The 57139-nt window shown below is 69.5% G+C and carries 50 protein-coding genes and 2 pseudogenes; 30 read left to right on the forward strand and 22 right to left on the reverse strand.

Going from position 1 to position 57139, the window contains the following annotated elements:
* Window positions 1–485 precede the first annotated feature (485 nt).
* Window positions 486–2075, forward strand: a complete 1590-nt coding sequence (locus tag OP79_RS26490) for a phosphodiester glycosidase family protein (protein ID WP_211270869.1) — start codon at window positions 486–488, stop codon at window positions 2073–2075.
* Between the two features lie 343 nt (window positions 2076–2418).
* On the opposite strand, the gene OP79_RS26495 is transcribed toward OP79_RS26490, so the two are convergent.
* Window positions 2419–3309, reverse strand: coding sequence for a helix-turn-helix transcriptional regulator (locus OP79_RS26495; protein ID WP_051744940.1), 891 nt, complete (start codon window positions 3307–3309; stop codon window positions 2419–2421).
* A gap of 139 nt (window positions 3310–3448) precedes the next feature.
* Here OP79_RS26495 and OP79_RS26500 point away from each other — a divergent pair, with 139 nt between their 5' ends.
* On the forward strand, window positions 3449–4228 hold the full coding sequence (locus OP79_RS26500) for an NAD(P)H-dependent oxidoreductase (protein ID WP_033323532.1): 780 nt from the start codon (window positions 3449–3451) through the stop codon (window positions 4226–4228).
* Window positions 4229–4895: 667 nt separating this feature from the next.
* A complete protein-coding gene (locus OP79_RS26505) occupies window positions 4896–5117 on the forward strand; it encodes a hypothetical protein (RefSeq protein WP_033323533.1) in 222 nt (73 codons plus the stop codon).
* A gap of 201 nt (window positions 5118–5318) precedes the next feature.
* Here the strand turns inward: OP79_RS26505 and OP79_RS26510 are convergent, their stop codons facing one another.
* Both OP79_RS26510 and OP79_RS26515 read right to left on the reverse strand, forming a co-directional pair.
* Window positions 5319–6299 carry an aldo/keto reductase gene (locus tag OP79_RS26510; protein WP_033323535.1) on the reverse strand — a complete coding sequence of 327 codons (981 nt, stop codon included), beginning with the start codon at window positions 6297–6299 and terminating at the stop codon, window positions 5319–5321.
* Between the two features lie 64 nt (window positions 6300–6363).
* A complete protein-coding gene (locus tag OP79_RS26515; RefSeq protein WP_033323536.1) occupies window positions 6364–7263 on the reverse strand; it encodes an aminoglycoside phosphotransferase family protein in 900 nt (299 codons plus the stop codon).
* Window positions 7264–7622: 359 nt separating this feature from the next.
* Between OP79_RS26515 and OP79_RS26525 the strand changes: the two genes are divergently transcribed.
* Window positions 7623–7862: a hypothetical protein gene (locus OP79_RS26525; RefSeq protein ID WP_033323540.1), complete on the forward strand. Its 240-nt coding sequence runs from the start codon at window positions 7623–7625 to the stop codon at window positions 7860–7862.
* Window positions 7863–7950: 88 nt separating this feature from the next.
* Here the strand turns inward: OP79_RS26525 and OP79_RS26530 are convergent, their stop codons facing one another.
* Complete coding sequence (locus OP79_RS26530) at window positions 7951–9009, reverse strand: aldo/keto reductase (RefSeq protein WP_033323542.1); 1059 nt, start codon at window positions 9007–9009, stop codon at window positions 7951–7953.
* Between the two features lie 103 nt (window positions 9010–9112).
* On the opposite strand from OP79_RS26530, the gene OP79_RS26535 reads away from it, so the two are divergent.
* Window positions 9113–9730 carry a TetR/AcrR family transcriptional regulator gene (locus OP79_RS26535; protein ID WP_033323544.1) on the forward strand — a complete coding sequence of 206 codons (618 nt, stop codon included), beginning with the start codon at window positions 9113–9115 and terminating at the stop codon, window positions 9728–9730.
* 35 nt (window positions 9731–9765) lie between these two features.
* Here OP79_RS26535 and OP79_RS58595 read toward each other — a convergent pair.
* Both OP79_RS58595 and ychF read right to left on the reverse strand, forming a co-directional pair.
* Window positions 9766–10113 (reverse strand): annotated as a pseudogene (locus OP79_RS58595) (hypothetical protein); the annotation flags it as partial.
* Window positions 10114–10294: 181 nt separating this feature from the next.
* A complete protein-coding gene (gene ychF, locus OP79_RS26540; protein WP_033323546.1) occupies window positions 10295–11383 on the reverse strand; it encodes a redox-regulated ATPase YchF in 1089 nt (362 codons plus the stop codon).
* A 322-nt stretch (window positions 11384–11705) separates the two neighbouring features.
* Here ychF and OP79_RS26545 point away from each other — a divergent pair, with 322 nt between their 5' ends.
* On the forward strand, window positions 11706–12206 hold the full coding sequence (locus OP79_RS26545; RefSeq protein WP_425428613.1) for a DUF6542 domain-containing protein: 501 nt from the start codon (window positions 11706–11708) through the stop codon (window positions 12204–12206).
* 107 nt (window positions 12207–12313) lie between these two features.
* Here OP79_RS26545 and ppgK read toward each other — a convergent pair whose 3' ends face one another.
* Both ppgK and OP79_RS26555 read right to left on the reverse strand, forming a co-directional pair.
* A complete protein-coding gene (gene ppgK / locus OP79_RS26550) occupies window positions 12314–13060 on the reverse strand; it encodes a polyphosphate--glucose phosphotransferase (RefSeq protein ID WP_033323548.1) in 747 nt (248 codons plus the stop codon).
* Between the two features lie 53 nt (window positions 13061–13113).
* Window positions 13114–14118, reverse strand: a complete 1005-nt coding sequence (locus tag OP79_RS26555) for a 4-hydroxy-3-methylbut-2-enyl diphosphate reductase (RefSeq protein WP_033323550.1) — start codon at window positions 14116–14118, stop codon at window positions 13114–13116.
* Between the two features lie 325 nt (window positions 14119–14443).
* Between OP79_RS26555 and xseA the strand changes: the two genes are divergently transcribed.
* Both xseA and OP79_RS26565 read left to right on the forward strand, forming a co-directional pair.
* Window positions 14444–15652, forward strand: coding sequence for an exodeoxyribonuclease VII large subunit (gene xseA / locus OP79_RS26560; RefSeq protein WP_033323755.1), 1209 nt, complete (start codon window positions 14444–14446; stop codon window positions 15650–15652).
* A 9-nt stretch (window positions 15653–15661) separates the two neighbouring features.
* Window positions 15662–15907: an exodeoxyribonuclease VII small subunit gene (locus OP79_RS26565; protein ID WP_033323552.1), complete on the forward strand. Its 246-nt coding sequence runs from the start codon at window positions 15662–15664 to the stop codon at window positions 15905–15907.
* Between the two features lie 41 nt (window positions 15908–15948).
* Here the strand turns inward: OP79_RS26565 and OP79_RS26570 are convergent, their stop codons facing one another.
* Window positions 15949–16467 carry a DUF4245 domain-containing protein gene (locus OP79_RS26570; protein WP_033323553.1) on the reverse strand — a complete coding sequence of 173 codons (519 nt, stop codon included), beginning with the start codon at window positions 16465–16467 and terminating at the stop codon, window positions 15949–15951.
* A 125-nt stretch (window positions 16468–16592) separates the two neighbouring features.
* On the opposite strand from OP79_RS26570, the gene glpX reads away from it, so the two are divergent.
* Window positions 16593–17630, forward strand: a complete 1038-nt coding sequence (gene glpX / locus OP79_RS26575) for a class II fructose-bisphosphatase (RefSeq protein ID WP_033323562.1) — start codon at window positions 16593–16595, stop codon at window positions 17628–17630.
* 91 nt (window positions 17631–17721) lie between these two features.
* Here glpX and OP79_RS26580 read toward each other — a convergent pair whose 3' ends face one another.
* Together OP79_RS26580 and OP79_RS26585 are read right to left on the reverse strand one after the other, a co-directional pair.
* A complete protein-coding gene (locus OP79_RS26580; protein WP_033323564.1) occupies window positions 17722–18102 on the reverse strand; it encodes a WhiB family transcriptional regulator in 381 nt (126 codons plus the stop codon).
* 195 nt (window positions 18103–18297) lie between these two features.
* Entirely contained in the window at window positions 18298–19014 is a 717-nt protein-coding gene (locus tag OP79_RS26585) for a DUF1707 SHOCT-like domain-containing protein (protein WP_033323566.1), read from the reverse strand.
* A gap of 202 nt (window positions 19015–19216) precedes the next feature.
* On the opposite strand from OP79_RS26585, the gene OP79_RS26590 reads away from it, so the two are divergent.
* From OP79_RS26590 to OP79_RS26605, 4 genes are all read left to right on the forward strand, one after another.
* Entirely contained in the window at window positions 19217–20884 is a 1668-nt protein-coding gene (locus OP79_RS26590) for a fumarate hydratase (protein WP_033323756.1), read from the forward strand.
* Window positions 20885–21165: 281 nt separating this feature from the next.
* On the forward strand, window positions 21166–22551 hold the full coding sequence (locus OP79_RS26595) for a class II fumarate hydratase (protein ID WP_033323568.1): 1386 nt from the start codon (window positions 21166–21168) through the stop codon (window positions 22549–22551).
* A 73-nt stretch (window positions 22552–22624) separates the two neighbouring features.
* Window positions 22625–23317 (forward strand): cytidylyl-2-hydroxypropylphosphonate hydrolase, encoded by a 693-nt coding sequence (gene fomD / locus OP79_RS26600; protein ID WP_051744941.1) that lies wholly within the window; start codon window positions 22625–22627, stop codon window positions 23315–23317.
* 314 nt (window positions 23318–23631) lie between these two features.
* Complete coding sequence (locus OP79_RS26605) at window positions 23632–25752, forward strand: ATP-binding SpoIIE family protein phosphatase (protein ID WP_245685456.1); 2121 nt, start codon at window positions 23632–23634, stop codon at window positions 25750–25752.
* Between the two features lie 68 nt (window positions 25753–25820).
* Here OP79_RS26605 and OP79_RS26610 read toward each other — a convergent pair whose 3' ends face one another.
* Entirely contained in the window at window positions 25821–28145 is a 2325-nt protein-coding gene (locus OP79_RS26610; protein ID WP_033323581.1) for a transglycosylase domain-containing protein, read from the reverse strand.
* A gap of 309 nt (window positions 28146–28454) precedes the next feature.
* On the opposite strand from OP79_RS26610, the gene OP79_RS26615 reads away from it, so the two are divergent.
* From OP79_RS26615 to ahpD, 5 genes are all read left to right on the forward strand, one after another.
* Entirely contained in the window at window positions 28455–28958 is a 504-nt protein-coding gene (locus OP79_RS26615) for a hypothetical protein (protein ID WP_033323583.1), read from the forward strand.
* A gap of 414 nt (window positions 28959–29372) precedes the next feature.
* Complete coding sequence (locus tag OP79_RS26620; protein ID WP_033323585.1) at window positions 29373–29897, forward strand: PadR family transcriptional regulator; 525 nt, start codon at window positions 29373–29375, stop codon at window positions 29895–29897.
* The gene (locus OP79_RS26625) at window positions 29894–30580 is read left to right on the forward strand and encodes an ABC transporter ATP-binding protein (RefSeq protein WP_033323587.1); all 687 of its coding nucleotides are present in this window, start codon (window positions 29894–29896) and stop codon (window positions 30578–30580) included. Before OP79_RS26620 ends, OP79_RS26625 begins: the two co-directional genes overlap by 4 nt.
* An 83-nt stretch (window positions 30581–30663) precedes the next feature.
* Window positions 30664–32985, forward strand: a complete 2322-nt coding sequence (locus OP79_RS26630; RefSeq protein WP_033323589.1) for an ABC transporter permease — start codon at window positions 30664–30666, stop codon at window positions 32983–32985.
* Window positions 32986–33092: 107 nt separating this feature from the next.
* On the forward strand, window positions 33093–33626 hold the full coding sequence (ahpD, locus tag OP79_RS26635) for an alkylhydroperoxidase, AhpD family (protein WP_033323590.1): 534 nt from the start codon (window positions 33093–33095) through the stop codon (window positions 33624–33626).
* A 16-nt stretch (window positions 33627–33642) separates the two neighbouring features.
* On the opposite strand, the gene OP79_RS26640 is transcribed toward ahpD, so the two are convergent.
* The 4 genes from OP79_RS26640 to OP79_RS26655 form a co-directional block, all read right to left on the reverse strand.
* The gene (locus OP79_RS26640) at window positions 33643–35013 is read right to left on the reverse strand and encodes an AI-2E family transporter (RefSeq protein ID WP_033323592.1); all 1371 of its coding nucleotides are present in this window, start codon (window positions 35011–35013) and stop codon (window positions 33643–33645) included.
* Between the two features lie 125 nt (window positions 35014–35138).
* The gene (locus tag OP79_RS26645) at window positions 35139–35843 is read right to left on the reverse strand and encodes a lytic transglycosylase domain-containing protein (protein WP_033323594.1); all 705 of its coding nucleotides are present in this window, start codon (window positions 35841–35843) and stop codon (window positions 35139–35141) included.
* A gap of 417 nt (window positions 35844–36260) precedes the next feature.
* Window positions 36261–37586: an RNA 5'-3' helicase PhoH2 gene (phoH2, locus tag OP79_RS26650; protein WP_033323758.1), complete on the reverse strand. Its 1326-nt coding sequence runs from the start codon at window positions 37584–37586 to the stop codon at window positions 36261–36263.
* 465 nt (window positions 37587–38051) lie between these two features.
* A complete protein-coding gene (locus OP79_RS26655) occupies window positions 38052–38825 on the reverse strand; it encodes an isoprenyl transferase (protein WP_033323596.1) in 774 nt (257 codons plus the stop codon).
* Window positions 38826–39774: 949 nt separating this feature from the next.
* Here OP79_RS26655 and OP79_RS26660 point away from each other — a divergent pair.
* Window positions 39775–40110 carry a DUF192 domain-containing protein gene (locus OP79_RS26660; protein WP_033323598.1) on the forward strand — a complete coding sequence of 112 codons (336 nt, stop codon included), beginning with the start codon at window positions 39775–39777 and terminating at the stop codon, window positions 40108–40110.
* Window positions 40111–40159: 49 nt separating this feature from the next.
* Window positions 40160–40507: an ArsR/SmtB family transcription factor gene (locus tag OP79_RS26665; protein ID WP_033323600.1), complete on the forward strand. Its 348-nt coding sequence runs from the start codon at window positions 40160–40162 to the stop codon at window positions 40505–40507.
* A gap of 9 nt (window positions 40508–40516) precedes the next feature.
* On the opposite strand, the gene OP79_RS26670 is transcribed toward OP79_RS26665, so the two are convergent.
* Both OP79_RS26670 and OP79_RS26675 read right to left on the reverse strand, forming a co-directional pair.
* A complete protein-coding gene (locus OP79_RS26670) occupies window positions 40517–41311 on the reverse strand; it encodes a class I SAM-dependent methyltransferase (protein WP_211270870.1) in 795 nt (264 codons plus the stop codon).
* A gap of 121 nt (window positions 41312–41432) precedes the next feature.
* On the reverse strand, window positions 41433–42305 hold the full coding sequence (locus tag OP79_RS26675) for an LLM class flavin-dependent oxidoreductase (protein ID WP_033323602.1): 873 nt from the start codon (window positions 42303–42305) through the stop codon (window positions 41433–41435).
* 73 nt (window positions 42306–42378) lie between these two features.
* Here OP79_RS26675 and OP79_RS26680 point away from each other — a divergent pair, with 73 nt between their 5' ends.
* Together OP79_RS26680 and OP79_RS26685 are read left to right on the forward strand one after the other, a co-directional pair.
* Window positions 42379–42588, forward strand: coding sequence for a hypothetical protein (locus OP79_RS26680; protein WP_157857366.1), 210 nt, complete (start codon window positions 42379–42381; stop codon window positions 42586–42588).
* Complete coding sequence (locus tag OP79_RS26685; RefSeq protein ID WP_051744942.1) at window positions 42578–43234, forward strand: DUF6082 family protein; 657 nt, start codon at window positions 42578–42580, stop codon at window positions 43232–43234. Before OP79_RS26680 ends, OP79_RS26685 begins: the two co-directional genes overlap by 11 nt.
* 21 nt (window positions 43235–43255) lie before the next feature.
* On the opposite strand, the gene OP79_RS56075 is transcribed toward OP79_RS26685, so the two are convergent.
* Together OP79_RS56075 and OP79_RS55375 are read right to left on the reverse strand one after the other, a co-directional pair.
* Window positions 43256–44176, reverse strand: a complete 921-nt coding sequence (locus OP79_RS56075) for an ATP-binding protein (protein WP_169786216.1) — start codon at window positions 44174–44176, stop codon at window positions 43256–43258.
* The gene (locus tag OP79_RS55375) at window positions 44176–44340 is read right to left on the reverse strand and encodes a hypothetical protein (RefSeq protein ID WP_157857367.1); all 165 of its coding nucleotides are present in this window, start codon (window positions 44338–44340) and stop codon (window positions 44176–44178) included. Before OP79_RS55375 ends, OP79_RS56075 begins: the two co-directional genes overlap by 1 nt.
* Window positions 44341–44797: 457 nt before the next feature.
* Here OP79_RS55375 and OP79_RS50565 point away from each other — a divergent pair, with 457 nt between their 5' ends.
* Window positions 44798–45340: a hypothetical protein gene (locus OP79_RS50565; protein ID WP_051744943.1), complete on the forward strand. Its 543-nt coding sequence runs from the start codon at window positions 44798–44800 to the stop codon at window positions 45338–45340.
* A gap of 104 nt (window positions 45341–45444) precedes the next feature.
* Window positions 45445–45753 (forward strand): helix-turn-helix domain-containing protein, encoded by a 309-nt coding sequence (locus tag OP79_RS26705; RefSeq protein ID WP_051744944.1) that lies wholly within the window; start codon window positions 45445–45447, stop codon window positions 45751–45753.
* A gap of 408 nt (window positions 45754–46161) precedes the next feature.
* Here OP79_RS26705 and OP79_RS26710 read toward each other — a convergent pair whose 3' ends face one another.
* Both OP79_RS26710 and OP79_RS26715 read right to left on the reverse strand, forming a co-directional pair.
* Complete coding sequence (locus OP79_RS26710; protein WP_033323606.1) at window positions 46162–48372, reverse strand: S1 family peptidase; 2211 nt, start codon at window positions 48370–48372, stop codon at window positions 46162–46164.
* 48 nt (window positions 48373–48420) lie between these two features.
* Complete coding sequence (locus tag OP79_RS26715; protein ID WP_033323772.1) at window positions 48421–48954, reverse strand: hypothetical protein; 534 nt, start codon at window positions 48952–48954, stop codon at window positions 48421–48423.
* Window positions 48955–49459: 505 nt separating this feature from the next.
* Here OP79_RS26715 and OP79_RS58075 point away from each other — a divergent pair.
* From OP79_RS58075 to OP79_RS26740, 6 genes and pseudogenes are all read left to right on the forward strand, one after another.
* Window positions 49460–52843, forward strand: coding sequence for an ALF repeat-containing protein (locus OP79_RS58075; protein ID WP_033323608.1), 3384 nt, complete (start codon window positions 49460–49462; stop codon window positions 52841–52843).
* A gap of 78 nt (window positions 52844–52921) precedes the next feature.
* Window positions 52922–54859 carry a DNA/RNA non-specific endonuclease gene (locus OP79_RS26725; protein WP_245685457.1) on the forward strand — a complete coding sequence of 646 codons (1938 nt, stop codon included), beginning with the start codon at window positions 52922–52924 and terminating at the stop codon, window positions 54857–54859.
* 39 nt (window positions 54860–54898) lie between these two features.
* On the forward strand, window positions 54899–55924 hold the full coding sequence (locus OP79_RS26730) for a hypothetical protein (protein ID WP_033323611.1): 1026 nt from the start codon (window positions 54899–54901) through the stop codon (window positions 55922–55924).
* A pseudogene (locus OP79_RS58600) lies at window positions 55899–56042 on the forward strand (hypothetical protein); the annotation flags it as partial. The gene OP79_RS26730 and the pseudogene OP79_RS58600, both read left to right, overlap by 26 nt.
* Window positions 56043–56063: 21 nt before the next feature.
* Window positions 56064–56321 carry a hypothetical protein gene (locus OP79_RS26735; protein WP_033323612.1) on the forward strand — a complete coding sequence of 86 codons (258 nt, stop codon included), beginning with the start codon at window positions 56064–56066 and terminating at the stop codon, window positions 56319–56321.
* 83 nt (window positions 56322–56404) lie between these two features.
* Window positions 56405–57028, forward strand: a complete 624-nt coding sequence (locus tag OP79_RS26740; protein ID WP_281193243.1) for a DUF6461 domain-containing protein — start codon at window positions 56405–56407, stop codon at window positions 57026–57028.
* The last annotated feature ends 111 nt before the right edge of the window (window positions 57029–57139 follow it).

The raw sequence follows: 57139 nt of genomic DNA on the forward strand, positions 1-57139 counted from the left end.
ATGGGCCGCAGTTACGCGGGCGCGGGCTCGACGATCGGACCCGCGATGACATTCGGGTACATCGCGGCACGGGACATCGCGGCGCGCAGATGATTCGTCCGCGTTCAGTGCACCGGTCAGCTCCTGCAGGGCGGCGAAGCGGTCGCCGGAGATCTCCTTACTACAACTTCGGCGTCATGAACGGCGGGCCCGTCGCCGTCGAGCAGGCCCGCGGCAGCATCCGAATGACGGGACGCCATGGCGCTCGGGCAGGGCCATTTCGTCCGTGACCGCGAATTTACCCCTGGCTGACCTGAGGCAAGTTCACTGGTCGGACTTCCGGTATTCACTCGTGGGTTCGATCGTCGCTCGAGAACTCGCGTTCGCTGCACAAGGAGTTGCGTTTGCCACGCATGAACGCGCGTTCCGAGCACCGTGTCATGTGTGCAAGCCCTGTGTGCAAGTCAGCTGTGCACGCGATGCTCGTCCGCGACCTAGGAGTTCCTGTGGCCCTCGCACACCGTCCGTTCAGAGCTGCCGTGAAGGCGTCGGTGGTTGCCGTCACCGCGGCGGGACTTGTCGCCCCCGGTGTTGCCGTCGACCAGTACGACAACACCGCAGCCACCGCGGCCGCCGCTGCGACGACCGCCGTCCCTCGGCCGATCGCCGACTGGCAGCACGATCGCCTCGCCGCCGGAGTCGATCTGTACCAGGGGAGGATCTCAGGCCGTCCCGGTGCGGACCGCTGGACGGTCACGGTGCGCGCCGACGGCGCTCACCTCGCCACCGAGCAGGGCGCGGAGGCCCTGGCGGAGCGGCTGCGTGGCGCCGGGTTCAGCGCTCGTGGTGAGCGGGTCGAATGGCCGCGGGGTACGGACCGCAGAGGGCTGGTCGGTGTGCGAGTCCGGGTCGGGGAGTACGCCACCCGGACCGAGGCCGACGCGCAGCGTCAGGCCCTCGCGGCCGCGGGGTTCGACGCGGTCAGCGAGTGGACCGGCGCGGACGGTGTGCCCGGCACCGGTCTTGCCCAGGTCAAGGTGGCGATCATCGACCCGAAGCGCTACGGCGGCGCGCTGGACGCCACGTACGGCACGGGTGTCGCCGGCCGGGAGAAGGTGAGCGACATGGCCGTCGGCGACGGCGCCCTGCTCGGCGTCAACGCGGGCTTCTTCGTCATGGAGGGCAAGGACGGCATACCGGGCGCCTCGGCCGGCATCGCCGCGTACGACGGGGAGCTGCAGAGCGCGCCGACCAACGGCCGGATCGCGGCGGTGCTGCGCGGCGACGGTCTGCGCCCGGAGTTCAAGAAGCTCCGCACGGAACTCAGTGTCCGAGCGGGCGGGGCGTCCGCGATCGTGGACGGCGTCAACCGCGTGCCCGGCCTGGTCCGCAACTGCGGCGGCGTCGGCGGCGACTCCCCGACCGAGCGGCCGCAGCACGATGTGACCTGCACCGATCCCGACGAGATCGTCGAATTCACCGACGAGTTGGGCGCGAGCACCCCGGCCGGTGACGGCATCGAGGCAGTGCTCGACGCGAGCGGCCGGGTGCGGGAGGTGCGTCCGCGCGGCGGTGCCGTACCGGATGGCGACAGCGTCCTGGCTGGCGTCGGCGAAGGAGCCTCCTGGCTGCGTACGCACGCGAAGCCGGGCAGCGAACTGAAGGTGCACCGGCGGATCCTGGACGAGCGCGGCCGCGAGCTCGAACTCGGCCCGCAGGACGACATCGTCAACGGCGGCCCCGAGTTGGTGCGCGACGGAAAGGTCGCGGTGAACTACGGAGCCGACGGCATCGAGCGGACCGGCGACCCGTCCTTCGCGTACACCTGGGGCATCAAGCGCAACCCGCGCATGCTCCTGGGCGTCGACCGGCAAGGCCGTGTGCTCCTGGTCGCCGCGGACGGCCGCCAGCCCGGCTACAGCGACGGATTCGGGCTCACCGAAGGGGCGGAGCTGATGAAGTCGCTCGGTGCGGTGCGCGCCATGGCCCTGGACGGCGGTGGTTCGGTCACCACGGTGGTGAACGGCAAGGTGATCAACTCGCCGTCGGACGGCACCGAGCGGACGGTGGGCGACGCGTTGCTGCTCACCCACTGACGGCCGGCATCATCCAGGCTGTCAGGCCTTGTGCCAGACGGTGCAGGCGCAGGGCCGCGTTCCGGTCGGACGCGGGCCTTTCACGGGCGGCCGGTGCGTGATGACCATTCGCGGTTCAGTTTCACCAAAACTGCCGAGCCATATTCGAAAAATCTGCCACCTCGTCCAGCCCGTTCGGACACCACCGGACATGCCTCCTGCCAGGGGGCTCCTGAGCGAGAAGCGCGACACAGCCACAAGCCACGCCGACAGCCGCACGAGACAGCAACCTGGCACGTGGGGAGCAACAGCGTCAGCAGGAAGCGTGTCACCAGCCGCAAGTAGGCCGGGGATCGGAAAGCCGTCAGTGCTGAGGCATTCCCGGCGGTGGATTGGCGTCGTCGAGTTGCTCGCGGACCTGGACGTTCACTGTGGGATGCGCGTTACCGCTGTCCGCGCCCAGGCCCGCGAGCAGGCGCAGTCCGTCCTCGGTGGGGCTGCCGGGGGCCGCGGACAGCACCAGCAGCTCCATGCCTGATTCATCCGGTAGTGCGAAGTTTTCCTGGTGCAGTTCCAGCAGTCCGACCAGCGGGTGCCGGTACGCCTTGCGTCCATGTGTGCGGGCGCGCACGTCCGCACGGGCCCAGAGGCGACGGAAGCGCTCGCTGCCCATCGCCAGCTCACCGATGAGCGAGGCCAGGCGGGGGTCCTCGGGGTATTTGCCGGCGGCCAGGCGCAGGTGCCCGACCACGTCGAGGGTGCAGTTCTCCCAGTCCGCGTACAGGCCGCGCTCGGTCTCCTCGAGGAAGATGTGCCGGGCGGTGTTCAGGCCTGGCATCGGACGGCCGTAGAGGAGCCCGGCGATACGGTTTCCGGCGAGCACGTCCAGGCAATGGTCCATGATCAGCGCGGGCGCGTCGGCGACCAGGCCGAGGACGCGCAGCAGCTCCGGCCGGACCCGCCCGCCCGGCGCCTTCGCGCGGCGGCGGCGCTGCCGGGCGAGCCGGTCGAGGTGCCCGCGTTCGGTCGCGTCGAGGCCGAGGACACGGGCGAGCGCGTCGAGGACCTGCTCGGAGGGCTGGGTCGCGCGGCCCTGCTCCAGGCGTACGTAGTAGTCGACGCTGACTCCGGACAGGTGCGCGACCTCTTCACGGCGCAGCCCTTCGACCCGGCGGCGGCTGTCGGTGGGGATGCCGACGGCTGCCGGGTCGACCCGGGAACGCCGGGTCCGCAGGAAGCCTGCAAGATCGTCCATGCTCCCAGTATGGCGTCGGTGATGCCTCGTGAAGGTGGCCCCGCCAGTACCAGGAAGTCCCGTCCGATGGAAAAGGCGTCCCTGAACAACGGGCGCCGGGACGCCCAGGATCGAAGGCATCCGATCCGAAGGAGTTCCCGTGAAGACGCTGATCGTCCACGCCCACCCGGAGCCGCAGTCGCTCAACAGCTCGCTGAAGGACCTCGCGGTGTCCACCTTGGAGAACGCCGGGCACGAGGTGCGGGTGAGCGATCTGTACGCGATGAACTGGAAGGCGGTCGTGGACGCCGCGGACTACGGCCCCCACGCCTCGAGTCCGCTGAAGGTCGCACAGGACTCGGGCCGGGCCTTCGACACCGGGACGCTCACCCCTGATGTCCTCACCGAGCAGGAGAAGCTGCTGTGGGCCGACATGATCATCTTCCAGTTCCCGCTGTGGTGGTACTCGATGCCCGCGATCCTCAAGGGCTGGGTGGACCGGGTGTTCACCTACCGCTTCGCCTACGGCGTCGGCGAGCACAGCGACATCAAGTACGGCGAGCGCTTCGGCGAAGGCACCCTCGCGGGCAGGAAGGCTCTGCTGTCGGTGACCGCCGGCGGACCGGAGTCGCATTACGCCGCTCGCGGGATCAACGGCCCCATCGACGATCTGCTGTTCCCGATCCACCACGGCATCCTGTACTACCCGGGCATCGAGGTGCTGCCGCCGTTCGTGCTGTACGGCACCGACCGGATGACCGGCGAGGACTACTCGGACGTCGCCAAGGCATGGGAACAGCGCCTGCTCACCCTGGAGTCGACCGATCCGATCGCGTTCCGGCGGCAGAACTTCGGTGACTACGAGATCCCCTCACTGCACCTGAAGGAGGGACTGGAGCCTGCGGGCAGCACAGGTTTCCGGCTGCACGTGCGCGGCTGACCGTCGGCGATGGACCGGACGAGCCGGGGCGCGAACCGAGGAGGAGCCCGAGGGCTGTGGCGGCGGTGAGGGTGAACACCCCGAGTAGCCGCCGGGAGAAATGGATTGCACCGGTTCCCGCCCGGCAGTGCGGGAACCGGTGGGACCCTCGAACGAGCACAGGGAGGGGGGCTCCATGGGCCCGCAGCACGCGACCCCGCATCCGTAAAACACCCCCTGCCCTGCGGATTCATCACGCAAGGCCAGGGGGCGGAATCATCCATACGTTGAAGCGGAACATTGTCAGCGGTGCAATGACCTGCAAAGACCGCCGTTTTCGGAACATGATCCAGCGGGGATCCAGCAGCGGGAGCGGAACGTCCGGCCGGGGTGGCCACGCGCGGCCAAACTCGACACCGAGAGATCCGTCGCCCGACGGACATCTCGAGACCGGTACGTGGCCCCGCCTCGGCGTTCAGAGGTCTTCACTCCCGCCCGCAACGGGGACCGTCGCGAGGTTCACCACTGGCGAAGGACGCTTTCATCCCCGCCTCTCCCCATCAGTCCCTCCACGGTGGGCCGGTCGCCAGGACTTGTCCGGTCGATCAAGGTCTCGGCCGCCCCGGGATGTGAGTCGCCCGGCCCCAGCGGTCGGTCTGCTGACCACGACAGGTCTTACGATCAGCCCATGATTGATACTCCAAAGCATTGGACCGTGCGCCATTTCTCGCAGGCCAACCCCGCCGGTCCGGGCTGCGACAGCGTTCCGGCCCTCTTGCGGCGGCTGGCCGATGCCATCGAGGTGTTGGGCCCTGTTGAGATCCAGGACGTAGTGATCGAATCGGAGACGACCGCACATGGCCCCTGGCGGTCGGGGACCGTCTACTTCCACCTGCCAAAGGACGGTTGAAGGACTGATCTTGGTGCTCACGAGCGGAGCCAGGGTGGCCACGGCTCGGTGCTGATTGAGCCGGTTGATGGCCCGTTCGATGCTCTGCCACGGCGTCTCGCCCTGATGTTCGTGGACGGTCACAGCCAACTGTGACGCTCAGACAGGCCCTGGCCGCCAACGGTCCAGGAGAGCCGTTACCGATGCCGACGGGCGGTCACGTCAGGAGTGGCCGAGGACTCGGTGGGGCTGGTACGGGGCCTCCAGGCGGGCGATCTCCTCCTCGCTCAGAGACACCTCCACCGCCGCGACCGCGTCGTCCAGATGATGCAGCTTGGTCGCGCCCACAACCGGTGCGCTGATCGCAGGCTTGCCGAGCAGCCACGCCAGGGCGATCTGCGCGGGCGGCAGTCCCCGCTCAGCGGCGACCTCGCGCACCGCGTCGACCACGTCGAAGTCGGCGTCCCCGTACAGGTCCTCGGCGTACTGGTCGCTGCCCGCACGGACCGTGAGCTGCTTGCCGCCGCGTTCGCGGGAACCGGCGAGCAGCCCGCGCGCCAGTGGGCTCCACGGGATGCAGCCCACTCCCTGATCGAGGCAGAGCGGGATCATCTCGCGCTCTTCCTCGCGGTAGGCCAGGTTGTAGTGGTTCTGCATCGACACGAACTTCGTCCAGCCGTGCGTCTCCGCGACATGCTGGGCCTTGGCGAACTGCCAGGCGAACATGCTGGACGCGCCGATGTAACGGGCCTTGCCGGAGCGCACCACGTCGTGCAGCGCCTCCATGGTCTCCTCGATCGGCGTCTCGTAGTCCCACCGGTGGATCTGGTACAGATCCACGTGGTCGGTCCCCAGCCGCCGCAGCGAGGCATCGATTCCGGACAGGACGTGCTTGCGCGAAAGGCCGTTGTCGTTGGGACCGGAGCCCATCGGGAAGTAGATCTTCGTGGCGAGCACGTAGTCGTCACGGTGGGGGAAGAGCTTGTCCAGCAGCCGCCCCGTGATCTCCTCGCTCACACCGCGCGAGTACATGTCCGCGGTGTCGAAGAACGTCACCCCGGCCTCCGCGGCCCGACGCACGATGGGCTCGGCCGCCTCCTCGTCCAGGAACCACGCGCGCTGGGCGGAATCGCCGTAGCTCATCATGCCGAGACAGACGCGCGAGACTTTCAGCCCTGTCGAGCCCAGCCTGGTGTACTTCATGCCGTTTTCCTCTCTCGATCTCGTTACTGCTGCCCTGATTGGGCTGCCTGCTGGTGGAACGCTATTAGCCGATGAGAGCCTCGGTGATCTGACGGGAGGTCTGCGCGGCGACCCGGGGGTTGACAGCAGCGTAGGAAATGTGGGCGTTCAGGGCCGTGGCCAAGGCCCAGCCACGGCCTCGGGCCCAGGCGGCGTCGTCCACGCCGAGCGCGGCGCGGAAGGCGGCCCGGGGCCCGGCCGACATCAGGGTGAAGGCGATGATCAGGTCGCAGGACGGGTCTCCGATGCCGAGCTCGCCGAAGTCGATGACCGCGCTGAGGCGGCCGCCCGCGGTCAGCAGGTTGCCGGTGTGGAAGTCGCCGTGGAACCAGACCGGAGGGCGATCCCATGCGGGGGCGCTGATCGCCGCGTCCCACAGTTCGGTCATGGCCGCGGTGTCGAACGCGCCGTCGACCTCCGCGATGGCGGCCCGCGTCGCCCGGTCCCGTGCGACCAGCGGCCGGGCGGTGAGATCCTCGCGGGCGCCCTCGGCCGGGATCTCCTCGGGTGCGAACCGTTGGAGGGCGGTCAGGAACCCGGCCAGTTCGTCGGCAGCCTCGTACGAGTCGGCCAGTGCCTCGACGGTCGCCACCTCGCCGTCCAGCCAACGGGAGACCGCCCATGGCCACGGGTAGCCGAAGTCGGGTTCCCCCACCGCTACCGGGACCGGGACGGCCAGGGGCAGGTGCGGGGCGAGCCGCGGCAGCCACTCGGACTCCTTCCTGGCCTGCCCGATGGCGCCGGCATGGCGGGGCAGCCGGACGGACAGCTCCTCGCCCAGCCGGTGGATCACATGGTCCGAGCCGGCCGGGTCGAGCAGCTGCAGAGGGAGCCCGGCCCACTGCGGGAACTGCGTATCGACCAGGCGCCTGACCAACGTGGCATCGATCGCGGGGCGGGCGTCGGGAGTCCTCGCGGTTGCCAAGAGCAGCTCCTGGAGTCGGCCCACTCCGTGCGGCGGGCAGTCGGTGCCATCACAGTGCGTCGCGCACTCGCCTGTCGACCGGTTTTCTCCCCCGCCGTCACCTGCTACGGGACTCCGCGCACCAGCTTCTCGAAGCTGGCGCAGCCTGTCCCCTGAACCCACTGGTCCATCCCTGAAAGTGGCTGCACCGAACGCTCGGGCTCGTCCTCCGCCTCGCCGCACGCCTCGACCATGCCGCCATGGTGGCCAGGCTCGACCGCAAGCTGAACCAGCGGAGCCAACACCCATGCCCGCCTCGACCGCCATTACGAGGGCCGAGTACGGCTCGCGTCCATCGGCCTCGCTCGCCCGCCCCGGAAATGCGGCAGCCGTCGACAGTGGTCAACTGGCCGGCCCTGTATGTCGACGTGCTCGAACAGCGGTTGGACGCAGAAGGGTACGGCTCGACGGACGCCGATGACCGGCTGTGGCAATGGTGGCAGTGGTGGCAGGCCAACGACCTTGACGACGAAAGCCAGTTGACCCACCTCGACGCCCTGATCGCGGGCCATGAAACCGGCGGCCTCGCGCAATCGGCTGTCGCGCATTCCTCGGTGTGAGGTCTCGTGGCCACTGTCCGTGGTCCAGCTGGGCGCCGAGTTGGCGGACATGGAGGCGCGGCTGCACTCCAGCTACTAGATGCCGATGTCAGGCAGCATGCATAGGCGCGGCGTCACCCACTGGCGGGTTGAGGCGGGCGAAGCCTTCTTGGCGCTGGTAGGGGAAGTACGGGTAGGGCGCTGTCTCGCTACTCGCCGCATTGAGTTTCGCCATCTGCTCGGGGGTGAGCGTCCAGCCGACGGCGCCGAGGTTCTGACGGAGCTGCTCCTCGTTGCGGGCGCCGATGATGACGGAGGAGACGGTGGGCCGCTGCAGCAGCCAGTTGAGGGCGATTTGCGGAATGTTCTTGCCGGTCTCCTGTGCGATCTCGTCGAGGGCGTCGACCACGCGGTAGACGTATTCGTCCTCTACCGGCGGACCGTAGTCGGCGGTGTGGTGCAGTCGGCTGGTGGCCGGTAGCGGCTGGCCGCGGCGGATTTTGCCGGTGAGCCGTCCCCAGCCGAGCGGGCTCCAGACGAGTGCCCCGAGCCCCTGATCGAGCCCGAGAGGCATCAGCTCCCATTCGTAGTCGCGGCCGATGAGGGAGTAGTAGACCTGATGTGCGGCGTAGCGCGGGTGGCCGTACCTCTCCGCGATCGAGAGGGACTTCATCGCCTGCCACCCGGAGAAGTTGGAGATGCCGAGGTAGCGGACCTTCCCTGCTCGTACGAGATCGTCGAGTGTGGACAGGACTTCCTCGATCGGCGTGCCGGCGTCGAAGGCGTGCAGCTGGAACAGGTCGATGTAGTCGGTGCCGAGCCGGCGCAGGGCGTCCTCGCATGCGGTGATCAGGCGCGAGCGGGAGGAGCCCGCATCGCCTGGGCCGTCGCCCATCGGCAGGCTGGTCTTGGTGGACACGATCACATGGTCCCTGCGGCCCTTGATCGCTTCGCCCAGCACCTCCTCGGACGCACCGCCGGAGTAGACATCAGCGGTATCGAACATCGTGATCCCGGCGTCGAGGCAGATGTCCACGAGGCGGCGCGCTTCTCGCGCATCGGTGTTGCCCCAAGCGCCGAACAACGGTCCTCGGCCGCCGAAGGTGCCGGCACCGAAGCTCAGTGCGGGGACCTTTAGTCCGGACGCACCCAGCCGCCTGTATTCCATGCTGATCCTCTTTCATCGGAGGGACGACTAACGGGTCTACCATTCCGTTAGAGTGGTTCTCAACGTAGCAGGCGTGAGCAATTAACGGAACTGGAGTACCGTTATGGGGGTTGAGGGTACGGAGCCTGGGACCGTCCGCCCCGGAGGGCGCACGGCGCGGGTGCGGGCAGCAGTGCTGCAGGCGACCGGGGACACCCTGGCAGAGCAGGGATTTGCCCACCTGGACCTCGCCGACATCGCGCGCCGTGCCGAAGTGGGCAAGACGACCGTCTACCGCCGCTGGGGAACGGTGACCAGCCTGGTGGCCGACCTGCTGGTAGACATGGCCGAGCAGTCACTGCCGCGTACCGAGACCGGCTCGCTGCTCGGCGACCTCAAGGCCAACGCCCGGCTCGTGCAGCGCACCTTGGCCGACCCGCGGCAGGGAGCGCTGTTCAAAGCGGTGATCGCGGCCGCCACCTGCGAGGCGAAGACAGCCGAGGCCCTGCACCGCTTCTACGACATCCGCGTCAAGGAGTGGGCACCCTGCGTCCAGCAGGCCATCGACCGGGGGGAGGTACCTGAGGGCACCGACCCCCACGAGGTGATCCGTGCCGTCTCCGCCCCCCTCTACTACCGCCTGCTGACCACCGGCGACCGCCTCGACGAAGCCGCCGCAGACCGGGCCGCCGAGGCCGCCGAGGCGGCGGCGCGCGCGGGAGCATACCTGCAGGGCGTATGAGGTCTTGTGTGACCGGCTTCCCGCATCCGTCGCTGGGATGCGGTCGGATGTCCGGTGGCACCCAGTGCCCGGATCCGCCGACCGGTGTGCTCGATCACCGCCAACACATACAGCCACGCCCCGGACAGGGTGACTGTCTCGAAGAAGTCGCAGGCCAGTAGGGCATATTCCCAGCTGGGGTTCTCCCGCGCCATGCGCAGCACCAGGGCACCGGACTGAGTGCACCGGCGGCGGCCGTCCCGGGCGCTTGGGACGGGAGGCGGCGGCGTCCGACACGCGGTGAGGTCGCGGTGCCGGCGCAGCACGGTGCTCGGCCGAACCAGCAGCGGCACCCCCAGAGGCCCCACGCATGCCGGCGCCGCCAGAACCTGAGCACCCGCCAGACCGGCCTGGGCAACGGTGGCGGGGCTCCAAGCCGCCGCCAACCCGGGCCCTTCCTGGCCTTCCAGCCATACCGACCGAACCAGCAGAGATCCAGCAACGGGAAACCCCGCCCAGCTTCAACCACCCGGGGAAGCCCTCTGACCTGCACAAATGCAGATCAGAGGGCGAGTTGACGCAAAACTAAACGTTGAAGCGGAACTCCACCACGTCCCCGTCCCGCATCACATAATCCTTGCCCTCCATACGCGCCTTCCCCTTGGCGCGCGCCTCGGCGACCGAACCCGTCTCCACCAGGTCCTCGAAGGAGATGATCTCGGCCTTGATGAAGCCCTTCTGGAAGTCGGTGTGGATGACGCCGGCGGCCTCGGGCGCCGTGGCGCCCTTCTTGATGGTCCAGGCGCGGGATTCCTTGGGGCCGGCCGTGAGGTAGGTCTGGAGGCCGAGGGTGTTGAAGCCGACTCGGGCGAGTGTGGCGAGGCCGGGTTCTTCGGCGCCGACGGACTGGAGGAGCTCCAGGGCGTCCTCGTCGTCGAGTTCGGCGAGGTCCGCCTCCAGCTTGGCGTTCAGGAAGATCGCCTCGCCGGGGGCGACCAGGGCGCGCTGCTCGGCCTTGAAGGCCTCGTCGGTCAGTTCGTCCTCGTCGACATTGAAGACGTACAGGAACGGCTTGACGGTGAGCAGGTGCAGATCGTGGAGGAGGGCCTCCTGCTCCGAGTCCTGCTTGATGCCCGCGGCGAACAGGGTCTGTCCGGCGTTCAGGATCTCCTTGGCCGCCTCGACCGCGGCCACCTTCGGCCCGACGTCCTTCTTGATCCGCGACTCCTTCTGGAGACGCGGCAGGACCTTCTCGATGGTCTGCAGGTCCGCGAGGATCAGCTCGGTGTTGATCGTCTCGATGTCGTCCTTCGGCGAGATCCTGCCGTCGACGTGTACGACGTCCTCGTCCTTGAAGGCACGGATGACCTGGCAGATCGCGTCGGACTCACGGATGTTGGCCAGGAACTTGTTGCCCAGCCCCTCGCCCTCGCTCGCACCGCGCACGATGCCCGCGATGTCGACGAAGTCGACGGTGGCGGGGAGGATCTTCTGCGAACCGAAGATCTCGGCCAGCTTCGTCAGCCGGGCGTCGGGGACGCCGACCACGCCGACGTTCGGCTCGATCGTGGCGAACGGGTAGTTGGCCGCCAGCACGTCGTTCTTGGTCAGGGCGTTGAACAGGGTCGACTTGCCGACATTCGGCAGACCGACGATTCCGATCGTGAGCGACACGTTGCGACTTCCCGTACATGAGGTTGGTGGAGACCCGGGCGGACCGATCCACCAGTCTACGGCGTGCGGCGCCCCGGACCGGCGACGTATCGAACGCTTGGCCAAGGTCGACCAAAGCGCGTGTCCGGGAAGCCATTCCACACATAAACCGACCTAAGTTGGACCGGTGGAGCAACACAGGACGCGCCCCTCTCAGCCCAGGTCCCAGCCCCGGCCTCCGTCGCGACCGCGCAGCGACCCGCCCGTTCCCCCGCAGGCCGCGCGCGGCGGAGCCCGTACGCCCCAGCAGGGCCGACCCGGTCTGCCCCGGAGCCCGCTGCCCGTGTCCTTGCTGGTGCTCGCGGTACGCAGGATGCCGAACCCGCGGCTCACCGGGCTCGGCAGCGGTCTGTTCTGCATCGCGTCGATGTTCGCGCTCGCCTGTCTCGACCGGCTGCTCTTCGGGGCGTCCCTCGCCGTCTACGGGGTGCTGTTCCTGCCGGTCTGCGCGCTGACCGCGATCTGGGTGCGCCGGGCCGATCTCGTCACCGCGCCGATCGCCGTACCCATCGCGTTCGCCTTCGGACTGCTGCCCGTCGCCGGCAGCGACGGAGGGTTCGGGGACGGGCTGATGGGGCTGTTCACCGCCCTCGCGATGCATGCGGGCTGGCTGTACGGCGGCACGCTGATCGCCGGCCTCATCGTGACCGTCCGCAAGCTCCGCCTCATGAACCGGCGGGCGGCACAGCGCCGGGCGGCGGCCCAGCCGCCAAGGCCTCCGGCGCAGCAGAAGCCCGCGGCTCGGGCCAGGGCGCAGGCTCAGCCGCGGCGCCGCCCGGTCTGAGACCGGCCCGACGCGACCCGTCTCCTGCAGCCCGGCCCGCCCCCACATTTGTACGAGACACTCCACAGTCGTACGAGACGTCGTACGGGACGGAGGGGCAACCGCCGCTACCCCGCCTTCGCCGCCCGCATGGCCGCCCCCACGATCCCCGCGTTGTTCTGCAGCTGCGCCGGGACGATCTCCGCCTTGATGCCCTCGATCAGCGGCAGGAACTTGTGGGACTTGCGGCTGACCCCGCCTCCGACGATGAAGAGCTCGGGCGAGAAGAGCATCTCCACATGCGCGAGATACTTCTGGACGCGCCGGGCCCAGTGCTCCCAGCTCAGCTCGTGGTCGTCCTTGGCCTTGGTGGAGGCGTGCTTCTCGGCGTCGTGGCCGTGCAGTTCGAGGTGGCCCAGCTCCGTGTTCGGCACGAGGACGCCGTCGATGAAGAGCGCGCTGCCTATGCCCGTACCGAACGTGAGGACGATGACCGTGCCCTGACGGTCACGCCCCGCGCCGAAGCGCATCTCGGCCACGCCCGCCGCGTCCGCGTCGTTCAGGATCGTCACCGGAAGCCCGCCGAGGCGCTCGCTGAGCAGGGCGCGCGCGTCGACGTCTATCCAGCGCTTGTCCACATTTGCGGCCGTACGGATGGTGGAGCCGCCGGTGACCACACCCGGGAACGTCACCCCGACCGGGCCCGTCCAGCCGAAGTGGCCGACGACCTCCTTCACACCGTCGGCCACCGCGTCAGGGGTCGAGGGGTGCGGGGTGAGCACTTTGTGGCGCTCGTGCGCCAGGTCGCCCCGGTCCAGGTCCACGGGAGCGCCCTTGATCCCTGATCCACCGATGTCCACGCCGAAGATCTGCATGGGCCCACGTTACGACGTACGACTGAGAGTCACTTCTCGGCCTTGCCTTCCGGCTACTTTTCGGCCGTGCGCTCCGCGACCAGTGCCGCCGCCTCCGCGCGCAGGTCGCGGCGCAGTTCCTTGGGGAGCGAGAAGGTGATGGACTCCTCGGCGGCCTTGACGATCTCGACGTCCTCGAAGCCGCGGGTGGAGAGGAACTCCAGGACCTGCTCCACCAGCACCTCCGGCACGGACGCGCCCGAGGTCACACCGACCGTCGTGACGCCCTCCAGCCAGGCCTCGTCGATCTCGTCCGCGAAGTCCACGAGGTACGCCTCACGCGCGCCCGCGAGCTTGGCGACCTCCACGAGCCGCTTGGAGTTGGAGGAGTTGCGCGAGCCGACCACGATGACCAGGTCGGAATCGGCGCCCATCTGCTTCACGGCGAGCTGACGGTTCTGTGTGGCGTAGCAGATGTCGTCGCTGGGCGGGGCGATGAGCTGCGGGAACTTCTCCTTGAGGGCGTCGACCGTCTCCATGGTCTCGTCCACGGAGAGGGTGGTCTGGGAGAGCCAGACCACCCTGGAGGGGTCGCGGACCTCGACGTTGGCGACATCCTCGGGGCCGTCGACGAGCGTGATGTGGTCGGGCGCCTCACCGGACGTACCGATGACCTCCTCGTGGCCCTCATGACCGATCAGGAGGATGTCGAAGTCGTCCTGGGCGAACCGGACGGCTTCCTTGTGGACCTTGGTGACCAGCGGGCAGGTCGCGTCGATGGTGGCGAGCTTGCCCTGGGCGGCCTCGTCGTGGACGACGGGCGCGACACCGTGCGCCGAGAACATGACGATCGACCCCTCGGGGACCTCCTCCGTCTGCTCGACGAAAATCGCACCCTTCTTTTCCAGGGTCTGCACGACGTACTTGTTGTGGACGATCTCGTGGCGGACATAGATCGGGGCCCCGTACTGCTCGAGGGCCTTCTCGACGGCGATCACGGCGCGGTCCACACCCGCGCAGTAGCCCCGGGGGGCGGCAAGCAGGACACGGCGGCCAGTCGAAGCAGTCATGCCAACCATCGTAAGGCCGCGTCCGGCAGGCCGAAGATCCCCTGTGGACAGCCCGGCGGGGGCGCACGGTCGCCGTCCCGACCCGGCCCCCGGGCATGGAGGCGCGCCCCCCATGAACCCGCGGCCGCCCACGGCGGGAAGGGGACGGGGCGGGGGTGTCCGCCCGCAGCGGCCGGCGCGCCAACCCGAGCAACTTCTACCAGCCGACAGCTCGCGCGCCGGTCCGAGGACGGACACCCCCGTCGCGGCCCCGACCCCCGACGAACCCACAGGCGCCCCGCCCCAACCGCCGGAGGCACCCGCGTTGTCGTTCCCGGCCGTTACTCTCGGGCGCATGGCTGCGAACACGTCCGCGGACGCCCCGCTGCCCGTCGGTGAGGTGTCGCGGCTCATCGGGGGGTGGATCGACCGGCTCGGTGCCGTGTGGGTCGAGGGGCAGATCACCCAGTTGTCGCGACGGCCGGGCGCGGGCGTCGTCTTCATGACGTTGCGCGATCCGTCGTACGACATCTCCGTGAGCGTCACCTGCTACCGGCAGGTGTTCGACGCGGTGGCCGACGTGGTGAGCGAGGGCGCGCGCGTGGTGGTCCACGCGAAGCCGGAGTGGTACGCGCCCAGGGGCCAGCTCTCCCTCCGGGCTGCCGAGATAAAGCCGGTGGGTGTGGGCGAACTGCTCGCCCGCCTGGAGCAGTTGAAGAAGGCCCTCGCCAGTGAGGGCCTGTTCGCTGCCGAGCGCAAGAAGGCGCTGCCCTTTCTCCCCCAGCTCATCGGCCTCGTCTGCGGGCGGGCCTCAGCCGCCGAGCGGGACGTGCTCGAGAACGCACGGCGCCGCTGGCCCGCCGTCCGCTTCGAGGTGCGCAACGTCGCCGTGCAGGGCGTGCACGCGGTGCCCCAGGTCATCCAGGCCGTCAAGGAGCTGGACGCGCTCGACGACGTGGACGTGATCATCGTGGCGCGCGGCGGCGGCAGCGTGGAGGACCTGCTGCCGTTCTCGGACGAGCAGCTCGTACGGGCCGTCGTGTCCTGCCGTACGCCCGTGGTCTCGGCGATCGGGCACGAGCCGGACAACCCGCTGCTCGACTACGCGGCCGATCTGCGCGCGTCCACGCCCACGGACGCGGCCAAGAAGGTCGTGCCGGACGTGGGCGAGGAGTACGAGCGGGTCCAGTTCCTGCGGGACCGGGCGCGGCGCAGCGTCCTGTCCCTCATCGAGCGGGAGGAGCGCGGCCTTGCGCACGCGCTGGCCCGGCCCTCGATTGAGGATCCGCACCGCATGATCAAGGAGCGCGAGGACCAGATCGACGCGCTGCTCGACCGCGCCCGGCGCTGCCTCGGACACCTCCTCGACCGTGCCGATTCGGAGCTGTCGCACACGCACGCGCGCGTGGTGGGCCTCTCCCCCGCCGCGACCCTGCGGCGCGGCTATGCGGTCCTGCAGAAGTCCGACGGCCACGTGGTCCGCGCACCGGACGAGGTGACGGCCGAGGAGCCGCTGCGGGCGCGGGTCGCGGAGGGTGAGTTCACAGTCCGAGTGGATGCATAGGGTGGGCGCATGACCAGCAAAGTGGACGAGGCGCTCGGGTACGAGCAGGCGCGGGACGAGCTGATCGAGGTCGTACGCCGCCTGGAGGCGGGCGGCACGACCCTCGAGGAGTCCCTGGCCCTCTGGGAGCGCGGCGAGGAACTCGCCAAGGTGTGCCGGCGCTGGCTGGACGGGGCGCGCAAGCGGTTGGACGCGGCGCTGGCCGAAGAGGAGGCGGAGTCGTCGGCCGACGATGCGGCAGACGACTCCGAGTAAGCCTCAGGACGTCTTCAACGCCTCAGGCCACCTTCGGCCCCTCAGGACATCTTCAGGGCCTCGGCCATCTTCGTCAGCTTTCCGAACGACGCCGTGCCCGTCACCACCGTCGTGGAGCCCTCCTCCCGCAGGACGAGGGCGTCGTACTTCGGCCCCTCGTACCGAGTCCAGGTCCGCTCGCCGATGCGCTCGGTGACGTCCGTCTCCTCGGCGCCCTGGCCGGCCTCGTCGATGAACGTCGAGGGCTTCTGAGTGGACTGCTCGACCGCCACGTAGTCACCGTCGGGATCATGGAAGCCGAGGTGCCAGGCGTCGAAGTTGTCGCCCTCGAACCGCACCGACGTCGCCTTCCACTCCTTGGACAGGCCCTCGGGTGCCGCCACCGGATAGGTGGCCGCGCGGCGTGCTGTGAGGAGCTCCACGCGGTAATCCACCTGCTTGAGCGGGGGCTCGGAGTCGTCATGGGGAATGAAGACGTAGATGACTCCCGCGACGATTCCGATCAGGCCCAGGGAGAGCACCATGTCCCGGACCGTCTGCTTGCCTTTCATACCTGCCACGCCACCATCGTCGCAGGTGTACTGGTCTGCTCATCCGTGGGGGACCCTGCTCATTTTGTCGGACTGAGGATAGAGTCGGCCCGAACCCTCATCCGGCCGTCGTCGTATCAGAAAGGTGCGCTCCGATGACCGAGAACCATCATCACCTGCCGTCCGAGCTCGAGGTCCCGTCCGAGGCCCCCGACCGCAACCTCGCCCTGGAACTCGTCCGGGTCACCGAAGCCGCCGCGATGGCCGCGGGCCGTTGGGTCGGCCGCGGCGACAAGAACGGCGCCGACGGAGCCGCCGTACGCGCCATGCGCACCCTCGTCTCCACCGTCTCGATGAACGGCGTCGTCGTCATCGGGGAGGGTGAGAAGGACGAGGCCCCGATGCTGTTCAACGGGGAGCGCGTCGGCGACGGGACCGGCCCCGAGTGCGACATCGCCGTCGACCCGATCGACGGCACCACGCTGACCGCGAAGGGCATGACGAACGCGATCGCCGTGCTGGCCGCCGCCGACCGCGGCACCATGTTCGACCCGTCCGCCGTCTTCTACATGGACAAGCTGGTCACCGGCCCCGAGGCCGCCGACTTCGTCGACATCAACGCCCCGGTGTCCGTGAACATCCGCCGGGTCGCCAAGGCCAAGCGGTCCACGCCCGAGGACGTCACCGTCGTCATCCTCGACCGGCCGCGCCACGAGGGCATCATCAAGGAGATCCGGGAGACCGGCGCGCGCATCAAACTGATCTCCGACGGCGATGTCGCGGGCTCGATCCTCGCCCTGCGCGAGGGCACCGGCATCGATCTGCTGCTGGGCATCGGCGGCACGCCGGAGGGCATCATCTCGGCCTGCGCGGTCAAGTGCCTGGGCGGCACCATCCAGGGCAAGCTCTGGCCCAAGGACGACGAGGAGAAGCAGCGGGCCGTCGACGCGGGCCACGACCTCGACCGCGTCCTGTTCACCGACGACCTGGTCTCCGGCGAGAACGTCTTCTTCGTCGCGACCGGCATCACCGACGGCGAGCTGCTGCGCGGCGTGCGCTACCGCGCCGAGACCGCCACGACCGACTCGATCGTCATGCGCTCCAAGTCCGGCACGGTCCGCCAGATCACCTCCGAGCACCGGCTGAGCAAGCTGCGTGCCTACAGCACCATCGACTTCGACAAGGCGAAGTAGAAGCCAGAAGCAGCAGTCGTACGTACGTGAACGGCGTACGTACGTGAATGGGGCGCCCCTTGTGCGGAGGGGCGCCCCATTCACATGCCGGCTATCCGGCCGCCGCTATCTGTCCCGCCGTGGAGCGAGCCGCCTTCTTCAGTTCGAGGTCACGGCGGCGGCGTCGGGCCAGGACCACGCGGCGCTCGGCGGCGGTGAGGCCGCCCCACACTCCGTACGGCTCGGGTTGCACCAGCGCGTGTTCGCGGCACTGGACCATCACCGGGCAGCGCGCGCAGACCCGCTTTGCCGCATCCTCGCGGGACAGCCGGGCCGCTGTGGGCTCTTTTGAGGGTGCGAAGAACAGCCCGGCCTCGTCGCGGCGGCACACGGCCTCCGTATGCCACGGGGCGTCCTGGTCCCTCTCACGCACCGGAACCCCCTGGGGCGGAACGGCAGCGACCTGCAGGGACTGATGCGGCGGATGCAGCACGGTCTACTCCTGACGACGGCTTCGCGAGCGAGCGACGATGCGACAAGGCCTACCCGCTGTGCGCGCGCCTATGCACTGAGTTCCGAAGCACGGGAGTTCTTCGCAGGTCCGAGCGGGTGCGAGCGGATCAGATCGCTCCGCTTACCGCCGAGGCGCCGCCAAAACGCCGTTGAATCGCCGCCGAATTCGCGACCGTCAATGGCCCAGGTGTTTGCGCAACTTGTCGTTCACCCGGTCACCGAGCCGGTCGAGAAGATCCTCAACCACCTTGCCGCGCTTGGGTTTTGCCTCAATGCTTCCCAATATGGCCAGTCCGTCCACATAGACCACGGGTGCGTCCTGCTCACCCGAATCCAGCGTGCGCACCTCGATACTGCCGAGCACACCGCCGCCGTTGCCCCGCAGCGAGACGTTCTCCGGGACGCGGATCTCCACGCTGCCGAAGACCGAGATGGCTTTGATGACGACCTGTCGGTGCTCGAAGATCGCCTCGCTGAGGTCTATCTCGACGCTGCCGAAGATGGCGTACACGTGCGTGCGGCGGCCTATTCGCCAACGGCCCTTGCGGGTCGCGGAGCTCAGGACCGCCACCACGTTCTCGTCGGCGACCGGGGGGACCGCTCCGGGGGTGGGATGGTTCGGCGCCGGCTGGTACGCCCGCGTCGCGCCCCTGCGGTGCTCACCCGGGAGGTCCCGGACGAGCGGTTCGAGTTCGCCGACGGTCTTGGCGCGGAAGACCTCCTCGACCCGCTCGGAGTGCTCCTCCGCGGTGAGACGCCCCTCGGCGAGGGCATCGCGCAGGATGTCGGCGGTCCGGTCACGGTCGGCGTCGGAGGCGCGCAGCTCGGTCGGCGCCGGGGGCTGCCGCTCGGGCGTCTTCTCGTTGACTGCGGGGCTCTTTTGAAGGTCCACGGCAGCAGCGTACCCAAACGCGATAGATCGCGACTACCCCCTGAAGCGTCCTGTGGAAAACCGTCCGGAAAACCACCGAAGGTCAGTCCGGCACTCCAACTGAGCCTTACCTCACCAGCCCCGCCCATCGACCGCGTCCTACGCTGGTGGGCGCTGCCGACGGAGGCCAGCCGCTGCCTTTGACTAGTGAGGAATGGGCGACATGCCTGAGTTCGTCTACACCGATCTGCTCCCCCAGGGGGAGGACACCACCCCGTACCGGCTGGTGACCTCGGAAGGTGTCTCCACCTTCGAGGCCGACGGGCGCACATTCCTCAAGGTCGAGCCTCAGGCACTGCGCAAGCTCGCCGAGGAGGCCATCCACGACATCCAGCACTACCTGCGCCCGGCCCACCTGGCCCAGTTGCGCCGGATCATCGACGACCCGGAGGCGTCGAGCAACGACAAGTTCGTGGCGCTGGACCTGCTGAAGAACGCGAACATCGCCGCCGCGGGCGTGCTGCCGATGTGCCAGGACACCGGCACGGCGATCGTCATGGGCAAGCGCGGACAGAACGTGCTCACGGACGGCGGCGACGAGGCGGCCCTGTCCCGCGGCATCTACGACGCGTACCTGAACCTGAACCTGCGCTACTCGCAGATGGCCCCTCTCACGATGTGGGACGAGAAGAACACCGGCTCCAACCTCCCGGCCCAGATCGAGCTGTACGCGACGGACGGCGGCGCCTACAAGTTCCTGTTCATGGCGAAGGGCGGCGGCTCGGCCAACAAGTCGTTCCTGTACCAGGAGACGAAGGCCGTCCTGAACGAGGCCTCCATGATGAAGTTCCTGGAGGAGAAGATCCGTTCGCTGGGTACGGCCGCCTGCCCGCCGTACCACCTCGCCATCGTCGTCGGCGGTACGAGCGCCGAGTACGCCCTGAAGACCGCGAAGTACGCCTCCGCGCACTACCTGGACGAGATCCCGGCGGAGGGCTCGCCGCTCGGCCACGGCTTCCGGGACAAGGAGCTGGAGCAGAAGGTCTTCGAGCTGACGCAGCGGATCGGGATCGGGGCACAGTTCGGCGGCAAGTACTTCTGCCATGACGTACGCGTGGTCCGACTCCCCCGGCACGGTGCGTCCTGTCCGGTGGCGATCGCCGTCTCCTGTTCGGCCGACCGTCAGGCGACCGCGAAGATCACGGCGGAGGGCGTCTTCCTGGAGCAGCTGGAGACGGACCCGGCGCGGTTCCTGCCGGAGACGACGGACGAGCACCTGGAGTCGGACGGGGACGTCGTGAAGATCGACCTCAACCAGCCGATGGACGACATCCTCGCCGAGCTCACCAAGTACCCGGTGAAGACCCGGCTCTCGCTCACCGGCCCGCTCGTCGTGGCCCGGGACATCGCGCACGCCAAGATCAAGGAGCGGCTTGACGCGGGCGAGGAGATGCCGCAGTACCTGAAGGACCACCCGGTGTACTACGCGGGCCCGGCGAAGACGCCCGAGGGTTACGCGTCCGGATCCTTCGGCCCGACCACCGCCGGCCGCATGGACTCCTACGTCGAGCAGTTCCAGGCGGCGGGCGGCTCCAAGGTGATGCTGGCGAAGGGGAACCGTTCGCAGCAGGTCACCAACGCGTGTGACGCCCACGGGGGCTTCTACCTCGGCTCCATCGGCGGCCCGGCCGCCCGCCTCGCCCAGGACTGCATCAAGAAGGTCGAGGTCGTCGAATACGAGGAGCTCGGCATGGAGGCCGTCTGGAAGATCGAGGTGGAGGACTTCCCGGCGTTCATCGTGGTCGACGACAAGGGCAACGACTTCTTCCAGGATCCGGCGCCGGCTCCTACGTTCACGTCGATTCCGGTGCGGGGTCCGGGGCTGGGCTAGGTTTTTTCGCCCCCGCCGCCCCTACCCGTCCCGTCCCCGGGGTCGGCCCCGGACCCCGTTTCGGGGGCCAGCCCCCGAACCCCCGCTCCTCAAACGCCGGAGGGGCTGATTTTCCGTGGCCGAACTTTGTCAGCGCAGGCCCGCATCAATCAGCCCGTCCGGCGCTTGAGGACGAGGCCGTTCAGGCCGACAGGGGGTCTGGGGCGCAGCCCCAGCGGGGTCCAGGGGCGGAGCCCCGGGGACGGGGAATGGGCAGGGGCGGCGGGGGCGCTATACCCCCCATGACCGACTACCGCATCGAGCACGACTCCATGGGCGAAGTCCGCGTCCCCGCGGACGCCAAGTGGCGAGCCCAGACCCAGCGCGCCGTCGAGAACTTCCCCATCTCCGGCCAGCACATCGAGCGCGCGCACATCGAAGCCCTCGCCCGGATCAAGGCAGCCGCCGCCAAGGTGAACGCCGATCTCGGCGTGCTCGAGAAGGACATCGCGGAGGCCATCCAGGACGCGGCCGGTGAGGTCGCCGAGGGGCGCTGGGACGCGCAGTTCCCCGTGGACGTCTTCCAGACAGGGTCCGGCACCTCGTCCAACATGAACACGAACGAGGTCGTCGCCACCCTCGCGACGGAACGGCTCGGCAGGGACGTACACCCCAATGACCATGTGAACGCGTCGCAGTCGTCGAACGACGTCTTCCCCTCCTCCATCCACATCGCGGCCACCGCCGCCGTCACCCGCGACCTCGTCCCCGCCCTGGAGCACCTGGCAGCGTCCCTGGAGCGGAAGGCCGAGGAGTTCGCGGACGTCGTGAAGTCGGGGCGGACCCATCTCATGGACGCCACCCCGGTCACCCTCGGCCAGGAGTTCGGCGGGTACGCGGCCCAGGTCCGGTACGGGATCGAGCGGCTCAGCGCCTCGCTCCCCCGGCTCGCCGAACTGCCCCTGGGCGGAACAGCCGTGGGCACCGGCATCAACACCCCGCCCGGGTTCTCCGCCGCCGTGATCGCCGAGGTGGCGCGGACGACGGGGCTGCCGCTCACCGAGGCGCGCAACCACTTCGAGGCGCAGGGGGCGCGGGACGGGATCGTCGAGACGAGCGGGCAGCTGCGGACGATCGCGGTCGGGCTGACCAAGATCGCGAACGATCTGCGCTGGATGGCCTCCGGGCCGCGTACCGGGCTCGCCGAGATCGCTCTCCCCGATCTCCAGCCGGGCTCGTCGATCATGCCGGGCAAGGTGAATCCGGTCATTCCCGAGGCGGTGCTGATGGTCGCCGCGCAGGTGACCGGAAACGACGCCACCGTCGCCGCGGCGGGCGCGGCCGGGAACTTCGAGCTGAACGTGATGCTTCCGGTCATCGCGAAGAACGTCCTGGAGTCCGTACGCCTCCTCGCGAACGTCTCCCGGCTGCTCGCCGACCGGACCGTCGACGGGATCACCGCGAACCGTGAACGGGCCCGTGAGTACGCCGAGTCGTCGCCGTCCGTGGTGACGCCGCTCAACAAGTACATCGGCTACGAGGAGGCCGCGAAGGTGGCCAAAAAGTCCCTCTCCGAGCGCAAGACGATCCGCCAGGTCGTCCTGGAGTCCGGGTACGTCGACCGCGGCGACCTCACCCTTCAGCAGCTGGACGAGGCGCTGGATGTCCTGGGGATGACGCGGCCGTAACGTCCTGACGCGCGGCGCGCGAACCGTGACGCGCGCCGCAGCGTCGTATGCCCTGGGCACCTAAAATCCGGCCATGACAGAGGGTGGAGCGGTGGCAGACGTGCAGACGGGCGGAACGGCGGCGTTCTGGACCCCCGGGAGTCAGATCCTGTGGCGGTACCGGGAGAACGGCGGCACGCGCGTCCACATCTGCCGTCCCGTGACCGTCGTACGGGACGACGCCGAACTGCTCGCCGTATGGATGGCGCCCGGCACCCAGTGTGTGAAACCGGTGATCGCCGACGGTACGCCCGTCCATGTGGAGCCGCTGGAGTCCCGCTACACCAGGCCGCGGACCGTACAGCTCGACCGCTGGTTCGGCACGGGTGTGCTGAAGCTGGCGCGGCCCGGTGAGCCGTGGTCGGTGTGGCTGTTCTGGGAGCCCGGCTGGCGGTTCAAGAACTGGTACGTGAATTTGGAGGAACCGCTGGTCAGATGGGCGGGTGGGGTCGACTCCGAGGACCATTTCCTGGACATCAGCGTGTATCCGGACCGGACCTGGGGCTGGCGCGACGAGGACGAGTTCGCGCAGGCTCAGCGGGACGGTCTGATGAATCGGCGACTGGCCGAAGACGTACGGGAGGCGGGACGGTCCGCGGTGGAGGTGATCCGCGCCTGGGGCCCGCCGTTCTCGGACGGCTGGCAGCACTGGCGCCCGGATCCGGCCTGGTCCGTACCGTCCTTGCCGGAAGACTGGGACCGTACGCCCACCCACGTGTCCACATGAGACCCTTGTTGCGCCCCCGTGGTACAACCGTAGGATCGTCCTCCGCAACAGCTGCACAGCAGCAACAACTCCCGCGGCATGCGCTGGGCTTGACCAAACGTCACCGAGGGGCGGCAGGACGTGAGCGAGGGGTACGAGGGGTACGGTCGTACGGCTGGGAAGCGGCCGGACGGGCTGTCCCTGTCGGCGTCGCCGGCCGGGCCCGGCTCTGAGAGGCTGTCTGAGCACGCGGGAATTCCGTTCCTGGGACACGTAATCCGGGTATCGGCATTCCTGCGGGACGAACCGCACGCATGGCGCGCAGCCCCGGACGGATGGATTCGACACGCGTGACGGAGCACTCCAACTCCCACGAGGGCCACCAGCCAGGAGCTGCCGGGCCCACCGCCCCCGCGGACCCCCGCGGGGCGCTGCTGCATACCCCGGAGCCGCCGCTCCAGGGCTCTCCGGCTCTACCGGCGCAGGGCCCCCTGGGCTCCCCCGCACCCTCCGAAGCCCGCTGCGCCGCCACCGGTACGCCCGCGGGCAGCCACGGCACACCCGCTCCCTCCGACGGTCACGGCCCGGCCGGGACGCCCGCGCCCGCCGGTCCCGAGCACTCCCAGCCGTCGGCCACCGAACCGGATCCGCACCGGCCGCGCCCGGTGCCGGAGTCCATTCCGGCGCAGCCGAATACGCAGGCGCCCGTCGGCCCAGACCGCCGTAAGGGGCAGGGCCCGGCGCCCGGTACGCCCATGCCCATGCGGCGTGACGGCGACCGGCTGCGTTTCGTGGGAGCCGCGACGAGGCGGATCGCCCGCGGTATAGACCTCGACGAGATCGTGATGGGCCTGTGCCGGGCCACCGTGCCGACCTACTCGGACGCGATCCTCGTCTATCTGCGCGATCCGCTGCCGGTCGGCGACGAGCGGCCCACCGGGCCCGTCGTACTGCGGCTGCGGCGTACGGACCGGATCCCGGAGGACCGGGAGACCGAGGGCTTCCTGCTGCCCGCGCTCCAGTCCGAGCCCGACCTCGGGGCGACCTCCGAGCTGTGCGAGGTGCGGCCCGGTGGCGCCCTCGCCGAGGTGCTGCGCGGCGTACGGCCCGTCTTCGCGGACGCGCCCGCCGCCCGCGCCGCGCTGCCCGAGCTGATCGGCGAGGAGCTGACGGTGCCGGGCGGCCAGCGCGCGATCCTCGCCCCGCTGCGCGGCCGCAGGCGTGTGATCGGCGCGGCGCTCTTCCTGCGCCGCCCGGACCGGCCGGCCTTCGAGGCCGACGATCTGCTCGTCGCGGCCCAGCTCGCCACGCACAGCGCGCTCGGCATCGACAAGGCGGTGCTGTACGGCCGCGAGGCGTACATCGCCGACGAGTTGCAGCGCACGATGCTGCCCGAGACGCTGCCGCGACCGACGGGTGTGCGGCTCGCCTCGCGCTACCTCCCGGCGGCCGAGACGGCCCGGGTCGGCGGCGACTGGTACGACGCGATTCCGCTGCCAGGCAGCCGGGTCGCCCTCGTCGTCGGTGACGTGATGGGCCACTCCATGACCTCGGCGGCCATCATGGGCCAGCTGCGCACGACCGCGCAGACCCTCGCCGGGCTCGACCTGCCGCCGCAGGAGGTCCTGCACCACCTCGACGAGCAGGCCCAGCGGCTGGGCACGGACCGCATGGCGACCTGTCTGTACGCCGTGTACGACCCGGTCGCGCACCGGATCACCATCGCCAACGCCGGCCATCCCCCGCCGGTCCTGCTGCACCTGGGCGGCCGGGCCGAGGTGCTGCGGGTGCCGCCGGGCGCCCCCATCGGCGTAGGAGGTGTGGACTTCGAGGCGGTCGAGCTGGACGCGCCCGCCGGGGCCACGCTGCTGCTCTACACCGACGGTCTTGTGGAGTCCCGGCTGCGTGATGTGTGGACCGGGATAGAGCAGCTGCGGGAAAAGCTGGCCGCCACCGCCCAGTTGACGGGTGCGGACCATTCGCCGCCGCTCGAGGCGCTGTGCGACGAGGTGCTCGACATGCTCGGCCCGGGCGACCGGGACGACGACATCGCGCTGCTCGCCGCCCGCTTCGACGGCATCGCGCCCAGCGATGTCGCGGTCTGGCATCTGGACCCCGAGGAGACGGCGCCGGGCAAGGCCAGGCGCCTCGCCCGGCGCGCGCTGTCCCGTTGGGACATGGAGGACATGAGCGACTCCGTGGAGCTGCTCGTCAGCGAGGTCGTCACCAACGCCGTGCGCTACGCCTCACGGCCCGTCTCGCTGCGCCTGCTGCGCACGGACGTACTGCGCTGCGAGGTCGGCGACGACGTACCGCAGCTGCCGCGGCTGCGCCAGGCGCGCGCCACGGACGAGGGCGGGCGCGGGCTGTACCTGGTGAACAAGCTGGCCAGGCGGTGGGGCGCGACCCGGCTCAGTACCGGCAAGGTCGTCTGGTTCGAGCTGAACCGGGGATAAAACCGAGGACAAGCAGAAGACAAGCAGAAGCCCGCGCCCCTCGAGCTCGAGGGGCGCGGGCTTCTGTCTCACTGCTGCGGGTCAACCGGGCCCGCGTCGTCGCCGCCGCCGCCGTCCCCGCCCTCTGGTGGCTCGATCGGGTCCGCCGTCGGATCGTCCGTGGGCTCCTCCGGCGTCGTCGGCTCCTCTGTGGGCTCCGTCGGCTCGTCCGTGGGCTCCTCCGGCGGCTCCTTCGTCGTCGGCTCCTCCTGGGGCGGGGGCTTCGTCGTGGGCTCCTGCGTCGTCGGCTCCTCCGTCGGCTCCGGCGGCGGCGGGGTGAACGTCGGCTGGACGCCCGAGCCCTGCTTGGTCTCCAGGTCGAACTTGCTGACGTCGCCCATCGCGTTGAAGGTGTACGCCGCCCAGATCTGAGCGGGGTAACTACCGCCGGCGACCCGGCCCTTGCCCGGCAGGAGGCCGGTGGCGCCCTGCAGCGTGACCTGCGGGTGCGGGGGCTTGTCGTCCTCGCCGAACATGCCGACCGAGGTGACCAGGTTCGGTGTGTAGCCGGTGAACCAGGCCGACCTGTTCTTGTCGGACGTACCGGTCTTGCCCGCGACCTGCTGGCCGTCGCGGGCCGGGTTGTCGCGCACCGAGGTCCGGGCCGTACCGTCGTCGACCACGCCGGTGAGTACCGAGCTGACCGTGTCGGCAGCCTCGCGGCTGATGACCGAGTCGCCGATCGCGTCCGGGATCTTGACCGTGTAATCCTTGTGTTCGACCGACTTGATCATGGACGGGGTGACCTTCTCGCCGTGGTTGGCGAGGGTCGCGTACACCCCGGCCATCTCCATCGGGCTCGCGCCCATCGAACCGAGGGTCTGCGCGGGCACGGCCTGCAGGTCCGCGGTGTCCATGCCGAGATCGCCCGCGGTCTTCATGACCTGTTCCATGCCGACGTCGACGCCCATCTGCGCGAAGACGGAGTTGATGGACTTGTTCATCGCCGTCTGCACGGTGACGTCGCCGTAGTCGACGTCGTCCTCGTTCGGCGGTGAGAATCCGACCTTCTTGCCGTTGTCCGTGACGGGGCGTTTGCTGGTGCCGTCGTAGATGGTGTCCGCCGTGATCGGTATGCCGTCCTGCGTCTCGGCTTCCTTGTCCACGGCTGCGGCGAGGATCACCGGCTTGAAGGTGGAGGCGGGCTGGTAGTCGGTGCGGGTCGCGTTGTTCGTGTAGTGCTTGAAGTAGTCGACGCCGCCGTACATCGCGACGACCCTGCCGGTCTTCGGGTCGACGGAGACGGCTCCGGCCTGGACGTCGGCGTCGACCTTGCGCTTCTTGCCGTCGAGCTTGCTGGTGAGCTGCGTCTTGACGGCCTTCTCGAGCTGCGCCTGCTTCTTCTTGTCGATGTTCAGCGTGATGGTCCAGCCGCCCGCGGTGACCAGCCTCTCGGCCTCCTCCGCGTCGGCGGCCTTGCCCTGGGCGACGAGCTGCTTCTGCAGCGCCCTGTTGGCCGCGTCCCACAGATAGCCGTTCTGCCCCTCCAGACCCGGCGCGCCCTTCGGATCCTTGGGCTCGGGGAACTTCATGTCGTCGCGCTTGGCGGGGTCGAGCCAGTTCTCCTCGACCATGTTGTTCAGTACGTACTCCCAGCGCTGCTTGACGAGTTCCCTGCCGGTGTCCGTCGCGACCGCCCAGTCGTACTGGCTCGGGGCCTGCAACACCGCGGCGAGATAGGCGCCCTGTTCCACCGTCAGTTTGCTTGCGTCGACGCGGTAGTACGCCTGGGCCGCGGCCTGGATGCCGTACGCGGCGCGGCCGTAGTAGCTGGTGTTCATATAGCCCGCGAGGATGTCGTCCTTGGACGTCGTGCGGTCCACCTTCAGCGAGATGACCAGTTCCTCGAGCTTGCGGGTGATGGTCTGGTCCTGCTCGAGGTAGTAGTTCTTGACGTACTGCTGGGTGATCGTCGAACCACCCTGCTTGCCCTTGCCGGAGAGGGTGTTGAAGAGACCGCGAGCGGTGCCCTTGAAGTCGACGCCGGGGTCTTGGTAGAAGGACTTGTTCTCGGCGGCAACGAAGGCGAACCGAACCTTCTTGGGGATCTGATCAAAGTCGACTATCTCGCGGTTCACCTCTCCGGTGCGGGCAAGGATCGTGCCGTCGCTGTACTGGTAGACGTTGCTCTGTTGCCGCGCCGCCGCCGCGGCCTTGCTGCCCTCGGGCACGTCGATCATCAGGTACATCACGACGAAGGCGGCCATACCGAGCAGGCAGAGGCCGAAGAACGAGCCCAGGACCTTCTTCCAGCTGAAGAACCGGCGTATGCCGCTCCGCTCGGCGGAGCGCTTCGGGGCAGCGCGGCGGCGGCCACCGCCCTGCCGCGCCCGTCTCTCTTCCGCTCTTCCCATGGGTCCGATCCGCTCCGCTTCGCCTTCAGTGTCCGTTCAACTCACGCGTCACACAGGTTCGCCATTCAAGTCAGCTCAGCAAACTAACACCACGCGTCGTGACATAGGACCGCCGATCCGGTCTTTTCCGGACGTGACGATGAGCACTCAGTCTCATGGGAACCGACTCACAGGAGCGCCGGAGGGTTGCCCGGACCTCGCCGACTACTGGAACGGCCAGCAGTAAGAGCTTGCTCTTTGTCATGATCCATTCATAAGATCAGCACACTTGATCGACTTCGACCGATCTGTCCAGACACAGGAAGGCCTATGATGCCGAGAATTTCGCGCCGCATCTCCATACCCGTTGTCACCGCCGCTATGACGTTCGCAGGGCTGGCCGTGACCGCCACTCCCGCCCACGCCTACACCTTCTGCACCGACACCCAGCATCGGGAGTTCCCCACATCTGGCTACAACACCGATGTCTACGTGAAGATCTGCGTCCAGAACGGCTACGACGGCGACAGACAGTATCGCCGGGCAATAGCCCAGGGATACTGGCAGGACGGCGGCGGCGCCCGGAAGTTCGACAACTTCGATGTCGTGATACGCCTCGAGCACTTCCAAGAGACCTTCAGGACCAAGACCTGCGACATCACCTCGGAGATCAACCAGCACGAAGCCCTCAACCTCCAGTGCACCACTGGCAAGTTCTATGACAACTCGAACTCTGGTAACTGGACGGGCGACGGAAAGATCAATTTCAACCTCGACGCCGACGGCAATGGCGGCAGCACCTGGCAACTGGCCGGGTCGCCCCGTGGAAACTGACCAGAGGTCCCGCACTCTGGCACGCCCGCAGTCTCGAAGGTGAAGCACCTGCACTCCGGCCAGGGATAGTCGATAGCCAGCGCGAAGCAACGGCCCAGCCGGTTGCCGCAGCAGCGAAAATAGATGTTGCGGCAGCCAGATCCGCTGCCAGATGACGCGCTTGTCCGGCAGGCAGGTACGGCTTCCCCCCCGCGCTGGGCGCTCACCAAGGGAGGCGCCTGCCCGTCGGGCCGACCCGGTCGCCCACCGAGGGCGCCCCGCACCGCGGAGAGGCCCGAGGAGTAGGCACCCGACTCCCGAGCCACGCAGCAGAACCGTGACAATCGGCCCCGACCTGCACTCCCGTACGCCCTGCCGCAGTCTACACACGGCACGTATACACGCGGTGTATACGTCGTGTGTAGAGTGCTCCGCATGTCCATCGGTCACACCCTTCTGGGGCTCCTGGAGTCGGGACCGCGTCACGGTTACGACCTGAAGCGGGCCTTCGACGAGAAGTTCGGTCACGACCGGCCGCTGCACTACGGCCAGGTCTACTCGACGATGTCGCGGCTGTTGAAGAACGGCCTCGTGGAGGTCGATGGGGTAGAGGCGGGCGGCGGCCCCGAGCGGAAGCGGTACGCGATCACCGAGGCGGGCGTCACCGACGTCCAGCGGTGGCTCGCGACCCCGGAGAAGCCGGAGCCGTACCTCCAGTCGACCCTCTACACCAAGGTCGTCCTCGCGCTGCTCACGCACCGGAACGCGGCCGAGATCCTCGACGCGCAGCGCTCCGAGCATCTGCGCATGATGCGGATCCTCACCGACCGCAAACGCAAGGGCGATCTCGCCGACCAGCTGATCTGCGACCACGCGCTCTTCCACCTCGAGGCCGACCTGCGGTGGCTGGAACTCACCGCCGCCCGCCTCGAAAAGCTCGCCGAGGCGGTGATCCGATGACCCCCGAGGGTTCCCTGCTCGCCGCCGTCGACCTGCGGAAGACGTACGGTCCGACCACCGCGCTCGACGGCGCGGAGTTCTCCATCCACCCCGGCGAGATCGTCGCGGTGATGGGCCCGTCCGGCTCCGGCAAGTCGACCCTTCTGCACTGTCTCGCTGGCATCGTGACGCCCGACTCGGGCTCGATCACGTACGACGGCCGTGAGATGGCGACGATGAACGACACCCAGCGCAGCGCGCTCCGGCGCTCGGAGTTCGGCTTCGTCTTCCAGTTCGGCCAGCTCGTCCCCGAGTTGACCTGCGTGGAGAACGTCGCCCTGCCGCTGCGCCTGAACGGCGGCAACCGCAAGTCGGCCGAGCGCACCGCCCTGCAGTGGATGGAGCGCCTTGAGGTCGACGACCTCAAGGGCAAGCGGCCCGGCGAGGTCTCCGGCGGCCAGGGCCAGCGCGTCGCCGTCGCCCGCGCGCTGGTCACCAGCCCGCGCGTCCTGTTCGCCGATGAGCCCACCGGCGCGCTCGACTCCCTCAACGGCGAGCGCGTGATGGACCTGCTCACGGACGCCGCCCGGTCCGCCAACGCCGCCATCGTCCTCGTCACGCACGAGGCGCGGGTCGCCGCGTACTCGGACCGCGAGATCGTCGTACGGGACGGGAAGTCGCGGGACATGGAGCGCGTCGTATGAATTCCCACCCGTCTCCCACCACCACCCCAACCGAGGCGCTTCGCGCCGCCCCTTCTTATTCGCAGTGGACGAGGGACCTGGGCATGGGGGTCCGGTTCGCGTTCGCCGGGGGCCGCGAGGGCTGGGTCCGGGTCCTGCTGACGGGGGTCGGCGTCGGGCTCGGGGTGGCGCTGTTGCTGCTGACGACGGCGCTGCCGAGCGCGCTGGACGCCCGGAGCGGCCGGGAGGCCGCCCGGTCGGACATCAACTACGGCGGGGAGGAAATACCGAAGGCGGACAACACTCTGCTGGCCGCCGCCAGCGGTACGACCTTCCGTGACAAGAGCATCCGCGGGCGGGACGTGCAGCCCGAGGGTCCGAAGGCGCCGCTGCCGCCGGGCGTCGAGAAGTTCCCGGCGGTCGGCGAGATGGTGGTCTCCCCCGCGCTGAAGAAGCTCCTCGGCTCCGACGAGGGGAAGCTGCTGCGGGAGCGGCTGCCGCAGAAGATCGTCGGGACCATCGGGGAGCGCGGGCTGATCGACCCGACCGACCTCGCCTTCTACCGGGGCGGGAAGGGGCTCGCGGCGCAGCTGACCAACGGCGGTGTGGTACGGATCGATGAGTACGGGCGGCAGGGCTCGGAATCGGAGCCGCTGGATCCCGTCCTGCTCCTGCTGATCCTCGTCGTCTTCGTGGCGCTGCTGATGCCGGTCGGTGTGTTCATCGCCGCGGCCGTGCGGTTCGGCGGCGAGCGGCGGGACCGTCGGCTCGCGGCACTGCGGCTGGTCGGCTCCGACAGCCGGATGACCAAGCGGGTGGCGGCGGGCGAGGCGCTCGCGGGGGCCGCCCTCGGGCTGGTCCTAGGCACGGGCTTCTTCCTGATCGGCCGTGAGATCGCGGGCGCCATGGAGGTGTTCGACGTCAGCATCTTCCCGAGCGACCTCAACCCGTCGCCCGCGCTGGCCCTGCTGGTCGCCCTCCTCGTGCCGGCGGCCGCGGTGCTGGTCACGCTGCTCGCGCTGCGGGGCGTCGTCATCGAGCCGCTGGGTGTCGTCCGTACGGCGAAGCCCCCGCGGCGCCGGCTGTGGTGGCGGCTGCTGCTGCCGCTGGCCGGGCTGGCGATGCTCTACCCGATGATCGGCCAGGGCCGTGACGGCGGGGACTTCAACCAGTACCTCGTCATCGGCGGTGTGATGCTGCTGCTCGTCGGTGTGACTGCGCTGCTGCCGTGGATCGTCGAGACGACCGTCGGCAAGCTCGGCTCGGGCGGCATCGCCTGGCAACTGGCCGTGCGCAGGCTCCAGTTGAGCAGCGGCACGGCGGCCCGCATGGTCAACGGCATCGCGGTCGCGGTGGCCGGGGCGATCGCGCTGCAGATGCTGTTCGCCGGGGTCGAGGGCGACTACACCCAGTCGACGGGCAAGGATGTCACCCGGGCGCAGATGCAGGTGAGCCTGCCGGACGGGGTGAGCCTCGCGCAGTCCGCGGCGAAGTTCCGGGACACCGACGGGGTGCGCAAGGTCTACGCGTACGACGAGGGATTCGTCGGCGAGAGGCCCATGGATCCCGAGCTCAACTCCTCGGTCACCGTGGGCGACTGCGCCGCGCTGCGCGAAGTGGCGAGCCTGCCTTCATGCCGTGACGGTGACATCTTCGCCGTGCAGGGCGCCGAGAACGACGAGAACAAGGTCGACAACGGCGTGAGCACGGAGGAGCTGGCAAAGCCCGGCCGCACGGTGTACTTCGACTCGGGGTACGCGGACGGGCCCAAGACCACACCGCTCCCCTGGACCCTGCCGTCGACGATGAAGAAGGCTCAGGCGCGCGTCCACATGACCGGATCGCAGCGGGACGGCCTCATGGTCACCCCCAAGGCGCTGCCCGCGGGCGCCGTGCCCGGCCTGAGCGGCCAGATCTACCTCAATCTCAACGAGTCCGTGCCGGACGTCCATGACCTGGTCCGGAACACGGCGGCCACGATCGACCCGATCAACGAGCCGATGATGTGGTTCTCCACCGAGACCTCCGACCGCTACGACTCCATCCGCACCGGCCTGTTCGTCGGCGCCGCCTGTGTCCTGGCGCTGATCGGCGCGAGCCTGCTGGTGTCGCAGCTGGAGCAGTTGCGGGAGCGCAAGAAGCTGCTGTCGGCGCTGGTCGCCTTCGGCACCCGGCGCCGCACGCTGAGCCTGTCGGTGCTGTGGCAGACCGCGATCCCGGTCGCACTGGGCCTGGTCCTCGCCTCGGCGGTGGGCCTGACGCTCGGCGCGGTCCTGCTGAAGATGGCGAGCACCCCGATACGTGTCGACTGGTCGAGCGTCCTCGCGATGACGGGCATCGGCGCGGGAGTGGTCCTCTTGGTGACCCTCTTCAGCCTGCCGCCGCTGCTGCGGCTGATGCGGCCGGAGGGCTTGCGCACGGAGTGAGATAGGGGGCTCCGCCCCCTATGACCCCCGCTCCTCAAACGCCGGAGGAGCTTGAGGACACCCTGCCGGAGGGGCTGAACCCAGCCCCTCCGGCATAGTGTTGCCGCATGGCTCTCGAGGCGCTGAAGTCCGCCATTCCCGACTACGCCAAGGATCTGCGGCGGAACCTCGACTCCGTGATCGGCGACAGCCCGCTGCCCGAGCAGCGGCTCTGGGGCACGGTGCTGGCCTGCGCGATCGCCTCGCGCTCGCCCCGTGTGCTGTGTGAGCTGGCCGAGGACGCCTCGGCGAAGCTTTCTCCCGAGGCGTATACGGCCGCCAAGTCCGCCGCCGCGACCATGGCGATGACCAACGTCTTCCACCGCACCCGGCATCTGCTCTCCGACCCGGAGTACAAGAACCTGCGCGCCGGCCTCCGTACGAACGTCCTCGGTCACCCGGGGGTCGACAGGACGGACCACGAGTTCTGGTGCCTCGCCGTGTCCGCCGTCAACGGCTGCGGCGACTGCCTCGACTCCCACGAGCGGGCGCTTCGCAGGGCGGGAGTCGACCGCGGGACGATCCAGGAGGCGTTCAAGATCGCCGCGGTGATCTATGCCGTGGCGGTCACGCTGGACGCGGAGGCGGTACTGGCGGAGTAGCCCTGCGGCAAGAGGGCTACTCCGCTCGCGGCGGCTCCGAAGGCGGCGCCTCCGCCGAGGCCGCAGCCGGAGTCGGAGTAGGAGTCGGCGGCCCCGCCCCGGGTGCCGCGTCCGTCGCCGTCGCCCCGTGCGGCGCCGGAGAGTGCCGTAGAGAAGCATCGCGGGAGTGCGCGCGCAGATAGCCGACCACCGTGTTCGTCACGGCGACCAGCGGCACCGCCACCACCGCGCCGCCGATCCCCGCGACCAGGCCGCCCGCCGCGACGGCCAGCACCACCGCGAGGGGATGGACACGGACCGCGCGGCCCAGGATGAAGGGCTGGAGGATATGGCCCTCGATCTGCTGGACCGCCAGGACGACGGCCAGGGTCATGACCCCGGTGAAGACGCCCTGTGTCACCAGCGCGACCACCACCGCAAGGGCACCCGACACGACCGCGCCCACGAGCGGGATGAAGGAGAACAGGAAGATGAACACGGCGAGCGGAACGGCCATCGGGACATCGAGGAAGAAGATGCCGAGACCGATGAACACGGCGTCGATCAGGGCCACCAGCACCGTGCCGCGGACGTAGGCGGTGAGCGTCCGCCATGCGCGCGGGCCCGCGCCCGCGACGCCAGGACGGGCGGCGGCCGGGACGAGCTTGAGCGACCACTGCCAGATGCGCTTGCCGTCGTAGAGCAGGAACAGCGTAGAGAACATCGTCAGCAGGATGCCGGTCAGCGCCTCCACGATGACCGTGACGCCCTCCAGGCCCGCCGAGGTGATCTCGTCGGTGTTCGCGCTGATCGCCTCACGCAGGTTCTTGGCGATGTCGTTGATCTGGTCCTCGGTGACATGGAACGGGCTGTTGAGCAGCCAGCGGCGCAGCTCGTCGATGCCGTCCTGGATCTCGTCGGAGAGGTTGTCGATGTTCTCCATGACCTGCCAGGTCACGAACCATCCGATGAGCCCGATGATGACGAAGCCGAGGACCGCGGTGAGCGCGGTGGCGAGCCCGCGCGGCACCCCGTACCGCTGCAGACGGGCCACCGTGGGCTGGAGCAGCGCGGTGATGAGCAGCGCGGCCACGAAGGCGAGGACGACGAGCTGTACGGCGCTGATGATCCGCATCAGCACCCAGAGGGTGCCCGCGAGAACGAGCAGCCGCCAGCCGGCCTCGGCGGCGACCCGCATCCCCCACGGCACGGCCGCGGCGGGATCGGGGCGGGGAGGGGCGACGGCAGGGGCGTACGGCGGCGGGGGCGGCACGTGATCGGGAGCGGCCGGCCCGGAGTCCTCCTGGACGTCCTTCTCGGCCTCGGCGCGACGCCGCTCCTCCAACCGCTCTCCCATGCGGGTGAAACCGGCACCGACCCGACCGAGCCACCCTGGCACTCGCGACATGATCCGTCCTCTTCCCCCTAAGCCACCCACCACTCCCCCCTGGAGTTGTCGCGTCCGACCGTACATGCGGAAAGCCCCTCACCGAAGGACGGTGAGGGGCTCCGCGAGGTTGAGCGGCGAGTGGGTCAGTACCAGTTGTTGGCCTGCCAGAATTCCCAGGCCCCGCACGGGCTGCCGTACCGGCCTTCCATGTAGTTGAGACCCCACTTGATCTGGGTGGCCGGATTGGTCGCCCAGTCGGCGCCGGCCGAGGACATCTTGGAACCCGGCAGCGCCTGCATGAGGCCATAGGCGTCGGAGGTGGGGTTGTCGGCCCGGTAGTTCCAGTCGGACTCGTGGTCGACGATGGCGCTGAAGCACTGGAACTGGCCCGCGGGGACAATCTGCCGCGCCATCGCCTGGATGTCCGCGACGGAGTACGACTTCTGGGGCGCGAAGCTGGACGGGTCACGCGTCGCGGAGCGGCTGGCAGCTTCCTGCCTGGCCTTCTCGCGCTCCTTCGCCTCCTGCGCGGCCTTCTCGGCGGCCTTCTGCTTGGCCACCGCGTTCTCGGCGGCCTTCTTGCGCGCGGCTGCCTCGGCGTCCTTCTTGGCGGTGGTGTCCGCCGCGATGGCCTGAGAGTCCGCCTGCTGTGTCAGGGACGCGGTCTGCACCTGGGCCTGCTGGCCCGCGGGGAGGTCCGCGAGGAGCGTCGAGTCGCCGACGAGCGCCTCGGCGTCCTCGGACGGGGTCTGCACGGTACTACCCGAGGCAACACCGACGACACAGCCGACAGTGGTGACCGCGGTGGCCGAGGCCACTGCGAATCCCCGGACCGAGATCCGGCTCACACGGTTTCCTTCCAGCATCGCCCGCCGTGGTGACCCTGGCAGACGCAATCGTGCCCCTGACACTGGCCTCCCAACTGCGGGGTCACGGGAGGCACGGGCCCGGTGGGCAACTCCCTTGCGGGGAGCGCCGCGAGGTACTCGGGCGGCATACGACGACTGTATGGAGTTCTGGGGGTTCTGCTGTGGTGCCGTACCGCTGGGGGTACCGGTGTGTCGTATGCGGGGCCTGACAGGACTGAGACTCTGCCGTAACCCGATAGTGGGAGGCAATTCTGTGCCGCGTGTGAAAGCTCACACCTCGTTTGCCCCAGGAGATTTCGGAAAGCGGCACACGCCGAGGCGCCGCCCAGCTAGGCTCACTGCCTTTACTGGACGGCGCCAACTAGCGCGTAACCGCTATGAAGTTGAGCACTTCGGTCAGACCTGCCCGTCCTCCAGCATTTCCGTCACCAGTGCCGCAATCTGGGACCTCTCGGACCGGGTGAGGGTCACGTGCGCGAAGAGCGGATGACCCTTCAGCTTCTCGATGACGGCCACGACTCCGTCGTACCGGCCGACCCTGAGATTGTCCCGCTGGGCCACGTCATGAGTCAGAACGACCCGTGAATTCGCGCCGATCCGGGACAGAACGGTCAACAGGACGTTCCGTTCCAGGGATTGGGCCTCGTCCACGATCACGAACGCGTCGTGGAGAGAACGGCCGCGGATGTGCGTGAGCGGAAGGACCTCCAGCATGCCGCGCGCGGTGACCTCTTCGATGACCTCGCGCGAGGTGACCGCCGACAGTGTGTCGAAGACCGCCTGCGCCCAGGGGCTCATCTTCTCGGACTCGGAGCCCGGCAGATAACCGAGCTCCTGCCCGCCCACCGCGTACAACGGCCGGAAGACCATCACCTTCTGGTGCTGACGGCGTTCGAGCACGGCCTCCAGTCCCGCGCACAGCGCCAGCGCCGACTTGCCGGTGCCGGCCCGGCCGCCCATCGACACGATCCCGACGTCCTGGTCGAGCAGCAGATCCAGCGCTATACGCTGCTCCGCGCTGCGCCCCTTGATGCCGAAGGCCTCCCGGTCGCCGCGTACGAGACGGACGTTGCCCTCGGGCGTCACGCGTCCCAGGGCCTTGCCGCGCTCGGACTGGATCGTCAGGCCCGTGTGCACCGGGTACCCGGACGCCTCGGGGACGTACAGGCTCTCCTGGTCGAAGAGGAGGTCCACCTGCTCGCCGGCGAGCGTCAGTTCGGACATTCCGGTCCAGCCGGAGGAGCCCGTGATGGCGAGCTCCGCGCGGTACTCCTCGGCAAGGAGCCCCACGGACGAGGCTTTGATCCTCAGCGGCAGGTCCTTCGACACCACCGTGACATCGAACCCCTCGGCCTGCAGATTGCGGGCGACCGCGAGGATGCGGGAGTCGTTGTCCCCCAGGCGGTAGCCGCTGGGCAGCACACTGGGGTCCGAGTGATTGAGCTCGACACGTACGGTCCCGCCCATCTCCCCTGTGGGGATGGGGGCATCGAGACGGCCGTACTTCACCCGGTAGTCGTCGAGCAGACGCAGGGCCTGCCGGGCGAAGTAACCGAGTTCGGGATGGTGCCGCTTGGCCTCCAATTCCGTGACCACCACGATCGGAAGCACGACTTCATGCTCGTCGAAGCGGTTCAGGGCGTGCGGGTCGGCCAGCAGGACGCTGGTGTCGAGAACATAGGTGCGCCGGTCTGGCATACGGCGCTTTGTGCTGGTCACCACGGAAGGACGTACCCCCTCGGATGAGGTCGGGGAGCGACGGAGGAAATCTGGACCGGTCTCGGGCACCGATGCACGGGCCGAGAACCGGCCCTCCGCTTCGTCCGTACTGACCGCACGGTCGGGCTGGTGCAAAGGGCCTCCCGGGCGGACGGCCCCGTGCCGTCCGCTGAGATACGACACCCGTGGTTCGGGTGTCGACCTGGAGGGCTTATGCCCTGGATGAGGCGCGGCCATGCCACGGCATGTGACGGCGAGCGCGTTAACTCCAGATGACATACGTCACTGAGTACGCCACTGACTACGCCGCTGATGAGCGAGAACTCACCCGGCGAGTGAGCCGAAGGGGCGCGACGGTGTCGAGAGACCGAACGCGCGGAGGCCCGACGAAGGAGGGTCGAGCACGATCGGGCTCTCGACACCGGCTGCAGCGCCCCGGAGGCGAACCGAGCCTCAAAAAAGGAGGGCCTAGCCTCCGTAGCGGCGGTGTCGCGCCGCGTAGTCACGTAGGGCGCGCAGGAAGTCGACCTTGCGGAAGGCCGGCCAGAAGACCTCGCAGAAGTAGTACTCGGAATGCGCGGTCTGCCAGAGCATGAATCCGGACAGCCGCTGTTCGCCGCTGGTGCGGATCACGAGGTCGGGGTCGGGCTGGTCGCTGGTGTAGAGGTGCTTGCCGATCATGTCGACGTCGACGCTCTCGGCGAGCTGCTCCATGGAGGTGCCCTTGTCCGCGTGGTCGAGAAGCATCGAGCGGACGGCGTCGGCGATCTCCTGACGGCCGCCGTAGCCGATGGCGACGTTCACCACTATCCCCTCGACATGGGCCGTGGACTGCTCGGCCTCCTTGAGGGCGGTCTGCACATGCGAGGGCAGGAGGTCCGGCGTACCGACGTGGTGGACGCGCCAGCGGCCGTCGGCGGCGAGGGTGCGGACGACGTTCTCGATGATCCCGAACAGCGGGACCAGCTCTTCCTGCGGCCGGTCGAAGTTGTCCGTGGACAGCAGCCAGAGGGTGACACGCTCGACATCGGTCTCGGAACACCAGCCGAGGAACTCCTCGATCTTGTCCGCGCCCGCACGGTGCCCCTGGGCAGTGGTGCTCCCGGCCGCCTTCGCCCAGCGCCGGTTGCCGTCCATGATGACCCCGATGTGCTTGGGCACCTGGTCGTGGTCGAGGTGGACCTCCACCCTGCGTGCGTAGACCCTGAGCAGCAAGCGGCGCAGGTTGTCGCGCAGGTTCACGTTATTAGTCAGCCCCTCCGTGCAGATGGCGATCCCCCGAGGGCGACACCCTACCGCTGTGGAGGGCCGGGGGCCCCTTGGGTGCAAGGGCTGTGCGAGGGCGGGGGGTGGTTTTTCGCCGCCCCCCGCCCTTACCCGCCCCATCCAGGGGCCGGCCCCTGGACCCCGCTGGGGGCTGCGCCCCTGGACCCCGCTCGGGGCTTCGCCTCAGAGCCCCACCTGGGGCTGCGCCCCCAGGCCCCCTTCGGGGCTTCGCCCCGGCCCCCGTTTCGGGGGCCAGCCCCCGGATCCCCGCTCCTCAAACGCCGGAGGGGCTGATTTTGCGCGGAACCGGGATGATTTCCTCTTTTACGCGACCTTGGGCTGATTTCTGCAGCTGAGGTTCCGCTGCCCAAGCGGATCCTTGCCCAGGGGGCACTTTGTCCAGGGGCGCTTTGCAGCCCAGTCCCGCACCGACCAGCCCGTCCGGCGCTTGAGGACGAGACCGTTCAGGCCGATGGGGGCCTGGGGCGCAGCCCCAGCAGGGTCCAGGGGCAGAGCCCCTGGCGGTGACTCCGGGGCCGACCCCGGGATGGGACGGGTAGGGGCGGCGGGGGCGAAAACACCCGGCCCTCAGGAGCGCACAAAAAACGGGCCGGTCCGTGGGGGGGATACGGACCGGCCCGAGGGGGGGTTTCCACCATAACCCTTCGTAAGTGCTGCTGCGTGCATCGGCGTGAAATAACTACTCTCCGAAACTGTCCGGCAACGCCGGGGTGGATGCGGAGACGTTAATTCCGGTGCTGATCATGGCCGAATCACAACGGAATCCAAGGAGAACAACGAGGATGAGGAGGAATTCAGCGGTTTCTGACTGCTTGTGGGACCTTCGGTGGCATGTTCCCGGCGTACTCCACAAGAGTGACCCAACCACCCACGCCCGCTTGACGCCGTCGCTACCTTCACAGCCATGGCCACCCTCACCACCCCTGAGACACCGGAGCCCATCCCGCTGGAGCTCGCCGAGTCGGCCCGGACCAGGCGCCGCGGGCTGCTCGGGCGAGACGGGATCGAGGGCGCGCTGCTCCTGACTCCGGCGAGCGCGGTGCACACGGTGAGGATGCGGTTCGCGATCGACGTGGCCTACCTGGACCGGACGTTACGGGTCCTGGCGGTGCGGACGATGCGTCCGGGCCGGGTCGGGCTGCCCAGGTTCCGGGCCCGGCACGTACTGGAGGCAGAAGCCGGGACGATGGAGCGCTGGGGCCTACGCCCCGGAGTGCGGGTCACCGTACGGAACTTCTGACGGCTACCGATGACGGCTACCGGTCCGGCCGCGTCGATACGATGGCGTCATGGGCCATGGAGTCGATGAGAAGAGCACCCGCGAACGTCTGGACGCCGTCGGCGCCGTGGACGTCGCCGCCACGCTCCAGGCCCTGGCCACGCCCTCGCGGCTGCGCATACTGGCCCGCCTGCAGGAGGGGCCGTGCGCGGTCGGCGAGCTCGCGGAGGCGGCGGGGCTCGAGCAGTCCGCCTGCTCGCATCAGCTCCGGCTGCTGCGGAACCTCGGACTCGTCACGGGTGAGCGGCGCGGGCGGTCGATCGTGTACGCGCTGTACGACAACCATGTCGCGGAGCTGCTGGAGCAGGCGCTGCATCACGTGGAGCACTTGCGGCTGGGCTTGCGGGACGAGGCCTGAGCCCCCGGTTCACGGTTTGCGGGCCTCGATGAGGTGGCGGGCGCTGTGGGCCACGAACGGGCCTTCCGCCTCGATCCGTTCGTGCAGCTCACGCAGCCGGTCCCGGTACTGGTCGACGGTGAAGCCGGGGACCATCCACACCACCTTGCGCAGGAAGTGCACGACCGCGCCGATGTCGTAGAACTCCATCCGCAGCCGTTCCGCCCGCAGGTCGACGATCTCGAGCCCGGCTGCCTCGGCCCCGGCGCGTTCGTGGTCGGGGTGGCGGGCGTTGCGGGCAGCCTCCGGCTGAGGGCCGAGGAAGTACTCGACGACCTCGTACGCACTGCTGGGACCCACGTGCTGGGCGAAGTACGTGCCGCCGGGCCTGAGGACGCGGGCGATCTCGGTCCACTGCGCCTGCACCGGGTGCCGACTCACGACCAGGTCGAACGCCTCGTCCGCAAACGGCAGCGGGGCGTCCTCCGGTGACGCGACGACGACCGCGCCACGCGGGTGGAGGAGGGCGGTGGCCTTGGCGACATTCGGTGGCCAGCCCTCGGTGGCGACGGTGAGGGGCGGGAGCCGGTCCGCCGAGTTGAGGACTTCGCCACCGCCGGTCTGGATGTCGAGCGCGGCTTCGGCCTTCGCCAGCCGCTCCCCCATCGCCCGTGCGTATCCCCACGACGGCCGGGCCTCCGTGGCCCGGCCGTCGAACCACGAGAAGTCCCAGCCCTCCGTGGGGGCGGCTTCGGCTTCGGCGACGAGTTCTTCGAAGGTGGTGGGCGCTTCGAAGGTAGTGGGTGCCTGGGATGACTGGCTCATGGAGCTGATCGTGGCAGCGAGTCGCCCCGGCTCGCGAGTGGATTTTCCCGGCCACGGCCCGCCCCCTGTCACGGGCGACGGGGATCATCCGCGTCACGGTTCGCCGCTGCCCCAGGTGTTCCTACGGAACGAGTGGCCGTACCTCCTCCGCCGCGAAGCGGACGAAGCCCTCGGGGTCCGGTTCGTCGGCGGTGGGCTGGAGGATCACGGTGTCGGCTCCGGCGTCGGCCAGGCGTTGTACGGCCTTGGCGACCGTGTCGGCGTCGCCGGCGGCTCCGAGGCCAGGGATCTTGTCCTCGCCCTCGGCGGTTTGTTCAGCCTTGAGACGGGCGACGGCGTCCGGTCCGGTGGCGGTGAGGAGGTAGACGACGATGCGATGGGGGTCGGTGCGAGTGACCGACTTCCGCCCCTCGTCGATGAGTTGGCGAGCCTTCCGTACACCGTCGGGCGGGGTGGAGGCGGTGAGCAACGTACCGTCGGCCGCCTCACCGGAAAGGCGCAGCGAACGGGGGCCGGTGACGCCGGCCAGGACCGCGGGCGCGGCGGGCGGGGGCCAGTCGAGCGCGACGTCGTCCAGCTTCACGTACCGCCCGTCGGTGGTGACGCGCTCGCCGCGCAACAGGGCCCGTAGCGCGTCGAGGTACTCGCGCAGCAACGTGACCGGCGACTCGGCCCGCGCACCGACCTGCCCCATCCAGTCCTGCACCCCGTGCCCGACGGTCAGCGTGAAGCGACCGGGGAACAGACGGTCGAGGGTGGCGGTCTCCATGGCAGTGACGGCGACGTTCCGCAGGGGCACGGGCAGCAGCCCGATCCCGACCCGCAGCCGCTCGGTCCAGGCGAGCGCGGCGGACGCGGTGGAGACCCCGCCCTCCAGGAAACAGTCCTCCCACAGCCACAGCTCTTCGAGCCCTGCCGCATCGGCGGTACGGGCCACGTCTCGCAGCTTTTCGGGCGGCAGTTGGGGGCGGAACACGGCACCGAGAGCAGTCATGTGCCCTTCCTAACCTGAGGTCCCGGTACGAACAACTGCTTTTACGTCGTGCCCACGTGGCGCAATCGCCCCGTTGCCGCCCCCACCCCACGAGTTGCGGTACACGCCTGAGGGAGACCTCGACGGCGCGGTACGCCACACCGGTCGCGAACTGATCGGAGCCTGCCGCCGGGACATCGAGCAGCTCCTCGCCGACGGTGAGGAGCTGCTCTCCTTCCACCACCGGGTGACCGCACCGCTGCTGGCCGCCCGAGCCGGGAGGGACACGGGCCATGAGCAGTGACTCCGGCGCCCCCGACCGCCCCGCGAACGGACGCCGCCGCGCGTTGAGCACGCCCGCCGTCCGTATCGCCCTCTCGGTCCTGGCGATAGCCGCCTCCGCCGCCCTCGTCCTCCTCTCCCCCTTTGCCCTACGCGCCTACGGCCCCGACGGCTCCGACAGCGACTGGCAGCGCGTCGGCAATGTGGCCCAGGCGTACGGGGCGGTCTCGGCGTTGATCGCCGGGCTCGCGCTCGCGGGTGTGGGCGCCTCGCTCGTGTTCCAGGCCCGGGAGAGCAAGGCCAACCGCGAACAGGGCATGCGCACCGCCCACACCGAACTGATGCGGATGGCGATGACGGACCCGTCCCTGATGGCGTGCTGGGGCAGGCTGGACGGGAACGCCTCCGAGGAGTCCCGGCGCCAGCATCTCTACCTGAACCTCGTCGTCTCCCACTGGGAGATGATGTTCGAGCTTGGTGCGCTGAGCGAGGGGCACTTGCGGCAGGGCGCCGACAGCATCTTCTCTACGGTCCCGGCGCGTAGGTTCTGGGCGGCTTCCCGCATGGCGCGGCGGGATGCGGCGAGCACGCGGCGCGCTCGCCGCTTTCATCAGCTGGTGGATGAGCGGTATGTGGCGGCGACGGGTCCCGACTCCGAGACCGAGTGATCCCAACCCCAACGCGGGCCGCTACGCGGCCCGTTCGCCGAACGCCACGGTGTTGTGCCCGTCGGACACCACGCGGACGTCCACTGTGACTTCGAGTGCCACCGCGAGCCTGACGAGGAGGTCGGCGGTGACGGGCAGCCCGCCCAGTTCGACCGCCTCTACGTCGTCGGCGGTCATCCCGAGGCGCTCACCCAACACGGCCTGCGAGAGCCCCAAGGCGGTACGCCGGTCGTACACGAGCTGCCCCAGGTCATGCGCCAACCGGATCTGCTCACGCTCGGCGACGACCTCCGGGGGCTCGGTGTATCCCTCGGCAGCTTTGCGTTCGCGCGCCAGTCTCCAGCGGGTGTGATTCACAGTTCCTCCCGGAAATCGCACGTGAACGCCTCCGTGCGCGGGATCGTGCCTTACGTCGACCTCGGCCCACACAGTGAAGCGACCGCCAGTCTGCCGCTGCCCCCAACGGGTGGCCAGCGCATCGACGATCAGCAGCCCGCGTCCCGACTCCTGCTCCGGCCCTGCCATCCCCAGTACGAACACATGGCCCGTTCCCTCATCGGTCAGGCTGACGGTGACAGTCCCGGCGGCAAGAGACAGGGCCACGGTGACGGACTGACTGTGGCCGTGTTCCAGTGCGTTCGCGGCGAGTTCACCGGTGATGGCCTCCAGAGTGTCCACCGCTTCCGGGAGCAACTCCCAAGACCGGGCTACGCCCCGGACGTAGCGGCGGGCAGCTCCGGCCGAGGCGAGATCGCCGCCGGGGAGGACGAGCAGGCCCAGGCCCTGCAGCTTGCCCGCGAACCCGAGTTGTACGGCCTCGACGTGGTCCGCGTGCCGTGACAGCACTCCGCTCGCCGCGCCGTCGCCGAGCAGGTAGCAGTGCTTGCCGTCGGTGCCGGTCCAGGGCAGGAGTCGTACGCATCGGTGGTTGCCGTCGTCCACTACGCCACCTCCAGCCGACTGTGGATGTCTCGGGTATCGAGGTCGATGCCATACGTGGCGCACCAGAGGGTGTCGCGGCGCAGCCGCTGGATCCGGGCCTTCTCGTCGCGCTCGTACCGCCGTGGGACATCGGCCGGGTGAGCAAGCGGCGGCGTTGGCCCCATCTGTTCTCCTATGGAGACGCCGAGTTCCGCGTCTGTCACTGCCGCCGCATCACGCTGATCAGCGCGCAGACTTGGCGCGATGCCATCGAGCTTCCCGTCCCGGGAACGACGACACTCGCCACATTCGCCGGGCACCTCACCCACGATCAAGTTACGGCGGAGCTCGACGCAATCGGTTGCCGCCTGACTCCCGTGACACTCCACCAACCACCCGGACAGCTCGCCCTGCAGGCCGAGGCGACAGGCGTCACCTTCACCTTCCGGACCGAGGCCGACTCCGCGCCCCTCCTGAAGGGTGCCGGCCATTGGATTACAAGCCACGAGTGCACACCCCCCGGCAACCGACGCTCCAGATGACGGCTTCGGCGCGTGATCGAATCCGGCCCGACCGGTCGACTGATGAAGTGCAACGGGCCCACCACCTTTCCCCGCACAAGAACTGATGAAAGGGCACGACATGCTCCCGAAGGACCGGATCCGGGCACTCCTACTGGAACACGACGATCCCCGCCACTTGGAACGCCCCGCGGACTTCGACCTGGAGACCTCGCGGAACTGTTTCGCCCGGCTGGTAAGCGCTCTTGAGGAACGTTTCGGGCCGTCTTGCTCAAGTGGCCTGGGCCAGGACGCCAGTTTCTACGGTGTCATCGAGGTCCCAGTGGACGCATCGGGCATCGGCCTGCCCATGGGTGTCGCGATGAGCAACTTCGGCAACTACTTCGTCACCGCATCAATGAGAATCGGTGAGGGTGTCCCCAGCGGCGAGGCATGCCCGCCCGAGGAGTTCGTGACGTGGCTCGACGGCGTCTGTACGGCCATGAGGTGCACCTTCGTCCCGACCGAACTGCTCCGTGAGCCGTACGACGGGCCATCGGCCATGTTGGCGGCAGAGGACGTGAAGCTGGCGGCGGTGCTCATAGCCGCAGGCGAGGCCGAGGCCGAGGACGACGACGAGCTGGGAAAGTCGGACTGGCACGACCGGTACTTCGATTACATCTGAGACTCCGTCGGTCACCGACGATGCGGCCTGCGGCAGCCTTCGCGCTCGCTCCGTCCATGTCCCGGCGGGCGAGCACGGCGTCTACAGGAGGAGTGAGGAGCCTGATGAGCAGCGGATACCACACCAGGTGGAAGGTCCCGCCCGAGCACCGCGAAGACCCCGCCTACCGCGCCGCGGGGCGGCGGATGGACTTCGCCCAGGCGGTCTACGACCGGCGCTCGGCCCTGGGCTGGAGCACGGCTGAGCTGGCGCGCCGGGCCGGGATGTCCGAGGAGGACATCGAGTCCATCGAAGAGAGCGGGGTCGATCCGACTCCCGAGCTCCTCGAGCAACTGGCAACCGCACTCGAGTCGGGCGCACGAATCGACCCGCGCACCAGTCCCGAGTTCCGCTTCGAGGGGCACGCTGCCTGAGCAGCGCCCCAAAAGCGCGCACGGGGTGTGCTCACAGAGTCGCCGGTGCTGGTGAAGGTCCACAGGGCGTGGCGGATTCGGCCCTCGGCCGTCGTGCCTCTGTTGTACAGAACCGCCAGGTCGCTCTTGCCGTCAGCGGTGAAGTCGCCGCCCACGGGGGCGCTGCGCTCCCAGTTCCAGCTGCCGGTGAAGTAGCGGCTCGGGTAACGGCAGCCCGTCGGCAACGGGTACGGCTGGATAACGAAGCGCCCCATGGACCTGGTTCACGCCAGGGCCATGGGGCGTTGTCGTGGGATGAGGGCGACAAGGGGTGCGAGGAGTGCGGTTCTACCACCCGCCGTACGACGGGTTTCGCACATCGCGGTCCTCCGGGGGCCGGTCCGCACCGGCCCCCGGAGGACTCGTGGGTTACCGCGCCGCGTAGCCGAAGCGGGTGCCGGTGGCGGGGAGGCCGCCCTGGCCGGGCCGGTAGGAGGTGACCGCGGCGACCGCGCCGCCGGCGGTCACGTTGGACATCGGCAGGGCGTGCACGGCGCCGGTGCTCGGGCCGTACGGCATGCCGACGTACAGGTGGGTGCCGGTGAAGTGGATGCTGCGGCCCAGGTACTGGTTGGCGCCCGGGGTGCCGGGGATGCCGTCGCCGTCGCCCGGCTCCAGCCACCTGTCGTTGGCATCGGGCGCGCCCAGGAGCGAGAAGGTCTGGACCGCACCCGCGTTCGCCGTCGTGCCGACGGCCTCGTTCGGGACGCCGACGGCCAGTTTCATCGTCGCCGTGGTGCTCACCGTGCGCGGCGCGGTGTTCACGGCTGTCAGGGTCGATCCGAAACGGTCGCCTGCCTCGGAGGTGCCGGACACGTCGTCGGTGGCGCTGCCCGACGAGAGTCCGTTGAGCTGGCTGTACGCGCCCGAGGCGGTGACACGGAAGGTGAGGACGTTGCCCGTGTCGGCCTGGTTGGCGCCGTCGACGGTCAAGTCCTCACCCGGCGAACCGATCGCGAGGATCGACTCGTTGGCGGTCGCCGCGCCCGACGGGCGGTACGGAGCCAGGGCCAGGGACTTGCCGAACTCGTCACCGGCCTCGGCGCCGCCGGAGACCGTGTCCAGGTCCTGGTCGAGGCCGAACCGCGGGGTGGGGCGGCCCTCGGAGTTCAGCGTGTGGCTGAAGACCGCCAGGTTGCCGGCGTCCGCGTTGGCTCCGATGGCCTCACCGGGAGCGCCGACGGCGACGTGGTTGGCGTCGGCCGCGACGGTGCTGCCGAAGCCGTCGTTCGCCTCCACGCCACCCGGCACGCCCGTGGCGTCCTGGTGGGTGACGATGTTGGTGGAGCCGTGCACGTACACGGCCATGCCCGCCTTGGCGGCGCCGCTGAGGCCCTCGCCGGGGACGCCGATCACCGCGAACGGCTCACCGGCCGCGCTGGTACCGGCGGCGACGGCGTGGCCCATGCGGTCGCCCGCCTCGGGGGCCGAGACGGCCAGGGAGCCGTTGCCTGCGCCCTGCTCGAAGTGGGTGGCCTTCGTCGCACCCGTGCCGAGGCCGCCCGCCGCGCCGTACAGGATGTCAGCGAAACCGGCGTCCGTGACACTGCCCGCGTCCTCGGCGGGGGTGCCGACAACCAGATCGGTGCACCCGTCCTCGTTGTAGTCGACGGTGTCGATGGCCTCGCCGAACCAGTCGCTCGCCTCGGAGCCGCCCGGCACCCAGTCGAGGTCCTGGTTGATCTCGGCGGTGCCCTTGCCGCCGCCGTACACGACCCGGACGACACCGGCGCCGGCGTCGCCGCCGACACTCGCCGCGGGGTCGGCGATGGCGATGTCCTCGACGCCGTCGCAGTTGAAGTCGGTGACGCGGTTCGCGCCGACCTTGGAGTTCACCCAGGAGGCCAGGTCGTCGATGCGGGCGGTGATGCCGCCGGTGTCGGTCACGGTCTCGTCGATGCCGAAGCAACCGCCTTGGTAGGACTGGCTGTTGAGGGCGGCCAGCTGGTGGGTGCCGTTCGCCACGCGGACCACGGGGCCGCCGGTGTCACCCATGCAGGCGGCCGCGCCGTCCTTGCCGGTGACCGTGGCCGTGGTGGCGGCGGACGCGTCCACCGAGAACGCCCCGGTGTGCAGCTTCAGCGGCGCCCACTCGGTCTTGGTACGCCCGTACCCGGCGAACCTCAGCTCCTCGCCCGCGGTGGGCGCGGTCGTGGCCAGGGCGACGGGGGCGACGTTGGTGACCGGTCGGTTCAGGCGTGCCAGGACCACATCGCGGTCGCTGCGCGGGACGAGCTCCACGACCTCGCGCACGGCACCGTCGGTGCCGGTCAGGTCGGAGCGGCCGATGGTCGCGGTCGTCTTCAGCGCCGGCTTGCCGGCGGGCACCGCGAGACTGGCGGCCGGGTCGTCGGCGAAACAGCTGGCGGCGGTGAGCAGCCACTCCCGGTCGACCAGGACGCCGGAGCAGCCGCGGGCGTGGTCACCGATGATCAGCTGCGCGGTGTAGGCGTGGGTGGTGTCACCGGAGGCGACCTCGGGGCCGGTCACCGCGGCGGCGGGCGCGGCGGTCAGCGCAACGGATCCCGCGATCAGGGATGAGGCCAGTGCGGCATAGCGCACGGGTCTGGTGTGTCGCATGAGTTCAGTTCCTTGAAGGCAGAGCGGACAACGGGCTGGAGCGGGGCGCTACTTGGAGGTCCTGATCTCCACGAGCATGTGCTCACGGCCCTGTTCGTCCGCGCTCTCGCCCACCGCGGTCCAGGTGTTCTTGATGATGTCGAAGGACTTCTCTTCGGCGCCGACGGTCATGTCGACCTCAGTGTCGTAGTCGTTGCCCTTGACGGCGTAGACGGCAGGGATTTCCAGCGTCAGCCAGCCCGAGTTGCCGACGACCCGGAAGCAGATCGTCTCCGCCTTCTCGCGGGCCATGACCTCGATCAGGCCGGTGCCGCTCGCGCAGTCGGCCAGCGTGATGTGGCCGTCGCCGCGCTTGAGGACGATGTTCTGCTCCGTCAGGATCTTGTCCGCCTGCGGGTAGTTGAAGTCCTCGACCGCATAGCCGGGGTCGCCGTCCGCGACAACCGTGGCAGTGCCGGTCTGCGGGTGGGACCCGCCGGGGCCGCCGGCCGCCAGCGCGACCCACGCGAGAGCTCCGACGGTCGCCGCGCCCAGTGTGCGCGCTATGAATCTCTTCCGCTGCGGCTTCGCCGCAACTGTCATGCGTGCCTTCATCACTTTCCTAAATTTACTTTCGATCGATGCCCGTAATGTGACTCAAGACAGGCGCGAAGGCGTCTGCAAGAAGGCGTCCGCAATTCGCATGGAACCCCCCACTCCCGAGCAGCGGAAATAACCAGTCCACGACTGTTTCGTCGCGTCACCCCCGCGAAGACAGAGACCCTCCACGAGCCCGGGGAGCCGCTTCATCTTCCTTATGCCATCTCGCATCTCCGGCTTTGTCCAGCCCCTCCAACGCCCATAAAACGGACGGCAGTTGAACCACTCATCGTGACGCTCATCACACTCGTAAAAGGTTGTACGAGCCTCCATAAGGAAACCGTAACGAAGGTTTGCATTCCGCTTCCGGTAAAGCTGTTCTTTGCCTCTACTTTTACCGTGGCGAGTTGATAGGGTCGCCGTCGTTCAGTGGCGTATATCCATGCCGAATCCTGCCCGCCCGACTTCGGCGGAACTCATCCCATTTCTCATGCGAGGAAATCCCCTTATGCAGAAAACGTTCTGGAGCAGACGCCGCGCGCTCGGTGCGCTCGCCGCCGCGACCGCCGTCGCGGCCACCCCTTCGGTCCTGGTACCGGCCACCGCCACTGCCGCCGAAGCCGCCGCGCCCGAACCGGTGCTGCTGCCGGACACCGAGCGCGCCAAGGCCGTCCGCGCGTGGCTGACCGGTGGCAAGGGCGTCAAGGCCGCTGCCGCCACGGCCCTCTCCGGGACCGACACCGAGATCGAGACCTTCCTCGCCGAGACGCTGCCGCAGCAGACCGTGCAGGACAACCGGGTCGCGATCGTCCGCAGCCTGGACCGTGCGGGCAAGGGCCTGCGCCGCGAGGCCGTCGCCGCCCTGGACAACGGCGACGAAGCGATAGCCGGCTTCCTCTCGGAGGGCTTCGCCCCCGCCATGCGGGAGGACTTCCGGGTCGCCACCAGCATCGTCGCGTCCACCGGCGGCAAGGCCGTGATGCGCAAGGCCAGCGCCGCCCTCGACGCCGGCACCGAGCAGGCCCTCGTCGCCTTTCTTGCCGACGAGCAGTACGACGCGCGGCTGGAGGACACCCGGGTCCAGGTCAGCGCCATGCTGATGGCCGGCGGCCCGGAGGTGCGGAAGTACGCGGACCGCGCGCTCAGCGGCACCGCGAACGACATCGAGTGGTTCATGGAGACCGGCCAGCACATCGCGCGCGCCCGCGACCAGGAGTCGGCGACCATCGAGGAGCTGGTGGCCCTCGTCGAGCGCGAGGGCAAGCGCGCCGAGCGCGAGACGAACCTGGCTGTCGAGGCCGGGGCCCGCGCCGAGACCGCCGCCACCAAGGCCAAGGAGGCCGCCGAGAAGGCTGCCGCCGAGGCCGCCGCCGCCAAGAGCGACGTGCAGAAGTCAGGGGCCGCGGCCCGCAAGGCCGCGAGTGCGGCGAAGGGCGCGGCCGACGCCGCCCGCAACGCCGTCAACGCCTCCAACGCCGCCGTGAAGGCCTCCCACCGCGCCTCCTGGGCCGCCGCAGGCGCCGCCCAGGCCGCCGCGAAGGCCGGCAACGCCGCCGCCCGCGCCTACAACGCCGCGATCGCCGCGTCCAAGGACGCCGGCATGGCGAAGGGCGCCAAGGACGCCGCGGTGGCCGCCCGCAACGCCGCCGCGAAGGCCCGCAGCGCCGCCGCCGCTGCCGCCAAGGCGGCCCTCGCCGGCGACGCGGCCTCGGCCGCCGGCCTGGCCGCCGCCTCCGCCGCCCGCAACTCGGCCGCCGCCGCGACCGCCGCAGCCCAGGCCGCCGTCTCCGCCGGTGCCGCCCAGGCGGAGGCCAACGAGGCCAAGCGCCAGGCCGCCATCGCCACCAGCGCCGCCAACCGCGCCACCAACGCCGCCTCCGCCGCCCAGGCACTGGCGACCGCCGCCGCCAGGGCGGCCCGCACCGCCCGCGACGCCGCCAACTCCGCCGCCGACCACGCCGACAAGGCCGCGGACGCCGCTGAGGAGGCCGTGAAGTACGCGGGTCAGGCCGTCGACTACGCCAACAAGTCGACCGCCCACGCCGAGGCCGCCGTGAAGGCCGCCAACATCGCCACCCAGGCCGTCAGCGACGCCATCGAGGTGGAGAAGAACGCCCGCGCCGCCGAGGCGCAGACCCTGGAGCAGGACAAGCAGCAGGCCATCGAGGAGGCCCAGCAGCTCGCCGCCATCGAGCAGGCCGAGCTCTCCGACGTCCGCGAGAAGCGGCTGATGGCTGAGCGCACCACCCAGGGGACCAAGGACCTCATCTCCAAGGCGGAAGAGGCCCTGTACTCCGGCGACATGTCGGTTGCCGCGACCCTGGGCAGGCAGGCCGCGGTCGCCCTGATCGACGCCCGCGGGGCCAACACCCGGCAGGCCGCCCAGCATGCCCTCGCCGGCTCCGACGACGACGTCTACGCCTGGATCGACCTCGACCGGGCCCTCGCCCAGACGCAGGACGACCGCGAGACCACCCTCCACGTGGCGACGATCGCCGGTCCGAAGGTCGCCGCGGCCGCCGCGGCCGCGCTGGAGAGCACCGAGTCCAAGGCCGTCGGCGACTTCCTCACCGGCGGCATGAAGCGTGCCTCGGACGAGGACCTGCGCGTCGCCATCAGCAAGATCCTCGGCGACAATCCCGGCAAGGCCGTCAAGGAGGCCGGTAACAAGGCGCTCGACGAGAACACCACCGAGTCCCTCAACGACTTCTTCGACCATCACTACCCGCTGGCCATCAAGGAGGACGACCAGGTCCGGGCCGTCGAGTTGATCAACACCGCGGGCGCCTTCACCAAGGCCTACGCGGAGGTCGCGCTCGAAGGACCGGCGTGGATGCTGCGCCACTTCATCACCGTGATCCAGTACCGCACGGCCCAGCTCGACTTCGAGACTGCCACCCACGTCGCCGCCGTCCGCGGGGCCATCGCCGCCGCCGCCAAGATCGCGGAGAAGGCTCAGGAGGACGCGGCCCTCGCCTCGAAGGCCGCCGCCGACGCTCGCAAAGCCGCCGCCGAGGCCCAGAAGTGGGCGGACAAGGCGCTCGACTCTGCCGCCAAGGCCGACGACTACGCCCAGCAGGCGCGGGACAACGCCGACGCCGCCGACAAGTCGGCCGCCGCCGCCCAGGCCTCCGCCACCAAGGCGAAGAACGCCGCCGCCACCGCCCGCGGCGCCGCCCGCTCCGCCAACTACTCGGCCAACAAGGCCGTCGACTCGGCGCGCGCGGCCCTCGCCTCTTCCGCCGAGGCCCAGCGCTCCGCCGCCGCGGCCCGCGCCGCCGAGCTCGCCGCCTCCGCCGACGCGAAGGCCGCCGCCATCGCGTACGCCCAGGCCAAGCAGATCGCCGCCGACAAGAAGCGGGCCGAGGAGATCGCGAGGGCCAAGGCGGCCGCTCTCAAGGCCCAGGAGGACCGCGACGCCCAGCGGGACCCGGCCAACAACGACAAGAACAACAAGGTCAACCCGAACGGCACCGCGGACGGCGACGCCGACGAGTGGTGGAACGACGCCCAGTTCTACGCGGACGCCGCCAACGTGGTCAGCATCGGCGCCGGATTCCTGGCGGCCGGCTGCGCCTTGGCAGCCTTCGTCTTCCCGCCGGCCCTCGCCGTGGCCGGCTTCTTCGCCGGCGTCTCCGCGGGCGCGGGCGCCATCGGCACCCTCTTCACGGGCATCGAGCACGGCTTCACCAGCGGCGCCTTCTGGGAGTCCGCCGCCGGCACCGGCCTGAGTCTGGTCACCTTCGGCGCCTACAAGTGGGTCGGCGCCGCCGACAAGGCGCTCGGCGGCGGCCTCGTCAAGCCCGTCGTCAGCAAGATCACAGACACCGGCGAGGACCTGGTCTCCGGCATCACGAAGGGCCTCAGCGACATCTGGGGCCTGGCGGCCTGATCCCGCCCGTCTCTCCCGGGGGCGCCGCAATCAGCCGGCGCCCCCTGTCCCCCTCTTCTCATGGAAGGTCCTGCCCCCGTGCATGGAATACCTGGCGGGCGCGCCACAAGGAGACGCGCCCGCTCGACGGTCCTGACCGTCCTCACCGCCCTGACCCTCGTCCTCACGACAGCCGCGACGAGCCAGGCGGCCGAGCCGCCCGCGACGGCGAAGGCCTCGTCCACCACCAAGTCCGCAGCGCCCAGCGCGGAGACCACCGAGACCAGCAAGTTCGCGGCCGGCTCCGGTGAGGACTGCACCGCCACCGCGCCGGGCTCCAAGGAGCGCCGCGCGGGTGCCGTCGAGTCCTGTGTGACGGTCACCCCCGCCCCCGCGAAGGCGAAGACCCGCGCGGCCGCCGCCGCTCCTGCCGCCTCCGCAGCAGCAGCCGCCGCGGGAAGCTGCGACATCACCAGCCCCGGCAACTACAACTACGAGCGCTTCTCGTACTGCGTGAACGGCATCAACGTCACCTACATCCTCCGCGACAGCAAGGGCGTGGAGATCGGACGCGGCGTCCTGGAGGTCTCCACCGGCGGTGACCTCTCGCCGACGGCCACGACCTGGAGCGAGCAGGTCTCCGTCACCATGACCAGCGCCGTCGGCGATGTCACCGCGCTGAACGCCAAGCTCCGCGCCTCGTGCGACGCCGGCTGCACGGCCACCAAGACCGCCCCCTGGTACGGCGGCAACATCACCCTCGGCCAGACTCTCACCGGCAACGTCACCTACTCCTCGCCCCAGACGACGGGCTCCTCCGCCTCCTTCTACACGGCCTACGCGATGTACGTGACGTCCCCGGGCGCGACGGCGACCGACCCGAACGCGTCGTGGAAGAACTCGCGTCAGATCAGGTGCGACAACGCGGTCGGCGGCACTTCGGTGGCGGGCTGTGCGGTTCCGTCGGTCATGCCCGAGCTGTTGATGAGCACGCAGGGATCGGATCGGGGCGGCGCGGTGGCGGCGTATCTGTGGGCCCAGAAGAACCTCACCGACCGCTGGGGGCTCAACGCCGCGCTGACCCGGTCGACCGGCGGCGTAGACGTCCGTACGAGCAGCACCTGTGGAAGCGGGGCGTCGGAGCCGTTCGCGGACGCGAGCGACCTCATACCGACCGACACCTGTGCCCAGTTCCCCTTCGCGGAGACGAAGGAAGGCGGAAGGGACGGTGCTGAGTGCGCCGAGCTCATTCCTTACTACGGCAACGGCGGATGGGTCATCCACGAGCTCAACGGCGGTTCGAGCCTCGACACCTCCCAGCGATGTGTGCGCGCCCATGTCGCCGCCGTCGACAAGCAGTTCGCGGTCAGCCAGCTCGCCGACGGCTTCGCGGGCCAGCGGGTCATCGACGCCGACCAGTTCAAGCTGACGTTCACGGCGTCGCTCGACGGCTCGCACGCGGAGTGCCTGGGGATCTCGCCGGAGGGTGCGCGTCCGGCCGGCAACGGCTGGATCAAGAACACGGTCGAACCGGTTCCGCACGTCAACAAGACCGACCAGACGAGCGCGGCCGGCTACCGGGCGTCCACGGCGACCGTCTGCCTGGGCACGCAGCCAGGGCCTGGCAGTACCGCCGGGGGTGACATCACCGGCTGGGCGGACGCAGCCGCATACCGCACCAAGAACAATCTCACCGAGGGGCTTTCCCGGTGTCACTTGATCGCCAACGTTCTCGGCGGAAGGATCTCGCAGAACCTCGTCCCCTGCTGGCAGGCTGGCATGAACACCGGTGCGGACAGCATGTGGGATGAGGGCGAGCAGAAGGTCTGGGCCGAGCTGAACGACGACACGTTCAGCGACGACGACGCGATCCTCTACCAGGTGACTCCGACGTATCTGAGCTCCGGCAGCACGATTCCGGTGGGCGTTACGATGAGTGCCAAGATCCAGCGCGCGGACGGTTCCGTGGAGCAGCTGTTCCCCGACGTCTACGTCGCCAACACCCAGACCGGCGGGCAGCACAACCTCGGGAACTGATCGCGCCCGCCGCCTCTGTTCGCGCCTTCGGGAGTCAGGATGAGTTTCACCACCCCGCCGCGGCCGATCGACGTGACCGCACTCTTCCCTCAACTGGCCCCGCTGGCGCGGACGGCGACCCGGCTGCACCCGCGGCCCGGGTCGCCGACCGTGCACGACAGCTCCGTCGGCGGGCCGCTGCTCTGGCCCGCCGACGAGCCGTGGCCGCACTGCGAAGAACTGCACGAGAAGGGCGCGACGTCCGTGGTGCTCTCTCCGGACGACGTCCGTGTCCTTCGCCGCAATCGGGCGGCCATCACCAGCCGACGGCACCTCGGCCGCCCGGCGTCCCTGCCCACGCCCGACGAACTGGCGGCCTCGAAGCGGATCCGCCAGGGCCGCCCCTGGCCCGAGGGCCCGATCCCTCTCCTCCCCGTCGCCCAGCTGTACGCCCGCGACGTCCCTCTCCCGGTCAGCCCGCCCGGGGCCGATCTCCTCCAGGTCCTGTGGTGCCCCTTCGACCACCCGACCCACCCCCGCACCGCTCTCCGCTGGCGCTCCGCCGCCACCGTCACCGTCACCGACGACCTCGACTCACCGCCCGAGCCGGCCGGGATCAAGTCCCAGGACTATCTCCCGGAGCCGTCCCTGCTCGCACCCGAGCAGGTCACGGAGTACCCCCACTTCATGGAACTGGACGAGGAGCTGCGCCGGCAGCTGGCCGACCCGAGCCGGTGGGGCGTTTCCGGTTCCACCGACCCGCAGGAGTTCTACCGGAATGAGCTGACCACGGCCCCCGGCTGGAAGACCGGCGGCTGGTCCCGCTGGGGCCTCTCCGACCCCATGCCCCGCCGCTGCCCGGAGTGTGGCACCGAGGCGCTCCCGCTCCTCACCATCGCCACCTTCGAATGGGACGCTGGCAGCGCCGGCTGGGCCCCCGTGGAGGAGCGGACGAACCCGACGCCACTCCTCCGCGGCACCCCGCCCGCGAACTTCACCATGACGGTCATCGCCCGCGGCTACGACCTCCAGCTCCACGCCTGCCCGGTCTCCCCGGACCATCCGCACATCGAGCTGGTCCAGTGACCAGCACGCCAGGAGCCGGCAGGAGCTTCACCACCCCGCCGCGGCCGATCGACGTGACCGCACTCTTCCCTCAACTGGCCCCGCTGGCGCGGACGGCGACCCGTCCACCAGTGGCGCGGACAGCTGCGACGAGTTCCCGATGGCCGACACCAGGGAGGGCGGCCAGGACGGCAACATGTGCGCCGAACTGACCCCTCAGGTCGTGAACAACGTGTGGTCCGCGCCCGCGACCGGGGCCGACCGCCCGACCACCGGCACCGAGACCTGTCTGCGGCTACACATCACCCAGCGCGCCAACAGCTCCGCGGGCGGCGTCCGGCTCCCTTCGCAAGTACCAGCGCCTGCTGACGGACGACCCATTCCGTATCGAGTTCACCGCCTGAACCAGACACCATGAACGGGGCTCCCCGCGGTGCGGCTGCGGGAACCCTGGCGGACACGATCCGGCAGACGGTGCCGGTCACAGGATGGAGGCAGAACGTGACGGCAGCCGCGCTCGACTGGGCGGGGGACCAGATGTGCGTCACCTTGACCCGGGACCTGGACCCCGCCGAGGTGTTCACCCGCTACGGCGCCGACCCAGCCCGCTCCCGGTTACTCGATGCGGACGCCGCAGCCAGCCTGACCACGGGTCAATTCGCCGCCGGAACGGTGTCGCTCCTACGCTCCGGAAGGCTCGGCGAGTGGACGTTCTGCGTCGAGGAGGACGGCGTCATCGGCTCCTGGCCCGAACTCCTCGCCGTACTGTCCCGCGGCACCGAGACCTATAGCGTCCTGTCCACCGAGGGGCTTGCCGTCTTCCAGCACTGGCGCGACGGCGAGTGCTGGGAGAACTTCGAACCCGGCCTGGAACACCCCCAGCCCGGACATCCCAGCCCCTGGTGGGACAGAGTCCAGGAAGCCCTAACTGGGCATGGGGACTCCGGAATGGCCCCCGTGGTCGCCCTCGTCCTCGACCACCTCGGCCTCACCTTGGACGACGCCACCCTGGCCGCCCCCTGGCCCACCCTGACCCTGGCCGAGGACGACGCCCCGTCCGCACCGCGCGGTGATTCCTACGCGGGCGAGGGCCCGGTCCCGCCGGGCGCCATCGAAATCTTGTAGGCACACGTCCGGGCGTCCTGCGACGCTAATGCTCTGGCCGGGAAGGTTCGCCGGGTTGGCAATTGGAACGGTCGGATGAGCGGTGACGTCCGTTCCGACCGCTGGAGGTGT

The organism is Streptomyces yerevanensis (genome assembly GCF_000716805.1).
Taxonomy (GTDB): domain Bacteria; phylum Actinomycetota; class Actinomycetes; order Streptomycetales; family Streptomycetaceae; genus Streptomyces; species Streptomyces flaveus.

Excerpts from the sequence above, each read along its gene's own strand:
- OP79_RS26495 (WP_051744940.1), bottom strand. The coding sequence starts at position 3,309 with ATGGACGATCTTGCAGGCTTCCTGCGGACCCGGCGTTCCCGGGTCGAC.
- OP79_RS26505 (WP_033323533.1), top strand. The coding sequence starts at position 4,896 with ATGATTGATACTCCAAAGCATTGGACCGTGCGCCATTTCTCGCAGGCC.
- OP79_RS26510 (WP_033323535.1), bottom strand. The coding sequence starts at position 6,299 with ATGAAGTACACCAGGCTGGGCTCGACAGGGCTGAAAGTCTCGCGCGTC.
- OP79_RS26525 (WP_033323540.1), top strand. The coding sequence starts at position 7,623 with ATGCGGCAGCCGTCGACAGTGGTCAACTGGCCGGCCCTGTATGTCGAC.
- OP79_RS26530 (WP_033323542.1), bottom strand. The coding sequence starts at position 9,009 with ATGGAATACAGGCGGCTGGGTGCGTCCGGACTAAAGGTCCCCGCACTG.
- OP79_RS26535 (WP_033323544.1), top strand. The coding sequence starts at position 9,113 with ATGGGGGTTGAGGGTACGGAGCCTGGGACCGTCCGCCCCGGAGGGCGC.
- ppgK (WP_033323548.1), bottom strand. The coding sequence starts at position 13,060 with ATGCAGATCTTCGGCGTGGACATCGGTGGATCAGGGATCAAGGGCGCT.
- OP79_RS26555 (WP_033323550.1), bottom strand. The coding sequence starts at position 14,118 with ATGGTTGGCATGACTGCTTCGACTGGCCGCCGTGTCCTGCTTGCCGCC.
- xseA (WP_033323755.1), top strand. The coding sequence starts at position 14,444 with ATGGCTGCGAACACGTCCGCGGACGCCCCGCTGCCCGTCGGTGAGGTG.
- OP79_RS26565 (WP_033323552.1), top strand. The coding sequence starts at position 15,662 with ATGACCAGCAAAGTGGACGAGGCGCTCGGGTACGAGCAGGCGCGGGAC.
- glpX (WP_033323562.1), top strand. The coding sequence starts at position 16,593 with ATGACCGAGAACCATCATCACCTGCCGTCCGAGCTCGAGGTCCCGTCC.
- OP79_RS26590 (WP_033323756.1), top strand. The coding sequence starts at position 19,217 with ATGCCTGAGTTCGTCTACACCGATCTGCTCCCCCAGGGGGAGGACACC.
- OP79_RS26595 (WP_033323568.1), top strand. The coding sequence starts at position 21,166 with ATGACCGACTACCGCATCGAGCACGACTCCATGGGCGAAGTCCGCGTC.
- fomD (WP_051744941.1), top strand. The coding sequence starts at position 22,625 with ATGACAGAGGGTGGAGCGGTGGCAGACGTGCAGACGGGCGGAACGGCG.
- OP79_RS26605 (WP_245685456.1), top strand. The coding sequence starts at position 23,632 with ATGGATTCGACACGCGTGACGGAGCACTCCAACTCCCACGAGGGCCAC.
- OP79_RS26610 (WP_033323581.1), bottom strand. The coding sequence starts at position 28,145 with ATGGGAAGAGCGGAAGAGAGACGGGCGCGGCAGGGCGGTGGCCGCCGC.
- OP79_RS26615 (WP_033323583.1), top strand. The coding sequence starts at position 28,455 with ATGATGCCGAGAATTTCGCGCCGCATCTCCATACCCGTTGTCACCGCC.
- OP79_RS26620 (WP_033323585.1), top strand. The coding sequence starts at position 29,373 with ATGTCCATCGGTCACACCCTTCTGGGGCTCCTGGAGTCGGGACCGCGT.
- OP79_RS26625 (WP_033323587.1), top strand. The coding sequence starts at position 29,894 with ATGACCCCCGAGGGTTCCCTGCTCGCCGCCGTCGACCTGCGGAAGACG.
- OP79_RS26630 (WP_033323589.1), top strand. The coding sequence starts at position 30,664 with ATGGGGGTCCGGTTCGCGTTCGCCGGGGGCCGCGAGGGCTGGGTCCGG.
- ahpD (WP_033323590.1), top strand. The coding sequence starts at position 33,093 with ATGGCTCTCGAGGCGCTGAAGTCCGCCATTCCCGACTACGCCAAGGAT.
- OP79_RS26640 (WP_033323592.1), bottom strand. The coding sequence starts at position 35,013 with ATGTCGCGAGTGCCAGGGTGGCTCGGTCGGGTCGGTGCCGGTTTCACC.
- OP79_RS26660 (WP_033323598.1), top strand. The coding sequence starts at position 39,775 with ATGGCCACCCTCACCACCCCTGAGACACCGGAGCCCATCCCGCTGGAG.
- OP79_RS26665 (WP_033323600.1), top strand. The coding sequence starts at position 40,160 with ATGGGCCATGGAGTCGATGAGAAGAGCACCCGCGAACGTCTGGACGCC.
- OP79_RS26670 (WP_211270870.1), bottom strand. The coding sequence starts at position 41,311 with ATGAGCCAGTCATCCCAGGCACCCACTACCTTCGAAGCGCCCACCACC.
- OP79_RS26675 (WP_033323602.1), bottom strand. The coding sequence starts at position 42,305 with ATGACTGCTCTCGGTGCCGTGTTCCGCCCCCAACTGCCGCCCGAAAAG.
- OP79_RS26685 (WP_051744942.1), top strand. The coding sequence starts at position 42,578 with ATGAGCAGTGACTCCGGCGCCCCCGACCGCCCCGCGAACGGACGCCGC.
- OP79_RS55375 (WP_157857367.1), bottom strand. The coding sequence starts at position 44,340 with ATGGGGCCAACGCCGCCGCTTGCTCACCCGGCCGATGTCCCACGGCGG.
- OP79_RS50565 (WP_051744943.1), top strand. The coding sequence starts at position 44,798 with ATGCTCCCGAAGGACCGGATCCGGGCACTCCTACTGGAACACGACGAT.
- OP79_RS26705 (WP_051744944.1), top strand. The coding sequence starts at position 45,445 with ATGAGCAGCGGATACCACACCAGGTGGAAGGTCCCGCCCGAGCACCGC.
- OP79_RS26710 (WP_033323606.1), bottom strand. The coding sequence starts at position 48,372 with ATGCGACACACCAGACCCGTGCGCTATGCCGCACTGGCCTCATCCCTG.
- OP79_RS26715 (WP_033323772.1), bottom strand. The coding sequence starts at position 48,954 with ATGACAGTTGCGGCGAAGCCGCAGCGGAAGAGATTCATAGCGCGCACA.
- OP79_RS58075 (WP_033323608.1), top strand. The coding sequence starts at position 49,460 with ATGCAGAAAACGTTCTGGAGCAGACGCCGCGCGCTCGGTGCGCTCGCC.
- OP79_RS26730 (WP_033323611.1), top strand. The coding sequence starts at position 54,899 with ATGAGTTTCACCACCCCGCCGCGGCCGATCGACGTGACCGCACTCTTC.
- OP79_RS26735 (WP_033323612.1), top strand. The coding sequence starts at position 56,064 with ATGGCCGACACCAGGGAGGGCGGCCAGGACGGCAACATGTGCGCCGAA.